41 protein-coding genes and 4 tRNA genes (2 of these 45 only partly in view) are annotated in these 57,671 nt (G+C 64.9%); 36 read left to right on the top strand and 9 right to left on the bottom strand.

Annotated features, from left to right (window positions below; all coding sequences use genetic code 11):
• The 5 genes from A6745_RS05710 to A6745_RS05730 all read left to right on the top strand — a co-directional run.
• Positions 1 to 435, top strand: the 3' portion of a protein-coding gene (locus A6745_RS05710) for a response regulator (protein ID WP_066124635.1). The gene continues 264 nt to the left of window position 1, outside the view; the window shows 435 of its 699 coding nt (coding positions 265–699); the start codon falls outside the window, past its left edge; it ends in the stop codon at positions 433 to 435.
• Positions 436 to 490: 55 nt separating this feature from the next.
• Positions 491 to 1,867: a sensor histidine kinase gene (locus A6745_RS05715; protein ID WP_066125796.1), complete on the top strand. Its 1,377-nt coding sequence runs from the start codon at positions 491 to 493 to the stop codon at positions 1,865 to 1,867.
• Positions 1,868 to 1,969: 102 nt separating this feature from the next.
• The gene (locus tag A6745_RS05720) at positions 1,970 to 2,974 is read left to right on the top strand and encodes a Bug family tripartite tricarboxylate transporter substrate binding protein (RefSeq protein ID WP_066124637.1); all 1,005 of its coding nucleotides are present in this window, start codon (positions 1,970 to 1,972) and stop codon (positions 2,972 to 2,974) included.
• A gap of 128 nt (positions 2,975 to 3,102) precedes the next feature.
• Complete coding sequence (locus tag A6745_RS05725; protein ID WP_066124639.1) at positions 3,103 to 3,540, top strand: tripartite tricarboxylate transporter TctB family protein; 438 nt, start codon at positions 3,103 to 3,105, stop codon at positions 3,538 to 3,540.
• A gap of 76 nt (positions 3,541 to 3,616) precedes the next feature.
• Positions 3,617 to 5,140 carry a tripartite tricarboxylate transporter permease gene (locus A6745_RS05730; protein ID WP_066124640.1) on the top strand — a complete coding sequence of 508 codons (1,524 nt, stop codon included), beginning with the start codon at positions 3,617 to 3,619 and terminating at the stop codon, positions 5,138 to 5,140.
• Positions 5,141 to 5,287: 147 nt separating this feature from the next.
• Here the strand turns inward: A6745_RS05730 and A6745_RS05735 are convergent, their stop codons facing one another.
• Positions 5,288 to 6,460 (bottom strand): pyridoxal phosphate-dependent aminotransferase, encoded by a 1,173-nt coding sequence (locus tag A6745_RS05735; protein WP_066124642.1) that lies wholly within the window; start codon positions 6,458 to 6,460, stop codon positions 5,288 to 5,290.
• A 342-nt stretch (positions 6,461 to 6,802) separates the two neighbouring features.
• On the opposite strand from A6745_RS05735, the gene A6745_RS05740 reads away from it, so the two are divergent.
• The 21 genes from A6745_RS05740 to A6745_RS05845 all read left to right on the top strand — a co-directional run bounded on the left by A6745_RS05740 (position 6,803) and on the right by A6745_RS05845 (position 32,621).
• Positions 6,803 to 7,009 carry a cold-shock protein gene (locus A6745_RS05740; RefSeq protein ID WP_066124644.1) on the top strand — a complete coding sequence of 69 codons (207 nt, stop codon included), beginning with the start codon at positions 6,803 to 6,805 and terminating at the stop codon, positions 7,007 to 7,009.
• 3,790 nt (positions 7,010 to 10,799) lie between these two features.
• Positions 10,800 to 12,719 carry a tRNA uridine-5-carboxymethylaminomethyl(34) synthesis enzyme MnmG gene (mnmG, locus tag A6745_RS05750; protein WP_066124647.1) on the top strand — a complete coding sequence of 640 codons (1,920 nt, stop codon included), beginning with the start codon at positions 10,800 to 10,802 and terminating at the stop codon, positions 12,717 to 12,719.
• Positions 12,716 to 13,381 (top strand): 16S rRNA (guanine(527)-N(7))-methyltransferase RsmG, encoded by a 666-nt coding sequence (gene rsmG, locus A6745_RS05755; RefSeq protein WP_066124649.1) that lies wholly within the window; start codon positions 12,716 to 12,718, stop codon positions 13,379 to 13,381. Before mnmG ends, rsmG begins: the two co-directional genes overlap by 4 nt.
• A gap of 21 nt (positions 13,382 to 13,402) precedes the next feature.
• On the top strand, positions 13,403 to 14,209 hold the full coding sequence (locus A6745_RS05760; RefSeq protein WP_066124651.1) for a ParA family protein: 807 nt from the start codon (positions 13,403 to 13,405) through the stop codon (positions 14,207 to 14,209).
• Positions 14,210 to 14,235: 26 nt separating this feature from the next.
• Complete coding sequence (locus tag A6745_RS05765; protein ID WP_066124652.1) at positions 14,236 to 15,042, top strand: GNAT family N-acetyltransferase; 807 nt, start codon at positions 14,236 to 14,238, stop codon at positions 15,040 to 15,042.
• A 41-nt stretch (positions 15,043 to 15,083) separates the two neighbouring features.
• Entirely contained in the window at positions 15,084 to 16,007 is a 924-nt protein-coding gene (locus A6745_RS05770) for a ParB/RepB/Spo0J family partition protein (protein WP_066124654.1), read from the top strand.
• Positions 16,000 to 16,986 (top strand): asparaginase, encoded by a 987-nt coding sequence (locus A6745_RS05775; protein ID WP_066124655.1) that lies wholly within the window; start codon positions 16,000 to 16,002, stop codon positions 16,984 to 16,986. The genes A6745_RS05770 and A6745_RS05775 overlap by 8 nt, the downstream gene beginning before the upstream one ends.
• A gap of 89 nt (positions 16,987 to 17,075) precedes the next feature.
• Positions 17,076 to 17,162: transfer RNA gene (locus tag A6745_RS05780), tRNA-Tyr, on the top strand.
• A gap of 155 nt (positions 17,163 to 17,317) precedes the next feature.
• Positions 17,318 to 17,391, top strand: a tRNA-Gly gene (locus tag A6745_RS05785).
• Between the two features lie 10 nt (positions 17,392 to 17,401).
• Positions 17,402 to 17,476, top strand: a tRNA-Thr gene (locus A6745_RS05790).
• 62 nt (positions 17,477 to 17,538) lie between these two features.
• Positions 17,539 to 18,729: an elongation factor Tu gene (gene tuf / locus A6745_RS05795; RefSeq protein WP_066124657.1), complete on the top strand. Its 1,191-nt coding sequence runs from the start codon at positions 17,539 to 17,541 to the stop codon at positions 18,727 to 18,729.
• A gap of 221 nt (positions 18,730 to 18,950) precedes the next feature.
• Positions 18,951 to 19,026 (top strand) — tRNA-Trp (locus A6745_RS05800).
• A 71-nt stretch (positions 19,027 to 19,097) separates the two neighbouring features.
• Positions 19,098 to 19,481 (top strand): preprotein translocase subunit SecE, encoded by a 384-nt coding sequence (gene secE / locus A6745_RS05805; protein ID WP_066124658.1) that lies wholly within the window; start codon positions 19,098 to 19,100, stop codon positions 19,479 to 19,481.
• A 13-nt stretch (positions 19,482 to 19,494) separates the two neighbouring features.
• Positions 19,495 to 20,028 carry a transcription termination/antitermination protein NusG gene (gene nusG, locus A6745_RS05810; protein WP_066124659.1) on the top strand — a complete coding sequence of 178 codons (534 nt, stop codon included), beginning with the start codon at positions 19,495 to 19,497 and terminating at the stop codon, positions 20,026 to 20,028.
• A 71-nt stretch (positions 20,029 to 20,099) separates the two neighbouring features.
• On the top strand, positions 20,100 to 20,531 hold the full coding sequence (gene rplK / locus A6745_RS05815) for a 50S ribosomal protein L11 (protein ID WP_066124661.1): 432 nt from the start codon (positions 20,100 to 20,102) through the stop codon (positions 20,529 to 20,531).
• Between the two features lie 2 nt (positions 20,532 to 20,533).
• Positions 20,534 to 21,238: a 50S ribosomal protein L1 gene (rplA, locus tag A6745_RS05820; protein WP_066124664.1), complete on the top strand. Its 705-nt coding sequence runs from the start codon at positions 20,534 to 20,536 to the stop codon at positions 21,236 to 21,238.
• Between the two features lie 261 nt (positions 21,239 to 21,499).
• On the top strand, positions 21,500 to 22,024 hold the full coding sequence (gene rplJ / locus A6745_RS05825; protein WP_066124666.1) for a 50S ribosomal protein L10: 525 nt from the start codon (positions 21,500 to 21,502) through the stop codon (positions 22,022 to 22,024).
• Positions 22,025 to 22,102: 78 nt separating this feature from the next.
• Positions 22,103 to 22,483, top strand: coding sequence for a 50S ribosomal protein L7/L12 (gene rplL, locus A6745_RS05830; protein ID WP_006216571.1), 381 nt, complete (start codon positions 22,103 to 22,105; stop codon positions 22,481 to 22,483).
• Between the two features lie 161 nt (positions 22,484 to 22,644).
• Complete coding sequence (gene rpoB, locus A6745_RS05835) at positions 22,645 to 26,757, top strand: DNA-directed RNA polymerase subunit beta (RefSeq protein ID WP_066124668.1); 4,113 nt, start codon at positions 22,645 to 22,647, stop codon at positions 26,755 to 26,757.
• Positions 26,757 to 30,998 carry a DNA-directed RNA polymerase subunit beta' gene (gene rpoC, locus A6745_RS05840; protein ID WP_066124670.1) on the top strand — a complete coding sequence of 1,414 codons (4,242 nt, stop codon included), beginning with the start codon at positions 26,757 to 26,759 and terminating at the stop codon, positions 30,996 to 30,998. Before rpoB ends, rpoC begins: the two co-directional genes overlap by 1 nt.
• Positions 30,999 to 31,355: 357 nt before the next feature.
• Entirely contained in the window at positions 31,356 to 32,621 is a 1,266-nt protein-coding gene (locus A6745_RS05845) for a serine/threonine-protein kinase (protein WP_066124672.1), read from the top strand.
• Between the two features lie 24 nt (positions 32,622 to 32,645).
• Here the strand turns inward: A6745_RS05845 and A6745_RS05850 are convergent, their stop codons facing one another.
• Together A6745_RS05850 and A6745_RS05855 are read right to left on the bottom strand one after the other, a co-directional pair.
• On the bottom strand, positions 32,646 to 34,979 hold the full coding sequence (locus A6745_RS05850; protein ID WP_066124674.1) for a CHASE2 domain-containing protein: 2,334 nt from the start codon (positions 34,977 to 34,979) through the stop codon (positions 32,646 to 32,648).
• Between the two features lie 122 nt (positions 34,980 to 35,101).
• The gene (locus tag A6745_RS05855; protein ID WP_066124677.1) at positions 35,102 to 35,818 is read right to left on the bottom strand and encodes a response regulator transcription factor; all 717 of its coding nucleotides are present in this window, start codon (positions 35,816 to 35,818) and stop codon (positions 35,102 to 35,104) included.
• A gap of 213 nt (positions 35,819 to 36,031) precedes the next feature.
• On the opposite strand from A6745_RS05855, the gene A6745_RS05860 reads away from it, so the two are divergent.
• From A6745_RS05860 to rpsJ, 6 genes are all read left to right on the top strand, one after another.
• Complete coding sequence (locus A6745_RS05860) at positions 36,032 to 36,775, top strand: response regulator transcription factor (protein WP_231885918.1); 744 nt, start codon at positions 36,032 to 36,034, stop codon at positions 36,773 to 36,775.
• A gap of 464 nt (positions 36,776 to 37,239) precedes the next feature.
• Entirely contained in the window at positions 37,240 to 37,617 is a 378-nt protein-coding gene (gene rpsL, locus A6745_RS05865; protein WP_005017264.1) for a 30S ribosomal protein S12, read from the top strand.
• Between the two features lie 163 nt (positions 37,618 to 37,780).
• Positions 37,781 to 38,251, top strand: coding sequence for a 30S ribosomal protein S7 (gene rpsG / locus A6745_RS05870; RefSeq protein ID WP_066124678.1), 471 nt, complete (start codon positions 37,781 to 37,783; stop codon positions 38,249 to 38,251).
• A 20-nt stretch (positions 38,252 to 38,271) separates the two neighbouring features.
• Entirely contained in the window at positions 38,272 to 40,374 is a 2,103-nt protein-coding gene (fusA, locus tag A6745_RS05875) for an elongation factor G (protein ID WP_066124679.1), read from the top strand.
• An 81-nt stretch (positions 40,375 to 40,455) separates the two neighbouring features.
• Positions 40,456 to 41,646: an elongation factor Tu gene (tuf, locus tag A6745_RS05880; protein ID WP_066124657.1), complete on the top strand. Its 1,191-nt coding sequence runs from the start codon at positions 40,456 to 40,458 to the stop codon at positions 41,644 to 41,646.
• A 106-nt stretch (positions 41,647 to 41,752) separates the two neighbouring features.
• On the top strand, positions 41,753 to 42,064 hold the full coding sequence (rpsJ, locus tag A6745_RS05885; RefSeq protein ID WP_003806903.1) for a 30S ribosomal protein S10: 312 nt from the start codon (positions 41,753 to 41,755) through the stop codon (positions 42,062 to 42,064).
• A 153-nt stretch (positions 42,065 to 42,217) separates the two neighbouring features.
• Here rpsJ and A6745_RS05890 read toward each other — a convergent pair whose 3' ends face one another.
• The 6 genes from A6745_RS05890 to A6745_RS05915 all read right to left on the bottom strand — a co-directional run bounded on the left by A6745_RS05890 (position 42,218) and on the right by A6745_RS05915 (position 47,585).
• The gene (locus A6745_RS05890) at positions 42,218 to 42,508 is read right to left on the bottom strand and encodes a PAAR domain-containing protein (protein WP_066124682.1); all 291 of its coding nucleotides are present in this window, start codon (positions 42,506 to 42,508) and stop codon (positions 42,218 to 42,220) included.
• Positions 42,509 to 42,554: 46 nt separating this feature from the next.
• Positions 42,555 to 43,157, bottom strand: coding sequence for a hypothetical protein (locus A6745_RS05895; RefSeq protein ID WP_156513290.1), 603 nt, complete (start codon positions 43,155 to 43,157; stop codon positions 42,555 to 42,557).
• 4 nt (positions 43,158 to 43,161) lie between these two features.
• Positions 43,162 to 43,989 carry a hypothetical protein gene (locus A6745_RS05900; protein ID WP_066124684.1) on the bottom strand — a complete coding sequence of 276 codons (828 nt, stop codon included), beginning with the start codon at positions 43,987 to 43,989 and terminating at the stop codon, positions 43,162 to 43,164.
• A 94-nt stretch (positions 43,990 to 44,083) separates the two neighbouring features.
• A complete protein-coding gene (locus A6745_RS05905; protein WP_066124685.1) occupies positions 44,084 to 44,911 on the bottom strand; it encodes a hypothetical protein in 828 nt (275 codons plus the stop codon).
• A 1-nt stretch (position 44,912) separates the two neighbouring features.
• Positions 44,913 to 45,386, bottom strand: a complete 474-nt coding sequence (locus A6745_RS05910) for a hypothetical protein (RefSeq protein WP_156513291.1) — start codon at positions 45,384 to 45,386, stop codon at positions 44,913 to 44,915.
• Positions 45,387 to 45,434: 48 nt separating this feature from the next.
• Positions 45,435 to 47,585 (bottom strand): type VI secretion system Vgr family protein, encoded by a 2,151-nt coding sequence (locus A6745_RS05915; protein WP_082852910.1) that lies wholly within the window; start codon positions 47,583 to 47,585, stop codon positions 45,435 to 45,437.
• A gap of 454 nt (positions 47,586 to 48,039) precedes the next feature.
• Between A6745_RS05915 and A6745_RS05920 the strand changes: the two genes are divergently transcribed.
• The 4 genes from A6745_RS05920 to A6745_RS05935 all read left to right on the top strand — a co-directional run.
• Positions 48,040 to 48,687, top strand: a complete 648-nt coding sequence (locus tag A6745_RS05920) for an STN domain-containing protein (protein WP_066124691.1) — start codon at positions 48,040 to 48,042, stop codon at positions 48,685 to 48,687.
• Positions 48,688 to 48,700: 13 nt separating this feature from the next.
• Positions 48,701 to 49,213: an RNA polymerase sigma factor gene (locus tag A6745_RS05925; RefSeq protein WP_066124693.1), complete on the top strand. Its 513-nt coding sequence runs from the start codon at positions 48,701 to 48,703 to the stop codon at positions 49,211 to 49,213.
• Positions 49,213 to 50,157, top strand: a complete 945-nt coding sequence (locus tag A6745_RS05930) for a FecR family protein (RefSeq protein WP_066124695.1) — start codon at positions 49,213 to 49,215, stop codon at positions 50,155 to 50,157. Before A6745_RS05925 ends, A6745_RS05930 begins: the two co-directional genes overlap by 1 nt.
• A 151-nt stretch (positions 50,158 to 50,308) precedes the next feature.
• On the top strand, positions 50,309 to 57,671 hold the 5' portion of the coding sequence (locus A6745_RS05935; protein WP_082852911.1) for a filamentous haemagglutinin family protein. The gene runs 4,331 nt beyond the window's last position; only the first 7,363 of its 11,694 coding nucleotides appear in the window; it begins with the start codon at positions 50,309 to 50,311; the stop codon falls past the right edge of the window.

The raw sequence follows: 57,671 nt of genomic DNA on the forward strand, positions 1-57,671 counted from the left end.
ATCGGCACGCTGCACGAGGGCGCCGACGATTTCCTGCCCAAACCATTCGTGCTGGAAGAAGTCGAGGCGCGGCTGATGGCGCTCATCCGCCGAAGCCGGGGACGGGAACATCCGCGAATGGCCCTGGGCAACCTGGTCCTGGATACCGCTGCGCAGCGTTTCTCGGTGTCCGGCCAGGTGCTCGCCCTGTCGCCGCGGGAACATGCCGTCCTGCGCGTCCTGATCCAGCGCAGCGGGGAACCCGTTGCCAAACAGCAGATCCTGGATCGCATCCAGCCCGACGACAGCGAGGTCAACCTGGAAGCCGTGGAAGTACTTGTGCACAGGCTGCGGAAAAAACTGGCCGGCACGGGGGTGCAGATCGTGACCCTGCGAGGCATGGGTTACAGCTTGGAGACCGTGGTTGAAAGCCCCGCAGACGGCACGTCCCCGTAACCGCACACTGAAGACGGTTCTCCTGGGAAGATTGATTCCCGCGCTGGTGTGCGTGATGCTGGTCGCCCTGTACCTGTCGAACCGCCAGTTGCGGGACCAGGTCGACCATGCCTACGACCGGTCGCTCGCTGGCGCCTTGCGGTCGATCGACCACAACATATCCACGGCCAGCGGCGGCCTGGCCATGGAGCAGCCGTACCTGCTGCTCGAGTTTTTCCAACTGACGGCAAGCGGCCACGTCTATTACCGGGTCGCCACCGAAGACGGTCTGGCGGAAATCGGCAGCCCCGGCCTGCCCTTGCCGCACGAGCCCCTGGTCTCGGGGCAACCCCGCTTCTTTTATGCCCAATACGGGGACGAGACCGTCCGGATCGCCGCGTTGGCGCGTCCGATGGACCCGCCGCTGTACAACGACCGGGGGGGCCGGGTGATCGTCCAGGTCGCCGAAAGCCTGGAAAGCCGCACAGAGGTCCTGCACAGCGCGCTGGTGGCATCCGTAGGCCGGGACCTTGCCGTCGTCCTGATCAGCGTTCTGGTGGTCATCTGGAGCGTTTTCAGTGCCGTGAAACCGCTGGAGCGCCTCAAGGAAGACCTGGATACCCGTCCCGCGGACGATTTGAGCCCCGTCAGCGCGTCCGGCGTGCCGGGTGAGGTCAGGCCCCTGGTCGACGCCGTAAACCTCCATATGGCCCGTTTTACGGACCAGGCGAGGGTGCAAAGGCAGTTCCTGGACGACGCCTCGCACCAGCTGCGCACACCGCTGTCGGTTCTGCGTACCCAGACGGCCTATGCGCTGCGCGAGGAAGATCCCGCCGAAATCCGTGCCGCTCTGCTGGGTATGCAGGAAGGGCTCGACCACGCGGTCCGCACCACCAACCAGATGCTGTCCCTGGCAAGAGCCAAGGACGCCACGCTGGCGGAAGGAGGCGCCGCCTTCGAGCCGGTCGACCTGGCCGAACTGGCCGACACCGTGGTCCGGGCCCTGCTGCCGGCCGCCCGGGCGCGCCGGTTGGACCTGGGCCTGGACCTGCCCGAATCGCCGGTCGAGGTGAAAGGCCTGGAATGGCTGCTGCGCGAAGCGCTGAGCAACTTGTTGGACAACGCCATCCGCTACACCCCCGACGGCGGCGAGATCACCGTCCGGGTGGCGCGCCAGGCGCATGCGGCGTGCGTGATGGTCGAAGACAGCGGTCCCGGCATGTCGCAGCTGGACATCGAACGCGCCGGCGTACGCTTTCGCCGGGGGGCGGCCGGCAAGAAAAAGGGCGGGGCGGGGTTGGGCCTGGCCATCGTCGGCACCATCACGGAAATCCACGCGGCGAAATTGCTGATCGAGAACCGTCCAGGCCGCCAGGGCCTGCGCGTGGCACTAGTATTTACCCTCGATTTGCCCAGGTTTGGTGCAACGCACCAGAAAAATGCATGGAGTTGAAAGGGTTCGGAAAGGCGGGGTTTTGTACGGTTGCGCTCCAGCGGGTGGGGCAAAAGTCCCTCCGCGCGGACATACACCTACAAACCTGACGGAGACCGCAAGATGCAGATCCCGCTGAAAACGCGCCTGGGCGCGGCATTGGGCGCAGTCGCGCTGACCCTTCTTTCGCTGACCTCGGCGGCCCGGGCCGCCGACGAGCCCCGCCGCCCCGAGTGCATCGCGCCGGCCCAGCCCGGTGGCGGATTCGACCTCACCTGCCGCCTGGCCACCGAAGGCCTGAAGCAGAGCGGCGCGCTGAAATCGCCGATGCGCGTGGTCTACATGCCCGGCGGCATCGGCGCGGTAGCCTACAACAACATCGTCGCCCAGCACCCGAACGAGCCCGGCACCATCGTGGCCTATTCGGGCGGCTCGCTGCTGAACCTGGCCCAGGGCAAGTTCGGCAAGTACTCCGTCAACGACGTGCGCTGGGTGTCGGGCATCGGCACCGACTACGGCGTGGCCGTGGTGCGCGCGGATTCGCCGTACAAGGATCTGAAGAGCCTGATGGACGCCTTCAAGGCCGATCCGACCAAGATCGTGCTGGGCGCCGGCGGCACCGTGGGCAGCCAGGACTGGATGAAGGCGGCGCTGACGGCCAAGGCCGCCGGCGTCGACTTCAAGCGCATGCGCTTCGTCGCGTTCGAAGGCGGCGGCGAAGCCGTCACCGCGCTGCGCGGCGGCCACATCCAGGCCTACATGGGCGATGCGGCCGAAGCCTTCACGATGCTGGAGGGCGGTGCGCCGATCCGCATCCTGGCCGTGTTCAACAGCGACCGCCTGCCGGGCAAGCTGGCCGACGTGCCGACCGCCAAGGAACAGGGCTACGACATCGTCTGGCCGATCATCCGCGGCTTCTACGTCGGTCCCAAGGTGTCGGACGCCGACTACCAGTTCTGGGTCGACGCCTTCAACAAGATGATGGCCGATCCCGAATACGCCAGGCTGCGCGGCCAGCAGGGCCTGTTCCCGTTCAACAAGACGGGCAAGGACCTGGACGACTACGTCAAGCAGCAGGTCAAGCAGTACACCGAACTGGCCGACAGCTTCGGCCTGATCAAGAAGTAAGACGCGTACCGGCGGCGCACGCGCGGCTGCGGGCCGCATGTCCGCCGCAAGTACCGCACATTGCCCGGTAGCGCCATCACGGTGGCGCGCGAGCGGCGCCCACGCGCCAACTCCAGGAACCATTGATCATGAATGATCGAATCTTGGGCGTCTTCGCCCTGCTCCTGGCCGCCTTCATCACCTGGGGCGGCTGGGACATCGAGGCGCCGTTCTCGTACGAACCCGTCGGTCCGCGCGCCTTCCCCATGCTGCTGGCCGTCATCATCGCCCTCTGTGGGCTGTGGCTGGTCTTCAAGGGCGGCCAGCAGATGGAAGCCAATCCTCCCGGCGCCAACGGCCGCATCTTCATGATGATCGTCTATGCGGCCATCTACGCGCTGTTGTTCCAGTGGCTGGGCTTCGTGCTGGCCACCGCGCTGATGACGGTCTTCGTCGGACGCCTGTTCGGCGGCGCCTGGGGCAAGTGCGCCCTGGGCGGCGTGGTGATGGGCGTGCTGTTCTTCCTGTTGTTCGACAAAGTACTCGACGTCGTGCTGCCCGCGGGCGTCCTGGGAGGCCTGGTATGACCCCCACACTCACTATGTTCGTCGCCCCCCGGGAGGGGGCCTTCAGCCTCCTTCGGGCGGCCGTGCGGAGGCTGGCATGAGCGGTATCTTCGATCACCTGGCGATCGGCTTCGGGGTGGCGTTCTCGCTGACAAACCTGCTCGTCGCCGCCATCGGTTCCTTCTTCGGCACCATGGTGGGCGTGCTGCCCGGCCTGGGGCCCATCAATGGCGTGGCCATGCTGATCCCCATCGCGTTCGCGATGAATCTGCCGCCCGAGACCGCGCTGATCCTGCTGGCCGCGGTGTACGTGGGCGCCGAGTACGGCGGCCGCATCACCTCGATCCTGCTGAACGTGCCGGGCGAAGCCAGCGCGATCATGACCACGCTGGACGGCTATCCGCTGGCCCGCCAGGGCATGGCCAGCGTGGCGCTGTCGCTGTCGGCCTGGTCGGCATTCTTCGGCGCCATCGTGTCGGTCACCGGCATCATCATCCTGGCGCCGTTGCTGGCGAAGTGGGCATTGGCATTCGGTCCCGCCGAGTACTTCGTGCTGATGGTGTTCGCGTTCTGCTGCCTGACCAGCCTGCTGGGCAAGGAGCCCGTGAAAGGCGTGCTGGCGGCGATGATCGGCCTGTTCATTTCGGTGATCGGCGTGGACGCGAACTCCGGCGTGTATCGCTACACCTTCGACATGGTGCACCTGTCCGACGGCATCGACTTCGTGGTTGTCGTGATCGCGCTGTTCGCCGTGGCCGAGATGCTGGAAATGCTCGAGAAAGTCGTGGCCGGACAGAGCGTCGAGGTCAAGTCCAGCGGCCGCAAGCTGTTCAACCTGGCCGAGATGATCTTCACATGGTGGAGCGTGGTGCGCAGCGCGCTGGTCGGTTTCGTGGTCGGCGTGCTGCCGGGCGCGGGCGCCAGCGTGGCCGCCGCCGTGGCTTACTCTCAAGAGAAGCGCATCAACGAAGCCAAGGATCCCAACGCCAAGTTCGGCAAGGGCGACATGCGCGGCCTGGTGGCGCCGGAAGCGGCGGCGACGGCGTCGGCCATCGGTTCCTTCGTGCCGATGCTGACGCTGGGCGTGCCCGGTTCCGGCACCACCGCGGTGATGATGGGCGCGCTGACGCTCTACAACATCACGCCGGGTCCGGTGCTGTTCGACACCAAGCCCGAGCTGGTCTGGGGCCTGATTGCTTCGCTGTTCATCGCCAACGTGCTGCTGTTCATCATGAACGTGCCGATGGTGCGCATCTTCGCCAAGGTGCTTTCCGTGCCGGGCTGGCTGATGGTGCCGGGCATCCTTTGCATCAGCTACATCGGCGTGTACGCCATCAACGCGGGTTCGTTCGATCTGCTGATGGTCGTTGCGCTGGGCACGCTGGGCTACTTCCTGCGCAAGTTCAATGTGCCGATGGCGCCGATGGTGCTGGGCGTGGTGCTGGGCGACATGATGGAGCAGAACCTGCGCCGTGCGTTGTCGATCACCGATGGTGAACTCTCCGTGCTGTTCGCAAGCGGAGTGTCGAAAGGTCTGTGGGTTGCCGCCGTAGCCGTGGTGGGCGTGCCGATGCTGATGCGCGTGCTGCGCCGCAAGCGCAGGCAGGACGCCGTTGGCTGATCCGCCAGGCTGACGTTTGCAGGGGCCGCCGTCGCGGCCCCTTTTTTTATGGGTCGAACGCCGATGTCCGGGCAAGCCTGGCGCGTTCCTTACCATGCCTCGCGGCGGCAAGCTTGCCTGAATTGTTGAAGTCTAAAATAGATACTTTCAGGTCCTGATGGTCTTTAGACGTTCGATCGCGCTGTCGAGCGTGGCATCGCGTTTGGCGAAACAGAACCGCACGATGCGGTGGTTCGATTCGGCCGCGTTGGGATCGCGGTAGAAGGCCGATACGGGGATCACGGTGACGCCGTGGTCCACCGTCAGCCGTTGCGCGAAATCGCCTTCTTTCTGCTGCGACAGCGCGCTGTAGTCGGCCAGCATGAAGAACGTGCCGGGACTGGGCAAGGGGCGGAATTGCGTGTCCGCCAGGCCCGCGGCCAGGCGATCGCGCTTGGCCTGGTAGAACGTCGGCAGATCCAGATAGGGCCGTGGATTCTTCATGTATTCGGCCAGCGCGAACTGCATCGGCGAGGGCACCGTGAACACCATGAACTGGTGCACTTTGCGCAGCTCGGCGCTCAGTTCACGCGGCGCGCAGCAATAGCCGATCTTCCAGCCCGTGGTGTGATAGGTCTTGCCGAACGACGAGATGATGAAGGCATGCCGCGCCAGCAGCGGCCGGCGCGCCAGGCTGTTGTGCGGCACGCCGTCGAACACGATGTGCTCATATACCTCGTCGGATACCAGCAGGATGCCGGTGTCGCGCACGATGGCTTCCAGCGCGTCCAGGTCGCTTTCCCGCAGTACCGCGCCGGTGGGATTGTGCGGGAAGTTCAGCATCAGCAGCCGCGTGCGCGGCGTGATGGCGTCGCGCACGCGTTGCCAGTCGATCCGGTAGTACGGATCCGCTTCCGTGGGCGGACGCAGCGGCACCGGCACAGCCGTGCCGCCCGCCAGGCGGATGGCGGGCAGGTAAGAGTCGTAGCAGGGCTCGATCACCACGACTTCGTCGCCCGTATTCACCGCGGCCAGCACCGTGGCCATCAGCGCTTCCGTCGCTCCGCTGGTGACGGTGATTTCCGTTTCCGGATCGTAGGCATGGCCGTAGAGGGCCTTCACCTTGTCGGCGATGGCCGCGCGCAGCGGCGCCACGCCGGGCATGTAGGGATATTGGTTGTGCCCCTCGGCCATCGCCTTGGACACCAGCTCGCACAGCTTCGGATCCGGATCGAAGTCAGGGAACCCCTGTCCCAGATTGATGGCCTTGTGCTCGATGGCCAGGCGGCTCATCACGGTGAAGATGGTGGTGCCTACGTCGGGAAGTTTTGAACGGATCATGGGGTGAAGGTGTCAGCGAGATGCGGCCGGCCGGGCAGGGCGTGCGGCCCTGCCTGAGGAATATTGGGAGGGATGATACGTCTTCCCCATGGAGGCGGCGCAGGGCCGGCGGCGTCTGATAGGGGACTGAAAGAAATGCGACATTGGGGTAAACAGCTAGTTGTATCCCGCCAGGGGCGTGAGTATGCTGCCCCTGCAGTTGACTCAAGCAGTGCGCAAGCTTGGTTGCAGTATCCAGATTGGCCTCACGCCACTTCCATGGGCGTCCCGCCCGCCAGGTTGTAGGTCCCAGCGTCCTTGATTCACTTGCATTTCGTTTTTCATCATCTGGACGCTATACAAATGGCTCAAAAAGGCAAGGTCAAGTGGTTCAACGCTGACAAAGGCTATGGTTTCATCACGCCGGACGAGGGGGGCACGGAAGTGTTCGCTCATTTCTCGGCGATTCAGGGCCGCGGCTACCGCAGCCTGAACGAAGGCCAGGAAGTCGAATATGAAGTGAAAGACGGCCCCAAGGGCCCGCAGGCCGCGGAAATCCGCCCCCTGTAATCCCTGCCGGCTTTCCTGATCCGGCGCCCCGCGCGCCGATCATTGACGCCCCACCGTCGCTGACGAGTGGGGCGTCCACGTTTGTACAGGTACAAACGTGAATCACCCTCACCCATTTGGATTGAGTGTCTTCCCTCAGCCATTTCTGTGGATAACTTGAGAGGGGCACAGCCGTTGGTACCCGTCGCCGGAGGCTGAGCCAGTGGTTGCATGGCAGAGGCGTAATACAGTTTTACACATGCCGGATTGTCTTTTTGCCCGAGCAAGCGGCATTTTCAGAAGCCAGTGCGGATGCCAGAAAATGGGATATCCCCAGCCTGATCCGCTGCGCTTTAGCCGGGAACACCGCATTTCCTGCGTCCATATGCGCATGTAGTGGGATTTTCTCTAGTTGAGCAGATATCACCGGCATCCTGCTCAAACCTCGCGTTGAACCTTGTTCCCAATGTTGCGCACATAGATATCCACAAACGTTCGAGTTTTTTGCAGCGTTGAATCCGGCATGGGGAAGAGGGGCCGGGCTTGTGGATATTGTTGGGGATTAACTGGCATCTGCCATGTTCGTCATGGAACAAACGGTGGAGTGCGTAATGAGGCGTCGGGGGCTTTTTTCCACAGTTGCTGATCGGATGGGATCTCCCCCTTCCTCGCAAAGTCCACAGTTCGGCTTTTACACAGTCGAGTAGGTTCCGAGCGATTGAGGGGAGTGCGTGCGCCCCGCAGCCTGCATTTGCCTATTGGATCGATAGCTGCGCTCTTGGGAAGACGGTTCCACGTGGAACGACACAATTGGTTTTATATACGTATCTATTTGTATTTGATACATTGTATCGATCTTATTCGTCGGCACTTATGCGGCCATAAGTCTTTCGATTGCCGGCACGCTCTTGTGTGCGCTTGACCTGCTGGCTGTGGATATCGGGGTTCGCTGCCGGCGTGGGCAGGGGATTCAGGGTTATCAACAGGCCGCAGCGGCGTTGACTGAGGGCTGCTTCTGATTGCCCCGGATAAGCGGGTTACAGCAATCTGTACACAGGATTGTCCCAGCCCCATGGGCCCTCGGGTCCGGGCCTGCATATGCCGCGTGGCGGGGGCCGGGATCATGGCGTGGTGAGGATGCCCTTCGCCAAGCACTTCCCGCCTGTGGATAAGTATGAACTTGCCGCTTTATCGGCCTGGCGGATGATGAGGGACGGGATGTCCACAGGAGACTCTCCTGGGGCGTGAAGAGTCTCAGTTGTCCACAGCGGTCGATGGGCCCGATGGCCCGATAGCTCAATGACTCGATCATTGCTTGGCAACCCTTGTCATCGCCAGATCCGGGCTCCCCCGACTCGGCCAGATTTCGTCGGCAGCATTCCGCCAGGCAGGCCCACCCCGCATCCTGTCTCGCCGATCGAAGGAGGGCTGGAACAAGCCCATCCCACTGCTCGCGGATAGAAACGCCACGGTTGGTCGGCCGGCCACTGGAGACTCGCCAGGTTGAATGCACCGCGCTGGGTCTCGCGGGGATGGAGAGGGCCAGAACTGGCGGTGCCAGAGGACGATCCGGGTGCCTTGGCCCCGCCAAATCGGCGATTCGCGGCAGCGTGAGCTGGGCAGGGATTGGAATTATCTCCGCGCGAGGGTGCCTTGATGGGTCACGGCTGCGGGGCCGGGCAAGGCGCGTTCCCGCGCAGTCGAGCGGTCCGTGGGCACTGGGGAAGGAGGTGTCCGCAACGCAGCTCGGTTTCACGTGGAATGGCTATTGCGATATCGCGTCCGCCGTCCCCGGATGCATCCGCGGGAATCAGTTGGTCATCCTGTCTGGCTGGCGCCTGGCGAGGCGGGCGAGGGGATTCCCAGATACCGGGTCCACCAGCCATGCTGGATAGCCGAAGGCCGCAACCTTGGCGTTGCGTAATGCGGGTGGGGCCTTGTGTCGAGCGGATCCAGGCCTGCCGTGAGGATCTCCAGGTTGGAATGAAAAAGGGGATACCTGGGTATAGACGAGTCGAGGCATGACCGGTTCTGCCCCGCTTACGGGCCGGGGCGGGCAGGGCTGTTTCCGGCTCTCGAATGGCGGGTGAGGCACAGCAAAGCCCTATTTTGAGTGTGCAGCAGAGCCCCTTCCTGGCCTGCACGGAGATGATGTCGGTGACTGCCGGTCGCTTCATGGCTGGATCGGCCTGATGTCGATGTCATTTGCCAACCCCGATTCCATGGTGGAGAGCCGGGTCACGTGACGCCGTGGCGATGCCAGGGGGCCTGTAATGGCATGCGTCATGGGCTCGCATGCGGATTGGTGGTAGCGCCGGAGCAATCCCTGGCCTACGTCTTCGGAATAAAAAGTGACTCACCTGGGCATGGAGGAGGGCTTTTGCCGCCGTAATGCCGACGCGGGACCAAGCAGTGCAGATCAAGGGATTGGCGCGTCGGGTGCGACGCATCTGCGAGATTGCCCAGCAGAGGGGGCGTTTGCGCAAGGCGTTCAGGCGGCCTCTGCGCGAGGCGCAGGCAACGCAGCACGCGGCACGCAGCACGCAGCACAATCCACAGAACGCCAAGCCAACCACGCCGGACCCCGTATGGGGTCTACCTTCGGGGCCGGATCGATACGGCGTGGCCATACCGGACGCTGGCGGCGGTGTTGCGTCGGCAGAGTCAGGAGCGGGGCTACCCTGGCGGCATTATCCAACTCAAGGCGTTCACCAAAGACTCTAGCCGTGAGGCCGCCGACGAACCGGTGATGCGGCCCGAGACAGCGCCGGACATGCAGATGCGACCGGACTTCACGTGCATCCGCCACGTCTTCATCCCCCATTTGGACGGTGGGCGTTACCTGCGGGCATGTCACTACAAGGATGAATCACCGTTCGGGAATGAGGGCCTAGGCACCCACGCCTGGATGAAGCCTGCTGCGGAGCAAGGTCTCCTTATCTATTTCCTGCTGTCTGCCTCCGGTAGCGCCTTCGACCTATCCCAAGACCTTGGTCGATTCCCGATATCTTCAGACTGGCAGGCCGGCGTCGGCCCTGGATTCGCCTGGCCGTCGTTCGCGCATTTACAGAGCCGGCTCTCCAAAGAGAGGGCATCCCTCTTCCAGGCACGCTGGTGATCGGAAGAGAGAAGGGGCCGGCTGCCATATGGGACAGCGGCCTGCGTATGGGCCAATCTATGTTTCACGTGAAACATGCACTCTGTTTGGGCAAGCTATACAGCGGCGGGACATTCGCCGCTCATCAGTACATTGAGCTTGGTTACGTACCGGGGAGGGTGCAATGGCTCTTCGGGCACCGCCCCATCCCGGAGACTGCCAATTCAATGCCGCTTCAGGCAATGTCCAGACCTGTCCAGACGTCATCACAGGTTTTGACATCAGACTGGGCCATTGGTCATCAAGTAAGCCGCCGACAGGGTGCGCCAGCCGTGGCCCTAACCAGTCCTGGCACGATGGGGGCTCATTACTGGGCAGGACGAGGCGGGCGTGTCTGCATAACGAACGAAGCCTTGGTGCGCTTACGAATTCATCCGATGCCGATCCAAGGCGAGTGCGGCGGTGTGCGCGCGAGCCCCCTGGAAACTCCGTTCCCTAGCGGTCTCCATGGCCGCCCGCAGTAGACGCCCCAGTCACAAGAAGAATGGATGCTTCCCGACCCGTTTGATTCCCCAATGTTCCACGTGAAACATCGCTCGATAGTGGCCAAACCGCCTCAACAATCCGGCTAGCCAACGGGCACTCCCATGTTTCACGTGAAACATCAATCCGCTGCGCCTATAATGACCACCGAGCTCTTTATCTCTGCCCATCATGGATTTCCCGCGCGAATTTGATGTGATCGTCGTTGGCGGCGGTCACGCTGGTACGGAAGCCGCCCTGGCCTCCGCTCGTACCGGCGCAACCACTTTGCTTCTCACCCATAACATCGAGACGCTGGGGCAGATGTCCTGCAACCCCTCGATCGGCGGGATAGGGAAGGGCCATCTCGTCAAAGAAGTGGATGCGTTGGGCGGCGCCATGGCTATCGCCACGGACGAGGCCGGGATCCAGTTTCGTATCCTCAATGGTTCTAAAGGCCCGGCCGTCCGAGCCACGCGTGCGCAAGCCGACCGTGTGTTGTATCGCAAGGCCATCCGTACCCGTCTGGAAAATCAGTCCAATCTTTGGCTGTTCCAGCAGGCTGTCGATGACTTGATGGTGGAAGGGGACAAGGTGGTCGGCGCTGTGACGCAGATCGGCCTGAAGTTCCGCGCTCGTTCTGTGGTGCTGACCGCTGGCACATTCCTGAACGGCCTCATCCACGTGGGCCTGCAGAATTACGCCGGCGGCCGTGCCGGTGATCCCCCAGCCATCTCGTTGGGCGCCCGGCTGAAGGAACTGCAACTGCCGCAAGGCCGGCTGAAGACCGGCACGCCGCCGCGCATCGATGGCCGCACCATCAACTACAGCATCCTGGAAGAGCAGCCCGGCGATCTCGATCCGATCCCGGTGTTCTCGTATCTGGGCAATGCCGCGATGCATCCGCGCCAGCTGCCCTGCTGGATCACGCACACCAACGAACGTACCCACGACATCATTCGCGGTGGACTGGATCGCTCGCCGATGTACAGCGGGGTGATCGAAGGAGTGGGGCCGCGCTACTGCCCCTCGATCGAAGACAAGATTCATCGTTTCGCAGACAAGTCCTCGCACCAGGTTTTTCTTGAGCCGGAAGGTCTTGACACCCACGAGGTCTATCCGAATGGCGTGTCGACCAGCTTGCCCTTCGATGTTCAGTTCGATCTGATCCGCTCGTTGCCGGGCCTGGAACAGGCGCACATCCTGCGGCCTGGTTATGCCATCGAGTACGACTATTTTGATCCACGTGGATTGAAATCCACGCTCGAAACCAAGGCCATCTCGAATCTGTTTTTCGCTGGCCAGATCAACGGCACCACGGGTTACGAAGAAGCTGCCGCGCAAGGCTTGCTGGCTGGCGTCAATGCGGCGCTGCTTGCGCAGGGCAAGGAACCCTGGACGCCGCGCCGCGATGAGGCCTATCTCGGCGTGCTGGTCGATGACCTGGTCACCCGTGGCGTCACCGAGCCGTACCGCATGTTCACGTCGCGTGCCGAATATCGTCTCAGCTTGCGCGAAGACAATGCGGATCTGCGTTTGACGGAAATCGGCCGCGGATTGGGCCTGGTCGACGATGAGCGTTGGGATGCCTTCCGCCGCAAACGCGATGCGATCGAAAATGAATTGCAGCGTCTGAAATCGACGTGGGTCAACCCGCGCCTGTTGCCCGCTGAGCAGGCCGAAGCATTACTGGGCAAGGCAATTGAACGTGAGTACTCACTATCAGACTTGCTCCGCCGCCCGAACGTCAGCTACGCCAGTTTGATGCAGGCGCGCCGGGATGATGGCGAGCTGCTGGCCGGTCCCGGCCTGGGCGATGACGAGATCCTCTCCGAGCAGGTCGAGATCCAGACCAAGTACGCGGGCTACATCGCCCGCCAGCAGGACGAGGTGCAGAAGCACGCCGCGCACGAGCAACAGGCGCTGCCCGCCGATCTGGACTACGACGCCGTCACCAGCCTGTCGTTCGAAGTCCGCCAGAAACTCAAGACCCATCGCCCCGAAACCATCGGGCAAGCCGCGCGCATTTCGGGCGTCACGCCCGCCGCGATCTCGTTGCTGTTGATCCACCTCAAGCGCTTGCACTACAGCGCGCGCAAGCAGGCCGCATGAGTCCGGCAGAGACCCTTTCCGCCGACGCCCTGGGTCGGCTGACCGCGGCTTGCCAGCAGATGGCGCTGGACGTCCAGCCGCCGCAGCTCGATACGCTGCTGCGCTACGTCGCGCAGTTGCAGCGCTGGAACCGCACCTACAACCTCACCGCGATCCGCGATGGCCAGCAGATGCTGGTGCACCACGTGTTCGACAGTCTGGCCGTCGTGCGTCCGCTGGCCGCCGTGCTGGGCGAGCAAGCCACCATCATGGACGTCGGCTCCGGCGGGGGATTGCCGGGTGTCGTGCTCGCCACGCTGCAGCCTGGCTGGCAAGTGACGTGCGTGGATGCCGTGGACAAGAAGATGGCGTTCGTGCGCCAGATGAGCGGCGCGCTCGGCCTGCCGAACCTGCAGGCCAGGCATGCCCGCATCGAAACCCTTGAGCCCGCCGGCTGCGACATGGTCGTGTCGCGCGCGTTCGCCTCGCTCGGGGATTTCGCGGAATGGTCCGGGCGCCACGTGCGAGAGGACGGCGATCTGGTCGCCATGAAAGGCAAGACCCCTGATGCTGAAATCGAAGCCCTGCATGCGCAGGGTGTGTGGCAAGTGCAGCGTATCGAACCGCTGGCCGTGCCCGAGCTGGATGCCCAGCGCTGCTTGATCTGGATGCGCCGCCGCTAAGAATCGCCAAGAAGGAAACCAATGACCACCAATCCGCCCGGCAAGTCCGCCCGCATCTTCTGCATCGCCAATCAAAAGGGTGGCGTGGGCAAGACCACCACCGCCATCAATCTCGCGGCGGGCCTTGCCACGCAAGGGCAACGCGTGCTCCTGGTCGACCTGGACCCGCAGGGCAACGCCACCATGGGCAGCGGCATCGACAAGAGCACGCTGCGCGCGACCTTGTACCAGGTGCTGATCGGCGATTCGTCCATCGAGAATGCGCGCGTGCGTTCCGAGCCTGGCGGCTACGACGTGCTGCCCGCCAACCGCGAGCTGGCTGGCGCCGAGATCGACCTGGTCGAGATGGAAGCGCGCGAACGTCAGTTGAAGGAAGCCATTCTCACCGTGGCCGATCAGTACGACTTCGTGCTGATCGATTGCCCGCCCACGCTGTCGCTGTTGACGCTTAACGGCCTGGCCGCCGCGCATGGCGTCATCATCCCGATGCAGTGCGAATACTTCGCGCTGGAAGGCCTGTCCGACCTGGTCAACACCATCAAGCGCGTCCATCGCAACATCAACAGCGACCTGCGCGTGATCGGTCTGCTGCGCGTGATGTTCGATCCGCGCATGACGCTGCAGCAACAGGTCTCGGCGCAGCTCGAGGCGCACTTCGGCGACAAGGTGTTCAAGACCGTGGTGCCGCGCAACGTGCGGTTGGCCGAGGCTCCCAGCTACGGCATGCCCGGCGTGATCTACGATCGCGCCTCGCGTGGCGCCCAGGCGTACATCTCGTTCGGCGTCGAGATGATCGAGCGCGTCAAGACCATGGACGCGTCGATCTGACCATCATGGACAACGGCTCTCTTGTCATGCCGGCGCACGCCGCGCCGCGTCCCGCATCCGTGCGGGACGCGGCGCGAGGCGCGCTGCTGCGCATCGAGGAAGCCGCGCTCAACGCCACGGTGGTCCGCCAGCAGATGCTTTACGAAGGGTGGCTGATGCGCTGGTCGCCCTCGCGGACCAAGCGCACGCGCTGCATCAGCGTGTTGGGCTTGTCGAGCACCGGGCTCGACGAACGCCTGGCGTATTGCACCGATTGGTATGCGCGCCATCACCTGCCGTTGTTGTTCCGCCTGACCTCGCTGTGCGCCGATCCCTTGCTGGACGATGCATTGCACGCGCGCGGTTTCACGGCGTACGAACACACGCGCGTGATGGCGGGTCCCATTCTTGCCCGCACATCGCCCTTGTCCACGGCGCTGCGCGTGGAACAAGTGGACGCGCAGACGTTCTGCACCGCCGTCGGCCAGCTGCGCGGCTCAAGCGATGTGGATATCTCCGAACACGCCGCGCGCGTCGGCGCCTTGGCGGTGGACAATCTGCGCGTGCTGGCCCGCGACGCGCAGGGCAACTGCGTGGCTGCGGCGCTTGCCGTCTTCGATGGCGGCCTGATGGGCATCTTCGATGTGGTCACGCTGGCCCAGCGGCGGGGGCAGGGCATCGCCACGCAACTCATGCACGGCCTGATGGCCTGCGCATCACGGCGCGGCGCGCGTCAGGCATATCTGCAGGTCGAGCCGGGGAACGTGGCGGCGCGCGCGCTGTATGCGCGGCTGGGCATGTCCGACCGCTACGAATATTGGTATCGATCCCTGCCTGATGGCGCGGCCGCCTGAGCCCGCCGAGCACCCGTTGAAATAAAAAGGAACTGCACGTTATGGTGACCAAAAAACCCAAGGGACTCGGCCGTGGCCTGGATGCATTGCTCGGCGCGGATTCGCCCGCGATCGACAACATCGGCAGGACGCCCGCGCCGCAACAGCCGCCCGAAGGCCCGCCGACAGTGCTGCCGATCACGCGCATGCGCGCGGGCAAATACCAGCCGCGCACGCGCATGGACGAAGGCGCGCTGGCCGAATTGGCCGAGTCGATCCGCACCCAGGGCATCATGCAGCCCATCCTGGTGCGCGCGCTCAAGTCCGAAGGCGAGGGCGAATACGAGATCATCGCGGGCGAACGGCGCTTCCGCGCGGCCCAGTTGGCCGGCCTGAAGGAAGTGCCGGTGCTGGTGCGAGAAGTGGCCGACGAGAACGCGGCCGTGATGGCGCTGATCGAGAACATCCAGCGCGAAGACCTCAACCCGCTGGAAGAAGCCCACGGCGTGCGCCGTCTGCTGGACGAGTTCGGCCTGACCCACGAGCAGGCCGCGCAAGCCATCGGCCGCTCGCGTTCGGCCACCAGCAACCTGCTGCGTCTGTTGAACCTGGCTTCACCCGTGCAGACGATGCTGCTGGCCGGCGACGTCGACATGGGCCATGCGCGTGCGCTGCTGGCCGTCGATGCCGCCACGCAGATCCAGCTGGCCAACCAGATCGTCGCCAAGCGCCTGTCGGTGCGCGAAGCCGAGAAGCTCGTCGCCCGCACGCAGAAGGACGCCGAGGCGTCGCCGCGCAAGAAGAGCGTGGGCGCGTCGCGCGATGTGGCGCGCCTGGAAGAGGCGTTGTCCGATCACCTCGGCACGCGTGTCTCGCTGAAGGTCGGCGCGCGCGAGAAGGGCCAGATCGTGATCGACTTCCATGGCTGGGAGCACCTGAATTCGTTGCTCGAGCGCCAGGGCCTGTCCGGGGTGATCGATGCCTGAGGCCGCATTGCCCTCGATCGCGCTGCTGGCCACCGGCGGCACCATCGCCGGCGCGCAGACCGGCCAATCGGCCGGCGCCTATCGCGCGGGTTCATTGCCCGTCGAGCAATTGCTGTCCGCAGTGCCTGGTCTGGATCGCCTGGCGCGCCTGCAGGCCGAGCAGGTGGCCAGCGTGGGCAGCCAGAACATCGGCCTGGATACCTGGACCGTGCTGGCCGAACGCGTTGCCGCCTTGTGCGCCGACGAGGCCGTGGACGGCATCGTCATCACACATGGCACCGACACGCTGGAAGAGACCGCGTACCTGCTCAGCCTGGTGCTGCCGTGGACCAAGCCCGTGGTGCTGGTGGGGGCCATGCGTCCGGCCACCGCGCTGGGTGCGGATGGTCCGGCAAACCTGTACAACGCCGTCGCGCTGGCCGCGCATCCGCAGGCGGCGGGACGCGGACCGCTGGTGCTGATGAACGACGAGATCCACGAAGCCTCGCTGGTGCAGAAGATGTCCGCGAACGGTGTGGATGCATTCGAATCGCCCAATGGCGGGCGCGCCGGCGCGATGCATGCCGGAGAGCCGCATTTCGTCCGCGCCGCGGGTGCGCCGGCGCACCCGCGCCATGCCTTGCCCCAAGGCGCATGGCCGCGTGTGGACATCGTGTACGCCTATGCGGGCGTGGACGGCGCATTGATCGATTTCTTGGCATCCAGGGCGCGCGGCATCGTGCTGGCCGGGGTCGGGGACGGCAATGCGTCGGATGCCGCGCTGCAGGCGCTGGAACGCGCGGCGGGGCAGGGCGTGGCGATCGTGCGCGCCACTCGTACGGGCTCGGGCCGCGTGGGCCGCAATGTCGAAGTGGATGACGATGCACGAGGCTTCATCGCCGCCGGGGAACTGAACCCGCAGAAAGCCCGCGTCCTGCTGATGCTGGCCTTGGCTGCGGGCGTGGTGGAGCAGGCCGCGTTGCAGCGGATATTCGGCTAGGGAAGAAAAAAATTTGCTTCGAGACGCCCAAAACCCCTGGCCTGGTTTGACACGGCGTATCGAAGCATGCATAATCTCAAATCTTCGCTGGAGGGGTGCCCGAGTGGTTAAAGGGGGCAGACTGTAAATCTGTTGGCCTTGCGCCTACGTTGGTTCGAATCCAACCTCCTCCACCAAAGAATTTTGCAGTCAGCCAGGCTGTTCGCCGAAAGCAACGTGTGCTTGTGGCGGCGGCAAGGTGAACAGGCCCAGGTGCAGTCTGCCTGGTTTTTGTTTGCCAGGCGGTTGGCGGCAAGCGCGTAGGTTTAAAAGCAGGTGAACGGGTAATGCCGCGGGTGTAGCTCAATGGTAGAGCAGAAGCCTTCCAAGCTTACGACGAGGGTTCGATTCCCTTCACCCGCTCCAGGTTTTGCATGCCCATGTGGCTCAGTGGTAGAGCACTCCCTTGGTAAGGGAGAGGTCACGCGTTCGATCCGCGTCATGGGCACCACGAATTCTCGCTAGTCCTTCTCTTCAAGTCAGAAGCTTCAATCCCCAGGTCAGGAGTCAGCCATGGCAAAAGGCAAGTTTGAACGTACCAAGCCGCACGTGAACGTGGGTACGATTGGTCACGTTGACCACGGCAAAACGACGCTGACGGCAGCGATCACGACGGTTCTGTCGACGAAGTTCGGCGGCGAAGCCAAGGGCTACGACCAGATCGACGCTGCTCCCGAGGAAAAGGCGCGCGGCATCACGATCAACACGGCCCACGTCGAGTACGAAACGGAAACGCGCCACTACGCGCACGTTGACTGCCCGGGCCACGCGGACTACGTGAAGAACATGATCACGGGCGCCGCGCAGATGGACGGCGCGATCCTGGTGGTGTCGGCCGCTGACGGCCCGATGCCGCAGACGCGTGAGCACATCCTGCTGAGCCGCCAGGTGGGCGTGCCGTACATCATCGTCTTCCTGAACAAGGCCGACATGGTGGACGACGCCGAGCTGCTCGAACTGGTGGAAATGGAAGTTCGCGAACTGCTGTCGAAGTACGACTTCCCGGGCGACGACACCCCGATCGTCAAGGGTTCGGCCAAGCTGGCGCTCGAAGGCGACAAGGGCGAGCTGGGCGAGCAGGCCATCATGGCGCTGGCCCAGGCGCTGGACACGTACATCCCGACGCCCGAGCGCGCGGTTGACGGCGCGTTCCTGATGCCCGTCGAAGACGTGTTCTCGATCTCGGGTCGTGGCACGGTGGTGACCGGCCGTATCGAGCGCGGCGTGGTCAAGGTCGGCGAGGAAATCGAAATCGTCGGTATCAAGCCGACGGTCAAGACGACCTGCACGGGCGTGGAAATGTTCCGCAAGCTGCTGGACCAGGGCCAGGCAGGCGACAACGTCGGCATCCTGCTGCGCGGCACCAAGCGCGAAGACGTCGAACGCGGCCAGGTGCTGTCCAAGCCGGGCTCGATCACCCCGCACACGGACTTCACGTCCGAGGTGTACATCCTGTCCAAGGAAGAAGGCGGCCGTCACACCCCGTTCTTCAACGGCTATCGTCCCCAGTTCTACTTCCGCACGACGGACGTGACGGGCACGATCGACCTGCCGGCCGACAAGGAAATGGTGCTGCCGGGCGACAACGTGACGATGACCGTCAAGCTGCTGGCCCCCATCGCCATGGAAGAAGGCCTGCGCTTCGCCATCCGTGAAGGCGGCCGTACCGTCGGCGCCGGCGTCGTCGCCAAGATCCTCAAGTAATACCGGCTAGCGGCGGTTTCCGCCGTTACCCACATGGATAGGGTGGCCTTTCGGCTTCTCTATCCATGTTTGCTGTAAAAGTAGTACAATGTATGGTTCCGTGGTCTGTTGGGCAGCGGCGCATGCCAAAGTGGCGAATGCGCTGGCGGCACGGCCAGCAGATCGATGTTCCGCAAGTAGCAGTCGTTGCGGTGGATCAGGAACCGTACCAGCAAGTTTTTAGGGGTATAGCTCAATTGGCAGAGCGTCGGTCTCCAAAACCGAAGGTTGTAGGTTCGATTCCTACTGCCCCTGCCACCGATCGGCACCCTCCAGCCAACACGCCGGAGTATGGCGCGAACGCCTGAGAATCGGGTTCGCGTAGCAAAATGTCTACCAATACCAACGTAGAAACCGTAACCAGCACTGCCGACCGGGTCAAGCTCGGCCTGGCTGTTCTCGTCATCATCGCCGGCATCGTCGGGTTCTCCGTGCTCAGCGCGCAGCCCCTGGTCGCGCGCGTTGGCGTGTTCATCGGCAGCCTGGTCATTGCCGCCGTCATCGCCTGGTTCAGCGAGCCTGGCCGCCGCACCATCAGCTTCGGTCAAGAGTCGTACAACGAAGTCAAGCGGGTGTCCTGGCCGACGCGCAAGGAAACCATGCAGATGACGGGCATCGTGTTCGCCTTCGTCGCGGTCATGGGCCTGTTCATGTGGCTGCTGGACAAGGGCATCGAGTGGATCCTGTACGGTATCTTGCTGGGTTGGAAGTAACAAGGACGACGCGATGAGCAAACGTTGGTATGTCGTCCATGTCTATTCCGGCATGGAAAAAAGCGTTCAGAAGGCCCTGATCGAGCGCATCGACCGAGCTGCCCTGCAGACCTCGTTCGGTCGCATCCTGGTGCCTTCCGAAGAAGTCGTCGAAATGAAGGGCGGCCAGAAGTCCATCAGCGAGCGTCGTATTTTCCCGGGCTATGTCCTGGTCGAGATGGACCTCACCGACGAGACCTGGCACCTGGTCAAGAACACCAACCGCGTCACCGGCTTTCTGGGTGGCTCGGGCAACCGTCCCACGCCGATTTCCGAACGTGAAGTCGAGAAGATCCTCTCCCAGATGGAAGAGGGTGTCGAGAAACCCCGCCCCAAGGTGCTGTTCGAAGTGGGCGAGATGGTTCGCGTGAAGGAAGGTCCGTTTGCAGACTTCAACGGCAACGTCGAGGAAGTCAACTACGAAAAGAGCAAGGTGCGTGTGTCCGTGACCATCTTCGGTCGCGCCACCCCTGTCGAGCTCGACTTCAGCCAGGTCGAAAAGACCTGATCTGGCTTTTTCATTAACCCCGGGGAGCCTGGCGTCAACCGCCTGGCGTTCGTACCCGCAAGGAGCAAAGCATGGCGAAGAAAATCGTCGGCTTTATCAAGCTGCAAGTGCCGGCTGGTAAGGCAAACCCGTCCCCCCCGATTGGCCCGGCTCTGGGTCAGCGCGGCCTGAACATCATGGAATTCTGCAAGGCGTTCAACGCCAAGACCCAGGGCCTGGAGCCCGGTCTGCCGATTCCGGTGGTGATCACCGCTTTCGCCGACAAGAGCTTCACCTTCATCATGAAGACCCCGCCCGCGACGGTCCTCATCAAGAAGGCCGCCGGCGTGCAGAAGGGTTCCCCCAAGCCGCACACCGACAAGGTCGGCACGCTGACGCGCGCCCAGGCTGAAGAAATCGCCAAGACCAAGCAACCCGATCTGACCGCGTCCGACCTGGACGCCGCCGTCCGTACGATCGCTGGCAGCGCCCGCAGCATGGGCATCACCGTCGAGGGCATCTGATCATGGCAAAACTGTCCAAGCGCGCCGCCGCAATCGCTCAGAAGATCGATCGCGTCAAGCTGTATCCCGTCTCCGAAGCCCTGACCCTGGTCAAGGAAACCGCCACCGCCAAGTTCGATGAGTCCATCGACGTGGCCGTGCAACTGGGCATCGATCCCAAGAAGTCCGACCAACTGGTCCGTGGCTCCGTGGTGCTGCCCGCCGGTACCGGCAAGTCCGTCCGCGTGGCCGTGTTCGCCCAGGGCGACAAGGCCGAGCAGGCGCGTGCCGCCGGCGCCGACATCGTCGGCCTGGAAGACCTGGCCGAGCGCATCAAGGCTGGCCAGATCGACTTCGACGTGGTCGTGGCCTCGCCCGACACCATGCGCGTGGTCGGTACCCTGGGTCAGGTGCTGGGTCCCCGTGGCCTGATGCCGAACCCCAAGGTCGGCACCGTGACGCCCGACGTCGCCACCGCCGTGAAGAATGCCAAGGCGGGTCAGGTGCAATACCGTACCGACAAGGCCGGCATCATCCACGCCACGATCGGCCGCGCCTCGTTCGGCGTGGATCAGCTGCAAACCAACCTGGCCGCTCTGGTCGACGCCCTGCAAAAGGCTCGTCCCGCGGCTGCCAAGGGTATCTACCTGCGCAAGCTGGCTGTCTCGTCCACGATGGGCGGCGGCGCGCGTGTGGAACTCGCTTCGCTGACGGCTACGGCGGCCTAAGCCCCGTACCGACGGCACGTACTGTACTTTGGGCCGTGTCCGGGGGGAAACCTCCGGATGCAGCTGTCAAAGACCGCTGGAGCACCCCGTCCCAGGCAGCATCGGGGCAGGGCGCTTAATCCCGAAGCTAGTGATGTTCGGATCCAGCGTAGACGGCGTCCCCAGGAAGAATTCTTTACTCGAAGAACTCGACCAGGCGCCGCATTCGGTTGACGCGCAAGGCTCTTCGCCCCAAGCGTCTTTTGATGGAGTGTTCAAACCGTGAGTCTCAATCGCCAAGAGAAAGCGGTCGTGATCGAAGAAGTGTCGGCACAAGTGGCCAACGCGCAATCGATCATCATCGCTGAGTACCGTGGTCTGGACGTCGCCTCTGTCACCGTACTGCGCAAAACTGCGCGTGAATCGGGCGTTTATCTGCGAGTTCTGAAGAACTCGCTGGCCCGTCGTGCTGTTGCCGGCACGGCTTTCGAGCCGTTGTCCGAGCAACTGACCGGTCCGCTGATCTATGGCATCAGCACTGACCCGGTCGCGGCGGCCAAGGTGATCGCTGGCTTCGCAAAGACCAACGACAAGCTGGTTGTGAAGGGTGGTTCGCTGCCCAACAGCCTGCTGAACGCTGAAGGTGTGAAGGCTCTGGCCACCATGCCGTCGCGTGAAGAGTTGCTCTCGAAGCTGCTGGGCACCATGCAAGCCCCGATCGCGCAATTCGTGCGTACGCTCAACGAAGTTCCGACCAAGTTCGCCCGTGGCCTCGCCGCCGTGCGCGACCAGAAGGCCGCCGCTTAAGGCACCTGGTCCGGATATCGCTGAACGACAAAGCGACAACCAAACCTGGCATTACCCAATTTTGGAGTTCTAAAGAAAATGGCACTTAACAAAGCTGAAATCCTTGACGCCATCGCTGGCATGACCGTGCTCGAACTGTCCGAGCTGATCAAGGAAATGGAAGAGAAGTTCGGCGTGTCGGCTGCTGCCGCCGCTGTGGCCGTGGCCGCTCCGGCCGCTGGTGGCGCCGCCGCCGCTGCTGAAGAGCAGACCGAGTTCAACGTCGTCCTGCTGGAAGCCGGCGCGAACAAGGTCAGCGTCATCAAGGCCGTTCGCGAACTGACGGGCCTGGGCCTGAAGGAAGCGAAGGATCTGGTCGACGGCGCTCCGAAGCCTGTCAAGGAAGCCGTGGCCAAGGCTGACGCCGAAGCCGCCAAGAAGAAGCTGGAAGAAGCTGGCGCCAAGGTCGAAGTCAAGTAAGACCTTGTCGTACGTGCCCGGGGACAGCGCAGTTTGCCGTCCCCGGGCTTTTGCGTTTCCAGGAAGCCCCTGCTGAGGGGATGGATTTCAGCGGGGCTTCCTGGAGTCGTATCACCCCGGGCCGTGGTTGACGGCCCATGCAACCTCGAGTCGGAGTGCTCATGCCTTACTCGTACACCGAAAAAAAGCGCATCCGCAAAAGCTTCGCCAAGCGAGAAGACGTTCAAAACGTTCCTTTCCTGCTTGCGACTCAGCTTCAATCCTACCTAACTTTCCTGCAATCGGATACGCCCTCTGCTGAGCGGGCCAACGACGGTCTGCAGGCGGCGTTTTCGTCGATTTTCCCGATTGTCAGCCACAACGGAATGGCGCGCTTGGAGTTCGTCAGCTACGCGCTGGGCGAGCCGGTGTTCGATGTCAAAGAGTGCCAGCAACGTGGCCTGACCTTCGCGTCGCCCCTGCGCGCCAAGGTCCGTCTGGTGCTGCTGGACCGTGAAGTCAGCAAGCCGACCATCAAGGAAGTGAAGGAACAGGAAGTCTACATGGGCGAAATGCCGCTCATGACGACCACCGGTTCGTTCGTCATCAACGGCACCGAACGCGTCATCGTGTCGCAGCTGCACCGTTCCCCCGGCGTGTTCTTCGAACACGACCGCGGCAAGACGCACAGCTCCGGCAAGCTGCTGTTCTCGGCCCGTGTGATTCCCTACCGCGGTTCGTGGCTGGACTTCGAATTCGATCCGAAGGACGTGCTGTTCTTCCGCGTCGACCGCCGCCGCAAGATGCCGGTGACGATCCTGCTGAAGGCCATCGGCATGACGCCGGATTCGATCCTGGCCCACTTCTTCGACTTCGACAACTTCGACCTGAAGAGCGAAGGCGCGATGATGGAATTCGTGGCCGAGCGTTGGAAGGGCGACATGGCCCGCTTCGACATCTCGGACCGTGAAGGCAAGGTCATCGTCGAGAAAGACAAGCGCATCAACGCCAAGCACCTGCGCGACATGGCTGCCGCCGGCATCCAGTACGTGTCCGTGCCCGAGGACTTCCTGTTCGGCCGCGTGCTGGCCAAGAACGTGGTCGACCCCGAGACCGGCGAGATCGTGGCCCACGCCAACGACGAGATCACCGAAAGCGTGCTGGCCACGCTGCGCGCGGCCAACGTGCTGGACATCCAGACGCTGTACACGAACGACCTGGATCGCGGTCCCTACATCTCGCAGACGCTGCGCACCGACGAAACCGTCGACCAGATGGCTGCCCGCGTGGCCATCTACCGCATGATGCGTCCCGGCGAACCGCCCACGGAAGAAGCTGTCGAGGCCCTGTTCCAGCGCCTGTTCTACAGCGAGGAAACGTACGACCTGTCGCGCGTCGGCCGCATGAAGGTCAACAGCCGCCTGGGTCGAGGCGACGACGACAACGGTCCGATGACCCTGACCAACGAAGACATCCTTGAAACCATCAAGGTGTTGGTCGAGCTGCGTAACGGCCGTGGCCTGATCGACGACATCGATCACCTGGGCAACCGTCGCGTGCGCTGTGTGGGCGAACTGGCCGAGAACCAGTTCCGCGCCGGCCTGGTGCGTGTCGAGCGCGCCGTCAAGGAACGTCTGGGCCAGGCCGAGACGGAAAACCTGATGCCGCACGACCTGATCAACTCCAAGCCGATCTCGGCCGCCATCAAGGAGTTCTTCGGTTCGAGCCAGCTGTCGCAGTTCATGGACCAGACCAACCCCCTGTCGGAAATCACGCACAAGCGCCGCGTTTCCGCACTGGGCCCGGGCGGTCTGACGCGCGAACGCGCCGGCTTCGAGGTGCGCGACGTGCACCCGACCCACTACGGCCGCGTCTGCCCGATCGAAACGCCTGAAGGTCCGAACATCGGCCTGATCAACTCCATGGCGCTGTACGCTCGTCTGAACGAGTACGGCTTCCTGGAAACGCCCTACCGCAAGATCATCGACGGCCGCGTCAGCGACCAGATCGACTACCTGTCGGCCATCGAGGAAAGCCACTACGTCATCGCCCAGGCCAACGCCCAGCTCGACGAAGAAGGCCGCTTCACCGATGACCTGGTGGCCTGCCGCGAAGCGGGCGAAACCATGCTGACCTCGCCGGCCAACGTGCACTACATGGACGTGGCGCCGTCGCAGATCGTGTCGGTCGCGGCCTCGCTGATTCCGTTCCTGGAGCACGACGACGCGAACCGCGCACTGATGGGCGCCAACATGCAGCGCCAGGCCGTGCCGTGCCTGCGTCCCGAGAAGCCGCTGGTCGGCACGGGCGTCGAGCGCACCGTGGCGGTCGACTCCGGCACCACCGTGCAGGCCCTGCGTGGCGGCATCGTCGACCACGTCGACGCCGAGCGCGTGGTGATCCGCGTCAACGACGACGAGAACGTCGCCGGTGAAGTGGGCGTGGACATCTACAACCTCATCAAGTACACCCGTTCCAACCAGAACACGAACATCAACCAGCGTCCCATCGTCGCCCGCGGCGACCTGGTCGCCAAGGGTGACGTGCTGGCCGACGGCGCATCGACCGATCTGGGCGAACTGGCACTGGGCCAGAACATGCTGATCGCGTTCATGCCCTGGAACGGCTACAACTTCGAAGACTCGATCCTGATCTCGGAACGCGTCGTGGCCGATGACCGCTACACCTCGATCCACATCGAGGAACTGACGGTCGTCGCCCGTGACACGAAGCTCGGACCGGAAGAGATCACGCGCGACATCAGCAACCTGGCCGAGACCCAGCTCAACCGCCTGGACGACTCGGGCATCGTCTACATCGGCGCCGAAGTCGGCGCCGACGACGTGCTGGTCGGCAAGGTCACGCCCAAGGGCGAGACCCAGCTGACGCCGGAAGAGAAGCTGCTGCGCGCCATCTTCGGCGAGAAGGCTTCCGACGTGAAGGACACCTCGCTGCGCGTGCCCTCGGGCATGGTCGGCACCGTCATCGACGTGCAGGTGTTCACGCGTGAAGGCATCGTGCGCGACAAGCGTGCCCAGTCCATCATCGACGATGAACTGCGCCGCTACCGCCAGGACCTGAACGACCAGCTGCGCATCGTTGAAAACGACCAGTTCGACCGTATCGAGAAGATGCTGGTCGGCAAGGCCGTCAACGGCGGCCCGCGCAAGCTGGCCAAGGGCGCCACGATCACCAAGGAATACCTGGTCGATCTGGACCGCTGGCAGTGGTTCGACATCCGCCTGTCCGACGAGCAGCACGCGGTCGTCCTCGAACAAGCCAAGGAATCGCTGGAGCAGAAGCGCCACCAGTTCGACCTGGCCTTCGAGGAGAAGCGCAAGAAGCTGACGCAGGGCGACGAACTGCCCCCGGGCGTGCTGAAGATGATCAAGGTCTACCTGGCCGTGAAGCGTCGTCTGCAGCCTGGCGACAAGATGGCCGGGCGTCACGGCAACAAGGGCGTGGTCTCGCGCATCACTCCGGTGGAAGACATGCCGCACATGGCCGACGGTACCCCCGCCGACATCGTGCTGAACCCGCTGGGCGTGCCGTCGCGGATGAACGTCGGCCAGGTTCTGGAAGTGCACCTGGGCTGGGCAGCCAAGGGCGTGGGCCATCGTATCGCCGACATGTTCCGCGACGAGCGCACCGCGCAGGTCAAGAACGTGCGCGGCTACCTGGAGAAGGTCTACAACACGACCGGCTCCGGCGCCCGCCTGGAAGAGCTGTCCGACGATGAAATCCTCGAAATGGCGCGCAACCTGAAGAACGGCGTGCCGCTGGCAACGCCCGTCTTCGACGGCGCCACCGAGGAAGAAATCACCAAGATGCTGGAACTGGCGTACCCCGACGAGGTGGCCCGCCGCATGCAGCTGACCCCGTCGCGCACGCAGGCATGGCTGTTCGACGGCCGTACCGGCGAGCAGTTCGAGCGTCCGGTCACCATCGGCTACATGCACTACCTGAAGCTGCACCACCTGGTCGACGACAAGATGCACGCGCGCTCGACCGGCCCGTACTCGCTGGTCACCCAGCAACCGCTGGGCGGCAAGGCGCAGTTCGGCGGCCAGCGTTTCGGGGAAATGGAAGTGTGGGCCCTGGAAGCCTATGGCGCGTCGTATACGCTGCAGGAAATGCTGACGGTGAAGTCCGACGACATCACCGGCCGTACCAAGGTTTACGAAAACATCGTCAAGGGCGATCACGTCATCGACGCCGGCATGCCGGAATCGTTCAACGTGCTGGTCAAGGAAATCCGATCGCTGGCCCTGGACATGGATTTGGAGCGTAACTGATGAAAGCGCTACTCGACCTCTTCAAGCAAGTCTCTCAAGACGAGCAGTTCGATGCCATCAAGATCGGCATCGCCTCGCCCGAGAAAATCCGTTCGTGGTCTTTCGGCGAAGTCCGCAAGCCCGAGACGATCAACTACCGTACCTTCAAGCCCGAGCGCGACGGCCTGTTCTGCGCCAAGATCTTCGGGCCGATCAAGGACTACGAGTGCCTGTGCGGCAAGTACAAGCGCCTGAAGCATCGTGGCGTGATCTGCGAAAAGTGCGGCGTCGAAGTCACGGTGGCCAAGGTGCGCCGCGAGCGCATGGGCCACATCGAGCTGGCCAGCCCCGTCGCGCACATCTGGTTCCTGAAGAGCCTGCCCTCGCGCCTGGGCATGGTCCTGGACATGACGCTGCGCGACATCGAACGCGTGCTGTACTTCGAAGCCTGGTGCGTGATCGAACCCGGCATGACGCCGCTCAAGCGCGGCCAGATCATGTCCGATGACGACTTCCTGGCCAAGACCGAAGAGTACGGCGACGACTTCAGCGCCCTGATGGGTGCGGAAGCCGTGCGCGAACTGCTGCGCACCATCGACATCGACCGCGAAGTCGAGACGCTGCGCGCCGAACTCAAGGCCACCAGCTCGGAAGCCAAGATCAAGAAGATCTCCAAGCGCCTGAAGGTGCTGGAAGGCTTCCAGAAGTCCGGCATCAAGGCCGAGTGGATGGTCATGGAAGTGCTGCCCGTGCTGCCGCCGGACCTGCGTCCGCTGGTGCCGCTGGACGGCGGCCGCTTCGCGACCTCCGACCTGAACGACCTGTACCGCCGCGTCATCAACCGCAACAACCGCCTCAAGCGCCTGCTGGAGCTGAAGGCCCCCGAGATCATCCTGCGCAACGAAAAGCGCATGCTGCAGGAAGCCGTCGACTCGCTGCTGGACAACGGCCGCCGTGGCAAGGCCATGACGGGCGCCAACAAGCGCCAGCTGAAGTCGCTGGCCGACATGATCAAGGGCAAGAGCGGCCGCTTCCGCCAGAACCTGCTGGGCAAGCGCGTCGACTACTCGGGCCGTTCGGTCATCGTGGTGGGTCCGCAGCTCAAGCTGCACCAGTGCGGCCTGCCCAAGCTGATGGCCCTGGAACTGTTCAAGCCGTTCATCTTCAATCGCCTGGAGATGATGGGCCTGGCCACGACCATCAAGGCCGCCAAGAAGCTGGTGGAAAGCCAGGAACCGGTGGTGTGGGACATCCTCGAAGAGGTGATCCGCGAGCACCCGGTCATGCTGAACCGCGCGCCGACGCTGCACCGCCTGGGCATCCAGGCGTTCGAGCCCGTGCTGATCGAAGGCAAGGCCATCCAGCTGCACCCGCTGGTCTGCGCGGCGTTCAACGCCGACTTCGACGGTGACCAGATGGCCGTTCACGTGCCGCTGTCGCTGGAAGCCCAGCTCGAAGCCCGCACGCTGATGCTGGCCTCGAACAACGTGCTGTTCCCGGCCAACGGCGAACCGTCGATCGTGCCGTCGCAGGATATCGTGCTGGGTCTGTACTACACGACCCGCGAGCGCATCAACGGCAAGGGCGAAGGCATCTTCTTCGCCGACGTCGCCGAAGTGCAGCGTGCCTACGACAACCGCGAAGTCGAACTGCAGACGCGCATCACCGTGCGCCTGACCGAGTACGAACGCGACGACCAGGGCGAATGGCAGCCGGTGATCCGCCGCCACGAGACCACGGTCGGCCGCGCGCTGCTGTCCGAGATCCTGCCCAAGGGCCTGCCCTTCACGGTGCTGAACAAGGCGCTGAAGAAGAAGGAAATCTCGCGCCTGATCAACCAGTCGTTCCGCCGTTGCGGCCTGCGCGACACCGTGATCTTCGCCGACAAGCTGATGCAGTCGGGCTTCCGCCTGGCCACGCGCGGCGGCATCTCGATCGCGATGGGCGACATGCTGATCCCGTCGGCCAAGGAAGGCATCCTGGCCGAAGCCAGCCGCGAAGTGAAGGAAATCGACAAGCAGTACTCGTCGGGCCTGGTCACGTCGCAAGAGCGCTACAACAACGTGGTCGACATCTGGGGCAAGGCCGGCGACAAGGTCGGCAAGGCGATGATGGAGCAACTGGCGACCGAACCCGTGGTGAACCGCCACGGCGAGGAAGTGCGCCAGGAATCGTTCAACTCGATCTACATGATGGCCGACTCGGGCGCGCGGGGCTCCGCCGCCCAGATCCGCCAGCTGGCCGGCATGCGCGGCCTGATGGCCAAGCCGGACGGCTCGATCATCGAGACGCCGATTACCGCCAACTTCCGCGAAGGCCTGAACGTTCTTCAGTACTTCATCTCGACCCACGGCGCACGTAAGGGCCTGGCCGACACGGCACTGAAGACCGCGAACTCGGGTTACCTGACGCGCCGCCTGGTCGACGTGACGCAGGATCTGGTCATCATCGAAGACGACTGCGGCACCTCGCAGGGTTACTCGATGAAGGCCCTGGTCGAAGGCGGTGAAGTCATCGAGCCGCTGCGCGACCGTATCCTGGGCCGCGTGGCCGCCATCGACATCGTCAATCCGGACACGCAGGAAACCGCCATCGCGGCCGGCACCCTGCTGGACGAAGACCTGGTCGACGTGATCGACCGCCTGGGCATCGACGAAGTCAAGGTGCGCACGCCGCTGACCTGCGAAACGCGCCATGGCCTGTGCTCGCACTGCTACGGCCGCGACCTGGGCCGCGGTGTGCACGTGAACGTCGGCGAGGCGGTCGGCGTCATCGCCGCCCAGTCGATCGGCGAACCGGGCACGCAGCTGACGATGCGTACGTTCCACATCGGCGGCGCCGCTTCGCGTTCGGCCCTGGCCAGCGCGGTGGAAACGAAGTCCAGCGGCAACGTGGGCTTCGCCAGCACGATGCGTTACGTCACCAACGCCAAGGGCGAGCGCGTGGCCATCTCGCGTTCGGGCGAGATCGTCATCAGCGACGACAACGGCCGCGAACGCGAACGCCACAAGATCCCGTACGGCGCGACCGTGCTGGTGGGCGATGGCGAGGCCGTCAAGGCCGGCGCGCGCCTGGCGACGTGGGACCCGCTGACCCGTCCGATCGTGTCGGAATACGCGGGCGCCGTGCGCTTCGAGAACATCGAGGAAGGCGCGACCGTGGCCAAGCAGGTCGACGAAGTCACCGGCCTGTCGACCCTCGTGGTCATCACGCCCAAGACGCGCGGCGGCAAGGTCGCCATGCGTCCGCAGATCAAGCTGGTCAACGATGCCGGCGAAGACGTCAAGATCGCCGGCACCGATCACTCGGTGAACATCTCGTTCCCGGTGGGCGCGCTGATCACGGTGCGCGACGCGCAGCAGGTGTCGGTCGGCGAGATCCTGGCGCGTATCCCGCAGGAATCGCAGAAGACCCGCGACATCACCGGCGGTCTGCCGCGCGTGGCCGAGCTGTTCGAGGCCCGTTCCCCGAAGGATGCCGGCATGCTGGCGGAGGTCACCGGCACGGTCTCGTTCGGCAAGGACACCAAGGGCAAGCAGCGCCTGGTCATCACCGACCTGGAAGGCGTGAGCCACGAGTTCCTGATCCCGAAGGAAAAGCAGGTGCTGGTGCACGACGGCCAGGTGGTGAACAAGGGCGAAATGATCGTGGACGGCCCGGCCGATCCCCACGACATCCTGCGCCTGCAGGGCATCGAGAAGCTGGCGACGTACATCGTCGACGAAGTGCAGGACGTCTACCGCCTGCAGGGCGTGAAGATCAACGACAAGCACATCGAAGTGATCGTGCGCCAGATGCTGCGCCGTGTGCATATCGTCGATCCGGGCGATGCCGAGTTCATCCCCGGCGAACAGGTCGAGCGTTCGGAACTGCTGAACGAGAACGACCGCGTGCTGGCCGAGAACAAGCGTCCCGCGATCTACGAGAACGTGCTGCTGGGCATTACCAAGGCCTCGCTGTCGACCGACTCGTTCATCTCTGCCGCATCGTTCCAGGAAACGACGCGCGTGCTGACCGAAGCCGCCATCATGGGCAAGCGCGACGACCTGCGTGGCCTGAAGGAAAACGTCATCGTCGGCCGTCTGATCCCGGCCGGTACCGGTCTGGCCTATCACCTTGCCCGCAAGGACAAGGAGTCGCTGGAGGCCGCGGAACGCGAAGCCGCCCGCCAGCAAGCCAACCCGTTCGAGGAAGCGCCGGTCACGGTCGGTGCCGAGTCCGACGTGCCGTCTCCGGATGACGCCGCGGGCAACGCCGAGTAAGCCTGGGGCACGCTGCCACGTACCGTCCGATCCCGCATGGGGTCGGGCGTCCTGAAAAGGGCTGCCGATGCGAATCGGCAGCCCTTTTCACTGGTGCGCCGATGGTGGCGGATCTGCGAATCCGCGGAGGGTCGTGGCGGGTTCGCACGCTTGGCGGCCATGCCGGCCGGGTTCGTGTCGAATGCTTCCAAGCGTTGATGTTTGCTTACCAGCGGATTGGCCCGGTTGGTATATTCTTCCCGCTTCGAGGAGGCATCCCGATCGGCCAGGATGTCCGGCTGGTGTATCCGTAATGCATGCCCGCGGTGGTTCGCCCGAAGTGGCCGCCGCGGCCCCTGTTGCCAGATATTCACGCTCATGTCTGCTACTGCCGGTTATTCCACGCAGCGCAATCCCTTCGCCGGTGCGGCGCCCCTGGCGTATCGCCCACTCAGCGCCATTGCCGCCACCACGGCCGGCGGAGTCCCGCAATCCCGCATCAAGCGGGTGCTGGCCGAACTCGTCGCGCCTTTGCAGGCGCTGCACAATCAAGGCCTGATACGCGCCGACATCAGCATGCATTCGGTCGGCCTGGACGAGACCGGCCGGGCCCATCTGATGACCGTCAGCGGGCCGCCCTACATCGCCGAGCCGCCTTCCGGCGTGCCCGAACCCGGCTACGCGCCGCCCGAGCTCTATGCCACGGGTCCGCAGTGGCCGCGCGGGCCGTGGACCGATGTCTATGCCCTGGCCGCCGTGGCGCACTCGCTGGTCACGGGCATGCGTCCGCCGCCGGCGTCCGAGCGCCTGGACGAGGACACATACCGCCCCTTGGCGCAGCGCGATCTCGCCAAGTACGACACGGGCTTCCTGCGCGCGCTCGATGTGGCCCTGTCCGTCGATCCGCGCAACCGTCCCCAGACGCTGGAAGAGTTCGCCCAGCAGATGGACATCCCGGCCACGCTGCTGACCAGCGCCGCCGAACCGCCGCTGCCCATGCCGCCGCCCGCGCCACCCGCGGTCGTGCAGCCGGAGCCCGCCCGTGCCGGATGGCGCACGTTCCTGCTGATCGTGCTGGTGCTGACGGTAGGGGCAGGCGTCGGAGTGTACTGGTGGAACCGGTTTGCCGCGCCGCCCGGCAGCCTCATCATCACGCGCTCGGAAGTCTCGCCGCCGGGCACTCCCCAAAGCGTCGATCCGATGCGCGGCAGTCCTCGCGCGGGCGGCGCGAGCCCGGCCACGCCCGCGGCCGAAGACGGAGATCCTCCCGAGCCGCCGGGCCTGGCGACACTGTCTGCCCGCGCCCTCGACGCGGAGACCCGCACCGAGGACGGGCCGGCCGCCCAGTCCGATGCAGGCAGGGACGACGAAGAGGGCAAGCCGGAGGAGTCCGAGGCCACCGAACCGCCCGCGCCACCCATCGCCTCGCCGGCGCCGTGGGTACGTGTTCGCGTCAACATCCATCCCTGGGGCGAACTGTGGGTCAATGGCGTGCGGCGTGGCGTCAGCCCACCGCTGAAGGAGATCCGGCTGGCGCCAGGCCAGTACAGCGTCGTGGTGCGCAACGCCAATCTGCCGCCTTACCGGGGCACGCTGACGGTGAAGGAAGGGCGCCAATCGGTGCTGTCGTACAGCTTCGACTGAACGGCTGCGAGCCCCGTGGCGCGCCTATTGCGCGCAAGGGCTCTCGTCTTCGTCGTCCGCCATGTCGGCGGGCAGGCTCAGGGTGAACGTCGAACCCGCGCCGCTGCGGCTGGAGACTTGCACGCCGCCGCCATGGCGCGTGGCTACGGTATGCACGAAAGCCAGGCCCAATCCGGCGCCGCCCGTGTCCGAACGCGTCGCACCCACCCGTGAGAAGGCCTGGAACAGTTGCGAGACGTCTTCGGCAGCGATGCCCACGCCGTCATCGGTGACCGCGACGACCCAATGGGCGCCATCGGCGTAGAGCGCCGTGCTGACGTGGCCGCCGACGAGCGTGTACTTGATGGCGTTGTCCAGCAGATTGTTCAGCGCACGCCGCAGCAGGGCATGATCGCCGCGCACGAAGGCCTGCGGCATTTCCTGCGGCTCAAGTGCGATGCCGCGCGCCTGCGCCAGCGCCCATACGTCGTCCATCGCATCCAGGACGAGCGCGGTCAGGTCCACGCGTGTATCGCCGATCTTCAAGGATTCGGCGCGCGTCAGATGCACGAAATCGTCGACCAGGCGCAGCGTGCGATGCGCCTGTTGTTCCACGCGGGACCAGGCCTCTTTTCCTTGCGGCGATTGCGCCAGGCCGCGGCTGAGGTCGACCAGCGCCAGGATGGAGTTCTGTGGCGCGCGCATGTCGTGCGACACGAAGCGCAGTGTCTCCTCGCGCTTGCGCTCGGCGGCCCGGATTTCGGTGATGTTGCTCAGCGTGACGACGCTGCCGGCGAACGCGTCCTCGTCATTGCGGATCGGCGCGCATTTCACGATGAAGCTGCGGCCGGCGTAGTCGCGCACTTCCTGGTCGAGGCTCCAGGGGGCCTCGCGCTCATCGGGATGCAGGTCATGCAACGCCCGGTTGATCTCGCTGCGCGCCGTGGCGTCGGCCACGATCTTCTCCATCAGCCATGCCGCCGGCTGGCCATTGCGCGGCGCGCGCACGCCCAGGCCGCGGAAGTAATCCAGCGCGGCGCGGTTGCAGAACTGCAGTCGGCCGCCGGCGTCGAACACCATCGTCGCGTCGGGAATGCCGTCCAGGCTGTCGGCCAGGAAGCGCCGCAGGTTGCGCACGCGCGTCAGGGCCTGGCGCAGCTCGTCCAACCGGTCTTCCACGGACCAGTTGGCGCCCAGCGCCAGTTGGCGCGATTCGCCCATGATGGGCGGGTACTCCTGCCGCAAGCGCTTGAGCTCGTAATCCATGTGGCGCAGCACGGCTTCCTGGCCGCGCCAGCTCCAGAGCGGATAGCTCAGCGCCAGCCCCAGCAGCGCGGCCGATGGGGCGAACCAGACCTGCAGGTAGCGCAGCATCAGGAACGCGCCCGCCAGCACCAGCACCAGCATCAGCCCCGTCAGGAGCAGGGCGCCGCGCGGCGGCAGATGACGCAGCGCCAGGCCCAGCAGCAGCACGGGCAGCGCGCACGCCAGCGCATTGAGCCAGGTGGCGGCGGGCTGGATCACGAGGTCCTGGCGGGCCGCCTGCAGCATGTTGCCCACCAGTTCCACGCTGGACATGCCGTTGCCGGGCGTGGAGCCGGGGGTGCGATAGGCATCGCCGCCCGCCGTGACGCCGCGGCCCACCAGCACGTACCGGTCCTCGATCCAGGCCGCGGGCACGCGTCCCTGCAACACCTGGAGGTACGAGACAGTGCGCAGGTGGCCCGGTGGGCCGCTGTAGGGGATGCCGCCCTCTCCTGAATCGCCCAGCCGGCGCGTCAGTGCCTGGGCCAGACCGGCTTCGCCGCCGGCCTGCAGCATGGCCAGCGCCATGTGCTGCCAGTTCCGTTCGTTCAGCGTGGCGCGCCAGACCGCCTGGCGGATGACGCCGTCGCTATCGGGGGGGACGTTGGTGAAGCCCAGGGCCGCCGCCGCGCTGGCCAACTGCGGCAAGGCCGGTTCGAGCGAAGAAGGCCGTGGCAGCGGGTTCAATGCCACGGGCAGCACGACGCGCCCGTTGGCGCGGAGGGCTTCAGCCAAGGCGGCGTCGCCGTCCGGATCGATGGCGTCATGTTCGTTGAGGCGGAAATCGAGACCCACCGCGCGCGCGTTCTGCAGTCGGCCGAGCAGGGCGGCATGCACCGCGCGGCTCCAGGGGCCGCGGCCCAGTGCCTCCACCGTCTGGCCGTCCACCGTGACCAGCAGGACGTCATCGGAAGCGGGGCGTTCGGCGGCGATCACCGCGCGGTCGTAGAACGCCTGGTCGAAGCGGCCCAGGCCGTTCATCGAGCCCAGCAAGGCCGCGACCAGCGTCAGGAAGCCGATCAGCAGGGGGGCGGAGTGGATGCCGAGCCGCCGACGGGGAGGGCCGCCGAGCATGGGTTACCAGGCCGCTGGCGTGACCGCGCCGGCGCAACAGGCCGGGCAGGCCGCTGCGGGGACGACGGAGGCGGGGGGCTGGCACACGATCGGAAGGACTCCTGGTTCGAGCGTGGGCCGGGTCAGGCGTCGACCGTGGCGCCGGCGTCCTCTAGGGCGACCAGGTCGAGGCGGTAGCCCAGGGCATACGATGACGTCAGCCGCACCCCGTGCTGGGGGCGCAACTGCAGCTTCTGCCGGATGTTGGACAGATGCGTGTCCAGCGTGCGCGACGTCGCGGGGATCTCGCGGTTCCAGACGCGTTCCGCCAGTACGTCGCGTGAAAGCAGCCTGCCCAGGTTGCGGAAGAACAGCAGCGCCAGTTCGTATTCCTTGGGCGCCAGCACGATCCTGTTGCCATCCAGCTGCACGCTGCGCTCGCCGGGATCGATGCGGTAGGCCGCGACGGTGAACGCGGCATGCGCGGGCGTGGCGGGCTGGGACCGGCGCAGCAGCGCGGCCACGCGCGCCAGCAGCTCGGCCGGCCGCAGGGGCTTGGGGATGTAGTCATCCGCGCCAGCCTGCAGGCCGCGCACCAGGTCTTCTTCCTGATTGCGGCTGGTCACGAAGATGATGGGAATGGCGAACCCGAAATTGCTGCGCAACTGGCGCACGACTTCGTCGCCGTCCATGTCGGGCAGTTGCCAGTCAAGTACCACCAGGTCGTATGCAGTGGTGCGCAGCGCCGCCAGCAGGTCGAGACTGAGCTGGAAGCTGTCGCATTCGTACCCGGCGCCCCGGAGGGTCTGTTGGATGTGACGAGCCTGGTCGAGATCGTCCTCGAGCGACGCGATCTTCATCGGTTTTGCGCTTTGGTCGGGGCGAGGGAAGAGGTCGAATTCGCCGCAGCGATTCGCATGCTTGGCGGATGATAACGCAAGCACCCGCTCACAAAACCCCCCAAGCGATACAAATGTCAATCATTGCAAAGTTAACGGATTTTGACTGGATGTATCACGCAACGACCAGCCACACTGTGTCAATTACGTTGTACAGGAATCGCATCGACCAACATGGCAACCGATGCATGCGGACTCAGCGAGATCACGATGAAGCAACTCAGCATTCTGATCATGACCACGGACGACACCTACCGCGAGCGCTCGCTGGCGGCAATGGGGCAGGCCGGCGTCGTCGCTCGCGGCTGCACGACGCCGCTGGAACTGTTCGGCCTGCTGGAAGAGGTCGACTGCCACATCGTCGTGCTGGATCTCTCCGAACTGGGTGAGCTTGGATATGCCGTCATCACGCGCCTGCGCGGCGCGGCGGATCTGGGCATCGTCGTCACGGGCGCCCAACTGACATTGGAAGCCAGGCTGCGCTGCCTGCAAAGCGGCGCCGACGCCTGCCTGCCGTCGCCCGTCGACGAGCGCGAGCTGGCCTGTGTGACGGTCGCCCTGGCGCGCCGGCTGCTGCCCACGATCGGCGCCCACGCCGAACCGGGCCCCCCCACCGATACCGGCCGCTGGGAATTGCGCGACCAGGACTGGACGCTGATCGCGCCCGCTGGCGTGCATCTGTCGCTGTCCGCGAATGAGCGTCTGATCGTGCGCGCGCTGCTGGACCTGTCCGGCCGCTCGATCGGCCGCGCCGACCTGGCCGCCCAACTGGCCAGCGAAGGCGAGGCCGGCCGCACCACCGGGGCGCGCAGCATCGACGTCATCATCAGCCGCCTGCGCCGCAAGGCCGAACTGGCCGGCGTCACGCTGCCGATCCGCACGGTCTACGGCAGCGGCTACCTGTTCGCCAACCCCTGATTTTCGTCCTGCGCGGCCTCCCGGCCGCGTTGCTTCCCAGCAACTTTGACAACTCGGCCCTTTTGAGCTAACCTCTCGGGCTCGCTACTTCATCTGCGCGAAAAGGCTCGCCAGCAGGTATCAGGGTAAACCCCTAGTTCGGGTTTCATGTCTGGTTCAGACCCCTGGTTTTTGCAATGACGGCTCAGACGTCCCGCGCGCAACAAAACCTGGCTAGAAGCACTTCCCGGCTGCACAACCCGGGACGGAAATCGACGGCAGGCGTGCAGATGAATTGTCATGCTAGTTGTGCAAGATAAGTTCATGCAAAACCCGCAAGACCCGCTCTTTTACGTATGCGACGTTCGAGGCGGTTTGGCGTCTAGTGTGAACTGCCTCCATCCAGCGCCACGGCATCCGGCGCCGGAGGAGTCGCCAGTACTCCAAAGTACTTCCAGTGGTACGTAAAAGGGATTTCAAAGGTCATGCCTACCATCAGCCAACTCGTGCGCAAGCCGCGCGAAGTCAGCATCATCAAGAGCAAGAGCCCTGCGCTCGAAAACTGCCCGCAGCGCCGCGGCGTCTGCACGCGCGTCTACACCACCACCCCGAAGAAGCCGAACTCGGCTCTGCGCAAGGTCGCCAAGGTTCGCCTGACCAACGGCTACGAAGTCATTTCGTACATCGGCGGTGAAGGCCACAACCTGCAAGAGCACTCGGTGGTCCTGGTGCGCGGCGGCCGTGTGAAGGACTTGCCCGGTGTGCGTTATCACATCGTGCGCGGTTCCCTCGACCTGCAAGGCGTCAAGGACCGTAAGCAGGCCCGTTCGAAGTACGGTGCCAAGCGCCCGAAGAAGGCCTGAAGCAGTATCCGCAGTAGTCCAGGCAGCGGCAAGCCGTTGATTGGATAGTGCAAACGTGCCGGCCCGATGCCGGGAGGCGCGGAACGTAAGGGGTCGTCTGAATGGACGGCCATGGCCGTGTAAAGAAGCACGGTTCAACTGAACAGACACAAGGAAGCAAGAAATGCCCCGTCGTCGCGAAGTACCCAAGCGCGAGATCCTGCCCGATCCCAAGTTCGGCAGCGTCGAGCTCGCCAAGTTCATGAACGTCGTCATGCTGGATGGCAAGAAGGCCGTCGCAGAACGCATCATTTACGGCGCCCTCGACCAGGTTCAGAGCAAGACTGGCAAAGAGCCACTGGAAGTCTTCTCTCTGGCCATCAACAACATCAAGCCCATCGTCGAGGTCAAGAGCCGTCGCGTGGGTGGTGCCAACTACCAGGTCCCGGTCGAAGTGCGCCCCGTGCGCCGTCTGGCCCTGGCCATGCGTTGGCTGCGTGAAGCCGCGAAGAAGCGCGGCGAAAAGTCGATGGACCTGCGCCTGGCCGGCGAGCTCATCGACGCATCTGAAGGGCGTGGCGCCGCGATGAAGAAGCGCGAAGACACGCACAAGATGGCCGAGGCCAACAAGGCCTTCAGCCATTTCCGCTGGTAAATCAACTGGACTAATCCACCATGGCCCGCAAAACCCCGATCGAGCGCTATCGCAACATTGGTATCTCTGCGCACATCGATGCAGGGAAGACCACCACTACCGAACGCATCCTGTTCTACACCGGCGTCAATCACAAGATTGGCGAAGTCCACGACGGCGCAGCCACGATGGACTGGATGGAGCAAGAGCAAGAGCGCGGCATCACCATCACGTCGGCAGCAACGACGGCGTTCTGGCGCGGCATGGCTGGTAACTATCCCGAGCACCGCATCAACATCATCGACACCCCGGGCCACGTGGACTTCACCATCGAGGTGGAACGTTCCATGCGCGTGCTCGACGGCGCCTGCATGGTGTACTGCGCGGTGGGCGGCGTTCAGCCCCAGTCGGAAACCGTCTGGCGCCAGGCCAACAAGTACGGCGTGCCGCGCCTGGCCTTCGTCAACAAGATGGACCGCACCGGCGCCAACTTCTTCAAGGTCTATGACCAGCTGAAGGTTCGCCTGCGCGCCAACCCCGTGCCCATCGTGATCCCGATCGGCGCCGAAGATACGTTCGCCGGCGTGGTCGACCTGATCAAGATGAAGGCCATCCTGTGGGACGAAGCCAGCCAGGGCACGAAGTTCGACTACGTCGACATTCCGGCCGAACTGGAAGGCGCCGCCGCCGAATGGCGTGAAAAGCTGGTCGAGGCGGCTGCCGAGTCGTCCGAGGAACTGATGAACAAGTACCTCGAAACGGGCAGCCTGGAAGAAGCCGAGATCAACCTGGCCATCCGCCAGCGCACGATCGCCGGCGAAATCCAGCCGATGCTGTGCGGCACCGCCTTCAAGAACAAGGGCGTGCAGCGCATGCTCGACGCCGTCATCGACTACCTGCCCTCGCCGATCGACATTCCGCCGGTCGACGGCATCGACGACGATGGCAAGGAAGTCACCCGCAAGGCCGACGACAACGAGAAGTTCTCGGCGCTGGCGTTCAAGCTGATGAGCGATCCGTTCGTGGGCCAGCTGACCTTCGTGCGCGTCTACTCGGGCACGCTGAAGTCGGGCGACACGATCCTGAACCCCATCAAGGGCAAGAAGGAACGTATCGGCCGCATTCTGCAGATGCACGCGAACAACCGCGAGGAAATCAAGGAAGTTCTGGCCGGCGACATCGCCGCCGTCGTGGGCCTGAAGGACGTCATCACCGGCGAGACGCTGTGCGATGTCGACTCGCCGGTCACGCTGGAGCGCATGGAGTTCCCCGAGCCCGTGATTTCGCAGGCCGTCGAACCCAAGTCGAAGGCCGACCAGGAGAAGATGGGCCTGGCGCTGTCGCGCCTGGCGCAGGAAGACCCGTCGTTCCGCGTTCGCAGCGACGAAGAATCCGGCCAGACCATCATCTCGGGCATGGGCGAGCTGCACCTGGAAATCCTGGTTGACCGCATGAAGCGCGAATTCGGCGTGGAAGCCAACGTGGGCAAGCCCCAGGTTGCCTACCGCGAAACGATCCGCAAGGTCTGCGAGGAAATCGAAGGCAAGTTCGTCAAGCAGTCGGGCGGTCGCGGCCAGTACGGTCACGTCGTTCTGAAGGTCGAGCCCCTGCCCCCGGGCGGCGGCTACGAATTCGTCGACGCCATCAAGGGCGGTGTGGTTCCTCGCGAATACATCCCCGCGGTGGACAAGGGTATCCAGGAAACGCTGCCCTCGGGCATCCTGGCCGGCTACCCGGTGGTGGACGTGAAGGTCACGCTGTTCTTCGGTTCGTACCACGACGTCGACTCGAACGAAAACGCGTTCAAGATGGCCGGCTCGATGGCCTTCAAGGACGGCATGCGCAAGGCCAGCCCCGTGCTGCTCGAGCCCATGATGGCCGTTGAAGTGGAAACGCCGGAAGACTACGCCGGTACCGTGATGGGCGACCTGTCGTCCCGCCGCGGTATGGTGCAGGGCATGGACGACATCATGGGTGGCGGCAAGGTCATCAAGGCCGAAGTCCCCCTGGCCGAGATGTTCGGTTACGCGACCAGCCTGCGTTCGCAAACGCAAGGCCGTGCCACGTACACGATGGAATTCAAGCACTACGCTGAAGCTCCCAAGAACGTCGCTGACGAAGTCATCGCCGCTCGGGCCAAGTAATGAAACCGCCGCGTCCTTCATCCGAAGGACGCGGCACCCCAAATATTCCAAATCTCCTTGCAATCCAGAAGGATATAGATCATGGCAAAAGGCAAATTCGAACGTACCAAGCCCCACGTGAACGTGGGTACCATTGGCCACGTTGACCACGGCAAGACGACCCTGACGGCAGCGATCACGACGGTTCTGTCGACGAAGTTCGGCGGCGAAGCCAAGGGCTACGACCAGATCGACGCTGCTCCCGAGGAAAAGGCGCGCGGCATCACGATCAACACGGCCCACGTCGAGTACGAAACGGAAACGCGCCACTACGCGCACGTTGACTGCCCGGGCCACGCGGACTACGTGAAGAACATGATCACGGGCGCCGCGCAGATGGACGGCGCGATCCTGGTGGTGTCGGCCGCTGACGGCCCGATGCCGCAGACGCGTGAGCACATCCTGCTGAGCCGCCAGGTGGGCGTGCCGTACATCATCGTCTTCCTGAACAAGGCCGACATGGTGGACGACGCCGAGCTGCTCGAACTGGTGGAAATGGAAGTTCGCGAACTGCTGTCGAAGTACGACTTCCCGGGCGACGACACCCCGATCGTCAAGGGTTCGGCCAAGCTGGCGCTCGAAGGCGACAAGGGCGAGCTGGGCGAGCAGGCCATCATGGCGCTGGCCCAGGCGCTGGACACGTACATCCCGACGCCCGAGCGCGCGGTTGACGGCGCGTTCCTGATGCCCGTCGAAGACGTGTTCTCGATCTCGGGTCGCGGCACGGTGGTGACCGGCCGTATCGAGCGCGGCGTGGTCAAGGTCGGCGAGGAAATCGAAATCGTCGGTATCAAGCCGACGGTCAAGACGACCTGCACGGGCGTGGAAATGTTCCGCAAGCTGCTGGACCAGGGCCAGGCAGGCGACAACGTCGGCATCCTGCTGCGCGGCACCAAGCGCGAAGACGTCGAACGCGGCCAGGTGCTGTCCAAGCCGGGCTCGATCACCCCGCACACGGACTTCACGTCCGAGGTGTACATCCTGTCCAAGGAAGAAGGCGGCCGTCACACCCCGTTCTTCAACGGCTATCGTCCCCAGTTCTACTTCCGCACGACGGACGTGACGGGCACGATCGACCTGCCGGCCGACAAGGAAATGGTGCTGCCGGGCGACAACGTGACGATGACCGTCAAGCTGCTGGCCCCCATCGCCATGGAAGAAGGCCTGCGCTTCGCCATCCGTGAAGGCGGCCGTACCGTCGGCGCCGGCGTCGTCGCCAAGATCCTCAAGTAATACCCCTTGAGGCCGCCCGTTCCGATGGAACGGGCGGCAGCAATTCTTCCGGGGTGGTAATCTTGCCGCCCCGAATCGCCGCAACATTCGTTCTTTAGGAATCGCCATGAAAAACCAGAAGATCCGTATCCGCTTGAAGGCTTTCGATTACAAGCTGATCGATCAATCCGCCGCCGAGATCGTCGACACCGCCAAGCGCACCGGCGCCGTGGTCCGTGGCCCGGTGCCGCTGCCCACCCGCATCCGTCGCTATGACGTGCTGCGTTCGCCGCACGTCAACAAGACGTCGCGCGACCAGTTCGAGATCCGCACGCACCAGCGCTTGATGGACATCGTCGATCCGACCGACAAGACGGTCGACGCCCTGATGCGCCTGGACCTGCCGGCTGGCGTGGACGTGGAAATCGCGCTGCAATAAGCGACGCAAGCAATACCGATTCCATGGCGCGCCCGGCGCGCCATGACACCGCGGCGGACTTCATCGAAGTCCGCCGCAGTCGTTTTGGGGCCTGCTTCCCTGCATGCCCGACGACCTGCGCCGTCGCGCCGCAGCCGGGCCGATATCGAGCGCTCAGCCGCCGATGAAGACCGTCCCGGAGCCTTCGGCGATCTGGCCGCCGCACGAGATGGGGTCGCCCATCCTGCCGGCGGCCTTGCCGTTGATGAACACCGAGCGGGAGCCCGTGGCCAGCGCCCGCGCGTGGTCGGGCTCGTTCGGCCGGGCATGCGAGGCGAAGGGATCGCCCTCGCGCACCGCGGGCTTGCCGTCAATGCTGACGTCGGGCGAGGCGCCGATGCACGGCGTCGGCGGTGCGCCATCGTGATCGGAGGCTTGATCGTCGAGGCGGGCGGCGGCTGGCATGGGGTCGATGTCTCCGAGCGGGTGGGACGGTAAGCGGGCCTGGCGCTCAGCGCCGGCCGTCCGTCTGGATGAGCTTGATTTCGGGATGGGACAGGAATTGCTGGAAGTCCTTGGGCAGGGCGTGCAGCGCCGCTGGCGTGCAGTCGACCGTCACCTGCTCCGGGCGCGCCGCCAATGTCACGTACACCTTCATCCTGTCCGCCAGCAGGTGAGGCACGACAGATGACAGGGTCTGGTCTTCGAACAGGAACACCGGGTTCATCGATCGGGCGGCAATGAAGAAGGCATCCTCCTTGGGCACCGAGGGCGTGGCCTCGGTCCAGGCTTGCCATACCTGTTCGTCGCTGGCGCCGTCGCACCAGGACAGCGACGCCGCCCCGACGTGCGTCCAGCCGGCTGCCGCGCACAGGCTGGCCCAGGACGCGGCGGGGATGGATTGCAGTTCGCGGCGGATCGATATTTCTCCTTCGCCGATCAGCGCGGAAACGCCCGCTGCCCGCTGCGGGGGCGACGTCCTGGCGAAGCGGGCAAACAGATTGGCATTCGAGTGCTGAATGCGCCAGAGGTCCGGCATGCTTTGGCCACCCTGGGACAGGATGGCGCCGGCCAGGGCCGGCTTGCTGGGATCCACTGCTTGCTGAGTATTCATCGGGTTACGGGATCGGTTGCTGCATCAGGCGTGCAGGATTGAAATGGGTGTCTTCGATCTTGCAGCCCGCGGGCGGCAGGCCCTGCAGATAGGGGTGCAGATTGGGAATCTGCCGATAGGGCTGGTCGTAGCTCGGTGCGCTGTTCTCAACGACGCAGCGCGCACGGGAGCGGGCAGCCAATTCCCAATACAGGTTCTTGGGGCCTTCGACGCTCCAGACGCCTGCCGATACTCCCAGGCCGCCTGCCACCAATCCCGTTCCGGTATTGGCAATCGTGGCCTGGAAGATGAAATCGCTCGTGAATCCGCCCTTCACGCCGTTGTAGCCCTCGATCCGATAGATCCCGGCAGCGCCGACGGCTTCGATCTCGGCGCCAGCAATGCCGCCGGGCATGCCGGCCAGATCATCGAAAGAAAAGGGTTTGGTTGCGTATACCAACTGAGGAATAGCCTTCTTCATGCGCTCGTAGAGCGCCATGCCGCTGTTTGCCCCGGCTTGCTCTCTTTCCATGGTGACAGCATCGTCGATCTGCTTGGCGTCTCCGGCAAGGTCGTTCACCTTTTCGAAGGCCAGGGCATCCCTGGCGGAGCCGCCCACTGCCTTGAATATCTTGCCAATGGGGGCGCTGACGGTGACGCCGCAATTCAGGATGTTCACCACGCTGATGGCCATACTGTCGAGGCCGAGAAAAATGAAGCTGTGATAGCCGCACACGACGGCTAGGCTACCCTCGTACGAAATGAGCCAGCGCCTGGATTTGGCGCCCATGGTGCCCACCCAATCCTCGGGCCTCATCAGGTCGTTGCCGAACGGAAAGTCTGTGTCGCTCATGTCATCGGCTCCGCAGTCGCGGAAAGCGGTACCTGTCTTCCGTGGATGGCATAGCAGATAGGGGCCGCCCGTACACGCCGATCTTGCCAAGCCATCATGGATAGCCTCGTTGGAGTGTCTTCATTGGATTGAAGTGGGTTTCGTTCAAAGAGCACCCTGCCGGCGGCAAGGACTGCAGATACGGATTCAGGTTTGGAATCTGCCGGTACGGCTGATCATAGCTAGGGGAAGTGTTCTCCACCGAGCAACGTGCCCGTGAGCCGGTTGAAAGCTCCCAATAAAGATTGTGTGAACCTTCGACGCTCCATACTCCCGCGGAAACTCCCACGCCCGCTGATACAAGGCCAGTCCCGGCATTGGCAACCGTTGCGGAAAAGAAATAGTCGCTAGTCATTCCGCCCTTCAAGCCGTCATAACCGTCGATGCGATACAAACCCGCGGCGGCGCCGATTTCGATTTCAGCGCCAACGATGCCTCCCGGCATCCCCGCTAGATCATCGAACGAAAAAGGCTTGGCAGCAAAAATTACTTGAGGGATGCCCCGCTTCATACGCTCGTAAAGCGCCATCCCCGTAGTGACGTTGCGCTGCTCCCGGTCCGTGTTGATGGCGTCGTTTATTTTCTTGGAGTTTCCGACCTTTTCATTCGCGCTTTCGAGATCGAGCGCGCCGCGGGACGTCCCTCCCGTGCTCTTGAACACTTTGCCGATCGGCACGCTGAGGCTCGGACCACAGTTGTAGATGGTCACCAGACTGATGGCCAAGCTGTCCAAGCCAAGAAAGATGAAGCTATGGTAGCCGCATGCAAATGTCAGACTGCCTTCGTAGGATATCTGCCATCTCTCGGATTTCGTGCTCGAAAGACCGAGCCAGTCATCGGGCTTGGACAGGTCGTTGCCAAAGGGAAACTCCTGGCTGCTCATATCACTGATCCGCGGGTGTCATGAAGCAGTACTTTTTTTCCCTGAATTGCATTGCGACATACCGGCAACCGCTCCAGTTTTCGCTCAGGCAGACCTGCTCGGGGTCCGCCATTTCTTTCATGGTGCATTTCTCGTTCTTACACACCGTCGTATAAAACTTCCCCGTTTCCAAGTGGCCGGCGGAAATGATGGTCTTGTCCTTTTGCGGGTCAAGGGCCTCGAATGCATTCACCAGGGCCTGCTGCTGCTGGCGTGTGCCAAATGGCGGCTGTCTTCCAATGGTCAGCTCTCCGGCCAACACCATGTTCTTGGTGTACTCGGAATACTGGTCGCTGCCGCAGGACAGCTCGCCCTGTGCCGACGCCAGCGGCGGCTTACTCTGCTCACCAAAAAAATGCGATGCAATCCACACGCAGGCGATCAAGAGCAGCAATGCCCCACCCGAAATAAAAAACTGCCGCTTGTTGTGAATCATGACGATCAATGTCTTTATGCGATTGGCTGAGTGTTGAAATGACGGAGATCAATTCAGATTGATCTTTTTGGACGAGAGCGCAATCTCGTTCTTCGCCTGCATTTCGATGCCGTTCTCGAAATCCAGAAAGAGCGTGTCTCCACTGAGTCTGATGAAGCCGTCTGCGGTCAAGCGCAGTTCCGATTTGCCGACCTGGACATGGAACTCGCCATTCGACGTCAGCGAGACAGTATTGGCGGCATCGGCCGAGAAATGTGAACCCGACGTGAACTGTATCGAATGCCCCGCGCTCTCGACGATGGTGCCTCCCACCGTCACGGTCTTGGTCAGGCCCACGAACTGCGTCTTCACGCCGGCCGTGGCTTCGTTGATGGCCTGGTCGGCGAACAGCGAATACACGCCGCGTCCCAACTGGTTGATGCCGGGGATGGGCAGCGACTTGGCGACATCGGCGATGCCTTCCACCAGCTTGCGGAACGAGCTGGTCAGCACGCGTCCCACCCCGCTGGGTCCGACGTGCAGCGTCATGTTGCCGTGCACCGACTCGCTGTGATTGCCATCGACCTCGATGGCCTTGTGGCGGCCCACGGACTGCACCCAGTTGTTGTCGATGCGCTCGGTATGGTTGTTCTTGGTCTTCTCGTTGCGGTCCTTCTGCGCCAGGACGTAGATCTCTTCCTCTCCGATCTTGTCCTCGAAGCGCAGCGCATTGGCCGTGTGATAGTTGCCGCCCGGGCTGGAGCGCGTATAGATGCCCATCTGGGTCTCGTTGTCGGGCAGCTTCCATGGCGGCATCTTGGCCGCGTTGTAAACCCGGCCCGTGATGATGGGGTAGTCCGGATCGCCATTCAGAAAGTCCACGATCACTTCATCGCCGATGCGCGGCACCTGGATCGCGCCGAAATTGCCGCTGGCCCAGCTGCTCGATACCCGGATCCAGCACGAGCTGTTCTCATCCCGGCTGTCGTAGCGGTCCCAGTGAAAATGCACCTTGACCCGGCCGTACTCGTCGGTCCAGATTTCCTTGCCCGCCGGGCCCACCACCACCGCGGTCTGCGGGCCCTTGGTGCGCGGCTTCTCGGTGACCCTGGATGGCCGGAAGGGCAGCTTCGTATCCTGCACCGTCAGCATGAACAGGCAGCGGTGGCCCTGCGAGGGGTCGTCGCCCACGGAGCTGTAGTTGTTTTCCTTCAGGTCGTAGCGCGTGGCCAGCACCAGGTATTCGCGATTCTCTTCCGTGCGCGGGCAGCCCATCAGGTTGAACAGCGAACCGGTGGCCACGCCCCGGGCCGTACTGCGCAAGGTGCGCGTGTCGCGCACGTGGTGCTGTTCCTGCATGCGCTGGCGCGCGTAGCGCTCGCCTAGCGTGGTGTCGCCGTAGTTGCCCGGCCAGTCGTACACTTCGGCCTGGCTGTGCTCGTGCTTCAACGGGATCTGCTGCCGCGCCTTCAGGTCGGCGTTGGGCGTGACGAAGTTGTAGTCGTTGGTCGTGTACCGGCCCGGCCGCAGGTCCTGGTACACCGCCATCTGGGTCATGTAGTCCTGGCGCGGCAGCGTCAGCTTGTCCTCGGGGAAATACGCGACCTGCTCGTATCCGGCCACGGTCTTGTGGCTCTGCACTTCGTCGCTCATCACCAGCGTGTGCTTGTCTTCGACGTGCCGGAAATAGTAGTGGATGCCTTCCGCTTCCAGCAGCCGGCTGACGAACTGGAAATCCGTCTCGTCGTACTGCACGCAATAGACGCGCGGCTCGTAATTCTCCGCCAGCTCGAATTCGAATGTATGACCGTAAGGCGAGAGCACCTGCTTGATGGTGTCGGGTACGGTCTGGTTCTGATAGATGCGGAATTCTCTTTTGTGCGTGGCCAGCCATAGCCAGGGCACCACCACGGCCTCGTAGGCGAAATAGCGATCCGTATCGGCGGCCAGACCGACCAGTGCGAACCTGGCGATCACGCCGTGGATATACCTGGGCGAGGCTGCCGCTTCTATGGTCAGGGTCAGCGGCTGGCCCAGCAGGCTTCCCACGTCGACCTGCATCGAGCGATGCAGCAGGCGCACCCGGTATTCCGACAAGGCGGACAGCGCGTCCGTGCCCTGCATGGCGTCAAACAGGAATCCGGAGGGCTCGGCCCCGACTGAAACCCGGATCACTCGATCTGCATTCAATATGTCTGATACGTCTGAAATCGAAGGCATCTCACCCCGCGTGATAGAGCGGTGCTCCTTTGAATCGTGTTGTCATAAAACGGTAGTGAATCCGGGCATACTAATGGAACCAGAGCGGGCGGATCATCGAAATTTGTTTCAAATAGTCGGGTGTGCTTCTGCCGGTAACGAGGCGGCAAAATACAAGAACCGGCGGGTTTATTGCGACCGGGCAGAATGCCCCCGCGCGGCGTCCTGGTCCTCGGCCGCCTCCGCCGAGCCAGTGGCATGCTCGTCATTCCGGGCATGCGGGGGCCGTTTCGTGGCGGGCAGGGCGCACCGTTTTTCGGTGGCATGTCACGATTCGGTCAGATTGGCTTTCTAGACTGGCTGCCTTTGCACGCTCGGGGGTGGTGCGCGATGCGCGGCGCCTTCTGACCGGCACCCGTCTTTCGACCCAATGATTTCCTCATGGTACCGACACCCGCCGCGCGTCGTGCTTGGGATGATGGCGGCCGTCATGTCGTGCGCCATGCTTTGCGTCGTCCTGGCTCCCGATGCTTGCGCGCAGATGCAGGTCCCAGCCGCGCAGGACTTCGACATACCCCGTCAACCGCTTCAGGCGGCCCTGGAGCAGTACGGCATTCGCACCGGACAGGCGTTGCTTTACGAGACCCGCATCCTGGCCGGGCGCTTTTCTTCGCCCGTGGTCGGCCGGTATACCCCGGACGCCGCCTTGCACCGACTGATCGAAGGTACCGGTGTGCGTGCCGACTATGTCAGCGCGCACGCCTTCGTGCTCTCGCTCGATGCCGCGGCGCCGCGCGCGGCCGCCCGGGTTCCGGCCGGCAAGGCGCGCTACTACGGCCTGCTGCAAGCAGGGATAGAGCAGGCACTGTGCGCAGACCCCGCCACCGCGCCCGGCGCCTATCGCGTGGGCATGCGGTTCTGGCTGGATGGCGCCGGCGTGATGCAGCGGTTCGAAATGGCAGGAACGACCGGCGATGTCGTTCTCGACGAGAAGATCGTGGTCCGGCTGCGAGGGTTCAGCGTGGGCGAGCCGCCGCCATCCGGCGTGCGCCAGCCCCTGACGGTGTTGATCGAGCCTGGGGACCGCGCCACCACGGGCGATTGCGCGGCCCGGCTGAACTAACCAGGCGAAGACGATGAGCACCTATACGCTGGCGGAACTGCGGCATTTCCTGACCGACCGCTACGACGCGCTGAAGCGCCGCCTGGCCTACCAGTTGGGTAGCGAAGAGCGTGCCGGCGATGCGCTGCATGACACCTGGGTGAGACTGAACGGTCGCGATGACATGCCGCCCGTCGACAACCCGCAGGCCTTCGTGCTGCGCATGGCCGTCAACTCGGCGGTCGACCGCTGGCGCAAGGACACCCGGCTGGTCAGTGCGTCGGAAATCGACGATCTGCTGCAGCTGGACGATGCCGAACTCGGACCGCGCCACAGCCTCGAAGCCCAGTTCGAACTGCAGCAATTGCTGCGCGTCCTGGACGAGCTGCCGGAGCGGCGGCGGCAGATATTCCTTGCCATACGCATCGATGGCGTGACGCGGAAAGAACTGTCCAAGCAATACGGCATTTCGCAACGCGCCATCGAGGCCGAATTGCGCCGCGCGCACGACTATTGCGCGCAACGGCTGGACAGGGGAGGGGTGTGATGCAAGATCCCATCCTCGACAAGCAGGCGCGCGACTGGCTGCGCCACCTGACGTCCGGGCAGGCCACCGGCCGGGACGTGAAGCAGTTCGAACAGTGGCGCGACGCCAGCGCCGAGCACCGGGCGGCCTGGAACAGCGCGCGCCGGACCTGGCGCGACCTGGGCGACCTGGGACGCGCCTGGCGCGAGCGCCGGCCCGCCGAGCAGCCGCGCCGTTCGCGGCGCAGGCTGATTCTGGGCGCGGGGCTGGCGGCGGGCGGCGCCGCGGCCACCGCGCTGGCGATGTTCCCGCCGATGGCGCTCTGGCCGTCGCTGCGCGAATGGGGCGCGGACTATCGCACGGCGGTCGGCGAGCAGCGCCGGCTCGCGCTGGCCGGCGACGTGCATGTCGTCATGAACACGCGCACCAGCCTGTCGGCCTGGCTCGAGGCCGGGCAGCAGCGCATCGAGCTGCTGGAAGGCGAGGCCGCCTTCGAGTGCAAGGATGGGGACCGGTCGCTGGAGATCCTGGCGGGCGATGGCAGCATCCGGGCCGGCCTGGCCAGCCTGGACGTGCGGCGGCTGGGCGGCAGCGTCTGGGTGACCTGCCTGGACGGCCAGGCCGAGGTGCTTCACGGTGGGCGGCGGCTCACGCTGGGACCCCGGCAGCAAGTGCGCTACAACGGGCAAGACATGCTGCCCATCGTCGCCGTCGCGAACCCCTCGGCGGCCGCCTCCTGGCGCAATGGCGTCGTGGTGATCGACAACCTGCCGTTGCCCGACGCCATCGACGAGATCAACCGCTATCGACCAGGCCGGGTGGTCCTGGTCAACGACAGGCTGGCCGGACGCCGCCTGAGCGGGCGATTTCCCATCGGCGACCTCGACGTGGCGCTGGTCCAGATCGAACGCCTGTTGGGCGCGACCCTGCGGTACGGACCTGCCGGATTGGTGCTGATTGCCTGAGCGATGCGTTGCGCCACGCGGGAAATGTATCAAGCCATAAAAATTTAATCAGGGACGAGCTTCCGGATGCCGGGCGCCCGCGCGTCTATGCGGGGTAACGGTCTTGCTTCGCGGCGGGGCCGATGGCCCAAGTTTTTCCGGAACCCCTTCCATGCCCGTTCGTCCTGTGTCCCGCGCCGCCGTCCCGGTCTTCTCCTTGCAGCCCACGGCGCTGCATGCCGCCCTGGCGGCGTTGCTGCTGGCCGGCGGCCTGAGTTCTCCCATCGAGGCCCATGCCGCCGGCGCCTGGTGGGCGGTGCAGGGGGCCGGCCGGGAAAACGTCTCCGGCGCCGCGGGCCTCAATGCCGCGCGGGCCCGGCAGCGGGCCCAGGCCGCGTCCACGCAGTCGGCGAATCAGCGGCTGGCCGCCGAGCAGGCCGGGAGAATGGTCGCCAACGCGGGCCGCACGGCGCAGGTGATCGCCGCCGAGATGGCGCGCCAGCAGCGCGAGCGCGACAAGATGCTGGCCGGCGCCTCGTCCATTCCGGATGGCGTGACGCCCGGGGGCCTGCAGCAGGACCTGGCCGCGGGATGGGACGGCGCAGAGCAGACATTGCGCGTGCTGCAAGCGCAGGGCCGCACCGAAGTCGCCATCAGGCAGGACAAGGCCAAGGCCATCCTGAACTGGAAGACCTTCAACGTCGGCAGAAACACCACGGTGCATTTCGACCAGAGCGCGGGCACGGATGCCAGGACGGGGCGCAATGACTGGGCGGTGCTCAACCGCATCACCGATCCCAGCGGCAGACCCAGCGAGATCGCGGGCCAGATCAAGGCCGAAGGCAGTGTGTATCTCATCAACCGGAACGGCATCGTCTTCACCGGAACCAGCCAGATCAACACCCGCAGCCTGGTGGCCTCCAGCCTGAAGCTGACGGACGAGCAGTTCAGGGCGGGCCTGAATGTACGGCTCGGGGCGAACACGGGCGATCCCGGCTACTGGAGCGGCCTGGAGATCGCGGTCGGCATTCCCACCTTCGGCGAAAACCCCACGAACTTGCCGGCCGACTCGTCCGTCCAGTTCGCCGACATGGGGCCTGCGTTCGATCCGGGCGCGGCGCCGGGCGATGTCAAGGTGCAGGCCGGCGCGCAGATCAAGGCGCAGGGCGGCCATGTGCTGCTGTTCGCGCCCAAGGTGAGCAATGCCGGCAGCATCCGCACGCCGGACGGCCAGACCTTGATGGCCGCGGGCGAGAACGTCTGGCTGGAAGCCAAGGCGAACGATCCCACCGTGCGCGGCTTCGATGCCGTGGTCTCGTCGGTGCGGCCCTGGGCCTTCCCGGCCAGGTTCCTGGTCGAGCCGCGCACGGACCCCGCCTTCCAGCAGTATCTGATCGGACGAATCGTGTCCGACATCATGCCGCGGATGGAGCAGCGCGCGGCAGAGGTCGGTTACAGCGTGCTCAACACCGGCATCGTGCAGGCCGATCATGGCGACATCACGCTGGTATCGCGCGAGATCAACCAGAACGGCGTGCTGCAGGCCAGCACGGCGCTGAACAACCGGGCGGGCTCCATCCGCCTGCGTGCGTGGGGCCAGGGCGTCTACAACATCGACAACAACCTCGCCGCCTCTGCCTCGCATCTGGTGGCGTGGTCGGGGGGCGCGCTGACCCTGGGCCCGGACAGCATCACCCAGGTCGTCAACGATTGGCAGGACGCCACGCAGATCGAAAGCAGCGCGCTGGCGAACCGCTATCAGCCCGGCCGCATCGAGCTCTACGGCAAATCCATCGACGTGCAGGCCCGCGCCCAGGTCACCGCCGCGGCGGGCGAGATCGACATCCAGGCCCAGGCCAATCCCGCGGCCCTGCTGCGCCACCTTCAATTCGGCGACGGCAGCCGTGTTCTCGTCGGAGAGAACGCCACCATCAGCACCGCCGGCCTGCTGGAGATGCCGGTGGACATGGCCTCCAACTTCGTCGAGGCCGAACTGCGCATCAATGAATTGCGCGACTCTCATCAGCAGTCGGGCACCTGGCTTTACGGCAGAAAAGTCATCGTGGACCGGCGCAAGTCGGGCACCCTCGATGGCCTGATGGGGGGCGTGGAATGGGTGACCGACGGCTCGGGCAAGGTGGTCAAGGGCGCCTGGATCGGCACGCCGCTGGCGGACGTGACGGGTTGGGTCGGCAATGGCCTGGTCACCCTGTCCGAATTGGCGGCCCGGGGCGGCAGCATCACGATCCAGTCCAACGGCTCGATGATCACGCGGCCGGGCTCCATTCTGGACGTCTCCGGCGGTTCGGTGCGATACAGCGACGGCTGGAATACCGAGACCCTGCTGCGCGGCGCGGACGGGCGCCTGTACCCGATGTCGTCCGCTCCGGCGGACATGATCTACGTCGGTATCGCGGGCCAGTATCAGGCGATGCACGCGCGCTGGGGCGTCACGCGCACTTTCCTGAATCCCGTGTTGCCCGCACGGCGCTGGGAGCGTGGCTACGCCGAAGGGCGAGAGGCGGGCTCGATCGAAATCCTGGCCGGCAGCGCCTTCATTCTGGAAGGCGAGATGAAAGGCTCGGTGCAGCCGGGCGACCGCGCGCAGGAACTGGCCGACCTGCCCCAGGCCGGCCGGTTGCTGATCGGCTCCAACCGGGCGCAGGAAGGTCTGTGGACCCTGGGCAAGGTCATCATCGGCAATACGCCTACGCTGTTGCCCGAAGACTTCACCATCGACAGCCCGCTGGGCAAGGATGCCTTCCTGACCGAGGAGGAAGGCCAGTCCGCGGGCACCGCCGCGGGCGCGGGCCGGACCACCTGGCTGTCGGCCGCTTCGCTCAGCCATTCCGGCATGGGCTCCATCGAATTGAACCTGACCACCGGTTTCAACCTGGAAGAAGGCGCCGTGGTGAACCTGGCGCCGGGCGCCCGCTTCGTGGCCCAGGTCTATGACGGCTCGGGCAACCCCGGCGATTTCGACATCCAGGGCAGCCTCATCGCACCGGGCGGCAGCATCACCCTGAGCGCGGGCGGGGTCGCGGACAGCGTGCTGCGGCTGGGCGCGAACAGCGTGCTGAGCACGGCGGGCCAGTGGATAAACGACACCGCCAGCGGCGGCGCCACGCTGGGCCGCGCCATCCACGGCGGCGGCATCGTGCTGGGCACGCCCGTGAAAGAAGGCCTGGGCACGGTGTACGGCAAGGTGGACGTGGCGGCGGGCGCGGTGGTGGACGTATCCGGCGGCGGCTGGCTGCCCGACGCCGGCCCGGACGGCCGTGGCGGCAAGATGCGGGCCGGCAACGGCGGTAGCGCCAGCCTGATGGCGTTCGACAGCGCCGCGCTCGATACGCTGGACCTGCGAGGCTGGTCGGGGGGCAACGCCTCCCGGCTCAGCATCATGGCCACCAGCGATGTGCAACTGGGCGGCGCGGCGCCCGGGGGGGAAGCGGTCCCCGGCGCCACGGAAACCCTGCATCTGCCCGAGACCCTGTTCAGCGAGCGCGGCTTCGGCACGATCAGCGTCCGCTCGCTCGGCGGGGATGTCGTGGTCGCGCAGGGGGCGCAAGTCCGCGTCCTGCCCTCGGTGTGGGACATGTCGGCGCCGCTGGCGTGGCGGGCGCTGCCCAGCGGCCAATCCCTGGGCAGCGTGCTGGCCCCCGTGGCGCTCGATGCCTTGCCCGGAGACGTCCGCGCCGCGCGCGCGCCCGGCGGCGTGTCGCTGGCCACCGGCGTCTCCGGTGGAAGCATCCGCATCGAGGCGGGCTCCCTCGTGCAGGTGGAACCCGGGGGCTCCGTGTCCCTGGATGCGGGCGGATCCGGGCAAGCCACCATCGCGGGCCGCATCGTCGCGCCGGCGGGCACGGTGGACATCCGGGCCATCACCTCGTTGACGCTGGCCGAGGGGGCGGAACTGCTGCTGCCCGGCGTGGCGCAAGTTTTCTACGATCCGGTGACGCAGTTGCAGCGGGGCAAGGTTCTCGCGGGCGGCACGGTCTCGCTGACGGCGGGTTCGCTCGACGCGCGGGCAGGCTCGTCGATCGACGTATCCGGCGCCAGCGGCACAGTGGAATACTGGGCTCGCGAAGCGGGCGTGCTTGGCCCCAACCGGCGCGCGGCGCAGCAACTGGGCAGCGATGGCGGCGAGGTGGCGGTCACGGTGTCGGCGGGCGGCGCCTTCAACACCACGCTGCGCGCCCACGGCGGCGATGCGCTGGCGGCGGGCGGCTCCCTGTCCATCGTGGACACCAGCTCGGCCGGCAGCCCGTCCGGGGACCTGGTGACGCCTGACATCGGGTCGTTCCTTTTTTACCGGACACCCGCCGGAATGACCGGTACGCACACGTTCGACGGCGTACAGTACACCCGCGTCATCGGCACGAGCGCCAACCTCGACGTGTTCGACGAGTACGTCGGCGACGTCAGGATGGCCAGCGCAATGCGCACGGCGATCAACGGCACATTGCCGGCGCTGGTTTCCAGCAGCAACGGGATGGTCATCGACGCGGGCGTGGCGGCGGCCAGCGGGTCCGGCCAGGGCATGGCGGCGTGGGAATACAACACGTCCATCGATCCGCGGGTGGTCGAGCTGCTCAACAAGTATTTCTGGAGCGGCACCGGGACGGCCTTGAGCCACAAGATCAACATCGGTCGCATCGCCACGTCGGACAGCACCCTGCACGTATCGGCGGCGTCGCTGCGGAACACGGGCATTTCCGCGCTGAGCCTGCAATCCACGCAGGTGGGGGTGCAGGTTTCCAGCGGCGTGGATCTGAATGTCGAGGGCCGCTTGCGCATCACCGCGCCGGTCATCAAGAGCGACGGCAAGGGCGGTACGGCACGCCTGCACGCCCACGCGCTGCAGCTGAGGCCCCTGGCAGGCACGGTCGGCGCCGCCGCGGTCAATGCGGGAGAACTGATCCTGTCGGCCAGCCAGGTCCTCGACATCGCGGGCAGCAGCGTGAAGGGCGATGCCTCGCAATCGGTCAACGTGAATCTGCGGGGATTCGAGCGCACCGTGCTGGAGACCGGCGACCTGCGCTTCGTGGCGGGGTTGTACAGCGAAGGGGGCGCTGACTACGACGACGCCAATCTGCGGGCCACGCTGGACGTGGATGGGGCATTGGAAATCCGGGCCGCGCAGGTCTATCCGGGCACGGCGGTCACGGCGCGGATCGTGTCGGGCCAGTCCATCACGGTGCGCGGCAACGGCAACGCCGAGGCGCCGCTGTCGGCCGGCGGCAGCCTGACGCTGAGCGCGCCCGTGATCGAGCAGACGGGCGTGCTGCGGGCGCCCTTCGGCCAGATCGTGCTGGACGCCAGCGACCGCCTGGTGCTGGGCGATGCCAGCCTGACCTCGGTCTCCGGCGCGGGCCTGGGCGTGCTCTACGGCACGCTGCGCAATGCCGAATACTGGCTGGATCCGGCCAACCCGCAGGGCCGCAGCCGAACCCATCCCAGCGACGCCAATGTCCTGGACGAGAACCGCTATCTGTCGTCGCTGCCCGAGAAGCGCGTGTCCCTGCAGGCGCCGGACATCAGCATGGCCGCGGGGGCGGTGGTGGATATCGCGGGCGGCGGCGAGCTGTACGCCTGGGAGCACGTGCCGGGCTCGGGCGGCTCGCACGACGCGCTGACGCTGCCGGGCATGTACGCGGTGCTGCCGCGCTATAGCGGGCTGTCGCCCGAGGTGTCCGCTGGCGGGGACGCCGCGGGCCGCAAGGTATGGCTGGCCGGCGGTGGCCTGGAGGCGGGCTGGTACACGCTGCTGCCGGCGCGTTATGCCATGCTGCCTGGCGCCTTTGCGGTGCAGGCCACGGGACAGGCCATGCCGGCGGGCGCCGCGTCGTCAGCAGACGTGGCCCGCCTGCGCGAAGGCTCGGTGCTCGTGGCCGGCCGGATGCACGACTCCATCAGCGGCGCGCAGGATGCCACCTCGTCGGTCTGGCGCGTGTCCCCGGGCGATCTGGTGCGCAAGGTCAGCGAATTCAACGAGGCCCAGGGCAACGCCTTCTTCGCCTCGGACGCCTTCAAGCTGACGCAGTACCGCCTGACGGGACAGGACGTCGTCACCCCGCGGTTGCCGCGCGACGGCGGCGCGGTGGTCTTCAAGGCCGCCAGCTCCCTGGTTCTGGATGGCCAGTTGCGCGCGCAGCCTGGCGAGGGCGGCCGTGGCAGCCTGGTGGACATCTCCGCCGACAGGATCGCCATCGTGGGCGCCGGCCAGGACGGCAGCGATCTGCGTGCCGCCGGCTACCTGGTCGTGGACGCGGGCAGCCTGACGCGCTTCGGCGCGGGCAGCCTGCTGGTGGGCGGCACGCGCACGGGCGACGCGCAGGGCCTGCAAGTGGACGTTGCCGCCAGCGACGTCGTGCTGCGCAACTCGGCGGACTCCGCGTTGAGCGGTCCCGAAGTGATCCTGGCCGCCACGAATCTGGTGTCGATCGAATCGGGCAGCGTCCTGCGCGCGGACGGCCAGGCTTCCGGCGAGGACACGGCACTGGTGCTCAAGCCGCAGGCGGCGGCCCAGTGGAACGACAACAACACGCCGAACGACACCAACGACGATTACATCGTCACGCCTTCCAAGGACTGGGGCGCCTTGGTGCGCGTGAGCAGCGGCACGGCGGTGCGGGCGTTGCGCCAGAACGTGGACACCACGACGGGCGGGCAGGTGCGCATCGGCGCGGGCGCCCGGCTGGACGGTGGCGCGGCATTGCTGATCGATGCCACCAACACGACAGAGATGGCGGCGGGCGCCCAGCTCTCCGGCACGGCCCTGTCGGTGGCCGCGGGCCGCATCGGCATTGGCGGGGGCTCCGCCGGCCTGGTGCTGGACGCCGACGCGCTGGCCCAGTTGTCGCGGACGCAGGCGTTGACGCTGCACAGCTACAGCAGCCTGGATTTTTATCGCGCTCTGGACATGCGCAATCTGGCTCAGGTCGTGCTCGATGCCGCGGCGCTGCACGGTGTCGGCGCCGGCGCCGTGCAGGTGCAGGCCACCCGCCTGACGCTGCAGAACACCGGGGCGCAGGCCGCTGGCGCCGGCGTGGGCAGCGGCCGCCTGGAACTGACGGCCGACGAGTTGGTGCTGGGCGCCGGCAACAAGTCCATATCCGGGTTCGGCCACGTGCTGCTGGCGGGGCGTCAGCGCATCGTGGGCGAAGGCAGCGGCGGCCTGGATGCCGGCGCCGCGCTGCTGACGCTGGGCGCGCCGGTGCTGCAGGGCGGCGCCGGGGCCGACCAGACGCTGCGCACGCAAGGCCAACTGGTGCTGCAGCGCACGGCGGACATGGACGCCACCGCCATCACGGAGCTGGGCGCGCGCAGCCTGGGCGCTCGCCTGAGTCTCTCCGGCCAGGGCGTCACCGTCGCCTTGCCGGTGCTGGCACTGGGCGGCAGCGTCTCGGTGGATGCCGGCACGGGCGACCTGGCGGTCACGGAGCAAGGCAGCCTGCGCGTGGGCGGCCTTGAACAAGTGTTCTTCGACGTGCCTCAATACGTGGATGCCGGCCAGATCAGCCTGGCCACCCGTG

Source organism: Bordetella ansorpii (genome assembly GCF_900078705.1).
GTDB classification, from domain to species: domain Bacteria; phylum Pseudomonadota; class Gammaproteobacteria; order Burkholderiales; family Burkholderiaceae_B; genus Bordetella; species Bordetella ansorpii_A.

Coding starts and splice junctions, on each gene's coding strand:
- A6745_RS05715 (WP_066125796.1), top strand. CDS start 491: ATGCTGGTCGCCCTGTACCTGTCGAACCGCCAGTTGCGGGACCAGGTC.
- rsmG (WP_066124649.1), top strand. CDS start 12,716: ATGAGTCCGGCAGAGACCCTTTCCGCCGACGCCCTGGGTCGGCTGACC.
- A6745_RS05740 (WP_066124644.1), top strand. CDS start 6,803: ATGGCTCAAAAAGGCAAGGTCAAGTGGTTCAACGCTGACAAAGGCTAT.
- A6745_RS05910 (WP_156513291.1), bottom strand. CDS start 45,386: ATGATTCACAACAAGCGGCAGTTTTTTATTTCGGGTGGGGCATTGCTG.
- A6745_RS05855 (WP_066124677.1), bottom strand. CDS start 35,818: ATGAAGATCGCGTCGCTCGAGGACGATCTCGACCAGGCTCGTCACATC.
- rpoC (WP_066124670.1), top strand. CDS start 26,757: ATGAAAGCGCTACTCGACCTCTTCAAGCAAGTCTCTCAAGACGAGCAG.
- rpsG (WP_066124678.1), top strand. CDS start 37,781: ATGCCCCGTCGTCGCGAAGTACCCAAGCGCGAGATCCTGCCCGATCCC.
- A6745_RS05905 (WP_066124685.1), bottom strand. CDS start 44,911: ATGAGCAGCCAGGAGTTTCCCTTTGGCAACGACCTGTCCAAGCCCGAT.
- A6745_RS05925 (WP_066124693.1), top strand. CDS start 48,701: ATGAGCACCTATACGCTGGCGGAACTGCGGCATTTCCTGACCGACCGC.
- A6745_RS05730 (WP_066124640.1), top strand. CDS start 3,617: ATGAGCGGTATCTTCGATCACCTGGCGATCGGCTTCGGGGTGGCGTTC.
- rpoB (WP_066124668.1), top strand. CDS start 22,645: ATGCCTTACTCGTACACCGAAAAAAAGCGCATCCGCAAAAGCTTCGCC.
- A6745_RS05765 (WP_066124652.1), top strand. CDS start 14,236: ATGCCGGCGCACGCCGCGCCGCGTCCCGCATCCGTGCGGGACGCGGCG.
- A6745_RS05930 (WP_066124695.1), top strand. CDS start 49,213: ATGCAAGATCCCATCCTCGACAAGCAGGCGCGCGACTGGCTGCGCCAC.
- secE (WP_066124658.1), top strand. CDS start 19,098: ATGTCTACCAATACCAACGTAGAAACCGTAACCAGCACTGCCGACCGG.
- rpsL (WP_005017264.1), top strand. CDS start 37,240: ATGCCTACCATCAGCCAACTCGTGCGCAAGCCGCGCGAAGTCAGCATC.
- A6745_RS05915 (WP_082852910.1), bottom strand. CDS start 47,585: ATGCCTTCGATTTCAGACGTATCAGACATATTGAATGCAGATCGAGTG.
- A6745_RS05725 (WP_066124639.1), top strand. CDS start 3,103: ATGAATGATCGAATCTTGGGCGTCTTCGCCCTGCTCCTGGCCGCCTTC.
- A6745_RS05770 (WP_066124654.1), top strand. CDS start 15,084: ATGGTGACCAAAAAACCCAAGGGACTCGGCCGTGGCCTGGATGCATTG.
- rplL (WP_006216571.1), top strand. CDS start 22,103: ATGGCACTTAACAAAGCTGAAATCCTTGACGCCATCGCTGGCATGACC.
- mnmG (WP_066124647.1), top strand. CDS start 10,800: ATGGATTTCCCGCGCGAATTTGATGTGATCGTCGTTGGCGGCGGTCAC.
- fusA (WP_066124679.1), top strand. CDS start 38,272: ATGGCCCGCAAAACCCCGATCGAGCGCTATCGCAACATTGGTATCTCT.
- A6745_RS05845 (WP_066124672.1), top strand. CDS start 31,356: ATGTCTGCTACTGCCGGTTATTCCACGCAGCGCAATCCCTTCGCCGGT.
- A6745_RS05760 (WP_066124651.1), top strand. CDS start 13,403: ATGACCACCAATCCGCCCGGCAAGTCCGCCCGCATCTTCTGCATCGCC.
- A6745_RS05775 (WP_066124655.1), top strand. CDS start 16,000: ATGCCTGAGGCCGCATTGCCCTCGATCGCGCTGCTGGCCACCGGCGGC.
- A6745_RS05735 (WP_066124642.1), bottom strand. CDS start 6,460: ATGATCCGTTCAAAACTTCCCGACGTAGGCACCACCATCTTCACCGTG.
- rpsJ (WP_003806903.1), top strand. CDS start 41,753: ATGAAAAACCAGAAGATCCGTATCCGCTTGAAGGCTTTCGATTACAAG.
- rplA (WP_066124664.1), top strand. CDS start 20,534: ATGGCAAAACTGTCCAAGCGCGCCGCCGCAATCGCTCAGAAGATCGAT.
- A6745_RS05895 (WP_156513290.1), bottom strand. CDS start 43,157: ATGAATACTCAGCAAGCAGTGGATCCCAGCAAGCCGGCCCTGGCCGGC.
- A6745_RS05890 (WP_066124682.1), bottom strand. CDS start 42,508: ATGCCAGCCGCCGCCCGCCTCGACGATCAAGCCTCCGATCACGATGGC.
- nusG (WP_066124659.1), top strand. CDS start 19,495: ATGAGCAAACGTTGGTATGTCGTCCATGTCTATTCCGGCATGGAAAAA.
- A6745_RS05850 (WP_066124674.1), bottom strand. CDS start 34,979: ATGCTCGGCGGCCCTCCCCGTCGGCGGCTCGGCATCCACTCCGCCCCC.
- A6745_RS05720 (WP_066124637.1), top strand. CDS start 1,970: ATGCAGATCCCGCTGAAAACGCGCCTGGGCGCGGCATTGGGCGCAGTC.
- A6745_RS05900 (WP_066124684.1), bottom strand. CDS start 43,989: ATGAGCGACACAGACTTTCCGTTCGGCAACGACCTGATGAGGCCCGAG.
- A6745_RS05860 (WP_231885918.1), top strand. CDS start 36,032: ATGGCAACCGATGCATGCGGACTCAGCGAGATCACGATGAAGCAACTC.
- tuf (WP_066124657.1), top strand. CDS start 17,539: ATGGCAAAAGGCAAGTTTGAACGTACCAAGCCGCACGTGAACGTGGGT.
- tuf (WP_066124657.1), top strand. CDS start 40,456: ATGGCAAAAGGCAAATTCGAACGTACCAAGCCCCACGTGAACGTGGGT.
- rplK (WP_066124661.1), top strand. CDS start 20,100: ATGGCGAAGAAAATCGTCGGCTTTATCAAGCTGCAAGTGCCGGCTGGT.
- A6745_RS05920 (WP_066124691.1), top strand. CDS start 48,040: ATGATGGCGGCCGTCATGTCGTGCGCCATGCTTTGCGTCGTCCTGGCT.